Below are 56,506 nucleotides of genomic sequence, written 5' to 3'. Positions count from 1 at the left end.
TGTTGATGTTGTAGCGCGGCTCAAAATAGGCTGCGACGGAGGGCTGATGGTTCGACTGCGTGACGCCGCGGAAAACGTAGTCGTTCATGATGGCGCTGCCGAACGCGACATCCCAGGGGTCAAACGGCGCCGGTGGCGGGGCCTTGACAGCCTTCAGCGGCAAATCCGCTGCGAAGGCCGAACCCGATACCATTGCTAGCGCCGCAGCCAACAAAACTACTTTCCTCATGACGATCCCCATCACTTTCTAAAGATCAGACCGGCTTCGAGGCCCCCAACGGACAAGCGATAACCGGCCGCAACCTAAATTGCTTTTACCTGTTCCAATTTGGACGGCAGCAACCACTGCGGGAAGCAAAAACAGCAAGCATCTGCCGACTTTTTAGGCGTTCCAGCTTTTTCCTGTCATGTTGTTGGAGGGTGTTGCATTCTCACAACAATTTTGGGCGGTTCAAGTCCGGGATGACGGGCAGCGACAACACACGCGGCAGCTTTTATCCCCAGCCAGGCTGCTTTCCGGATCGGTTTTCGCGGGTGAGGCGAATCAGCCGTCCGGGCAGGCCCCGACCCGCCGCGACTTCCTCGGCACTTTCCCTTAAACTCGGGCACAAACCTCTCAAGGCGCGAAGGAAGGAAATTCCGGGATACGAAAAAGGCCGCAGCGGCAAACGCTGCGGCCACGCCCCAACTCACATCGGCTAGTTCACATCCTCTTCGCCGGAAGACAGGCTGCCCGAATGTCCCCATGACGGCGCCGGACTGGGCACCGCGGGCGTTGACTCGGCAGAGCTCGGCCCCGCCCAGCTATGCGACACCGGAGCAGGCTCCGGAGCCGCCACCGCGGGTTTGGGCGCCGCAGATTTTGCGGCGACCGGAGCCGATTTCTTTTTCGCCGGGCTCTTCTTGGCGACGGCCTTCTTCACCGATTTCTTAGCAGATTTTTTGGCAGATTTCTTCGGCGCGGCCGCCTTGGACTTCTTGGCGGATTTCTTCGCCGACTTTTTGGCGGCTTTTCCGGCCTTTTTTGCCGATTTCTTGGCAGACTTCTTTGCCGATTTCTTTTTCGCCGATTTCTTAGTTGTTTTCTTAGAAGTCTTCTTGGCGGAAGTTTTCTTCGCCATCAGAAGTTTTTTCTTATTTTTTTTGTCCTTCTTGCCCTTCTTGTTCTTTTTTCCTTTAGCCATAGTGACCCTCCTGTTGCCGCCGATCAATGTCTACGATCACTGTCCATCGGGCGCTTTAAATGATCCGCTTTTACGCGGGGCCAATCGATGAGTTCAATCCTGGCCGTGGACCGCCCGTCGCCCAATCGAGAAGCTCAACTGTATGCACGACAGGGACTGACGTGCCACCGGCAATCTGCACCATGCATCCGATATTGCCCGCCGCGATCACATCCGGCTTGACCATCGCGATGTTGGCGATCTTCCGATCGCGCAACCTGTTCGCAATATCAGGCTGGAGAATGTTGTAAGTCCCCGCCGAACCGCAACACAAATGACCCTCTGGTATATCTTTCACCACGAATCCGTTCTTGGAAAGCAATTCTTTCGGAGCCTGCGTGATTTTCTGTCCGTGCTGCAAAGAACAGGCCGAGTGATAGGCGACGATAAGATCGCCCTGTTGCTGCGGTTTGGGCCGCAGATCGAGACCATCGGCATATTCCGTGATGTCCCTGGCCAACGCTGAAATCTTCGCGGCCGGGCCGGCGAATTCGCGGTCCTCGCGCAGCATGAAACCATAGTCCTTGATGACGGTGCCGCAGCCCGACGCCGTCACCAGAATGGCGTCGAGGCCGCCTTGTTCGGCCTCGGCAAGCCAGGCGGTGATGTTGGCGCGGGCCCGGCCGAGGGCGTCGCCATCCTGTCCGAGATGGTGGGTCAGGGCGCCGCAGCATTGCTCGTCCTTCACCAGCACGACCTCGACCCCGTGACGCGTCAGCAGATTGACGGCGGCCAGGTTGATGCGCGGCGCCAGCACCTGCTGCGCACAGCCTTGCAGCAGCGCGACGCGTCCGCGCCTTTCGCCCAGGGCTGGAAAGACGCTTCCGCCCGCGGCCCCGCGCGCCGGCAAACTGCGGGGCGCCAGCGCCAGCATCGCCCGGATCCGCCGCCACATGGTCGGTGAGGCCGTGGCCACCTTGGGCGCGGGCAGCAAGGCCGCCAGCGGCCGGCCAAGCCGCGCCAGCATCATGCTCCAGCGAAACAGGCCGGGCCGCGGCAGGACCAGCGCCAGAATCGCGCGCAAGGCCCGTTCCGGCAGCGGTCTTCGATATTCCTTTTCGATTTTCACCCTCGCCTGGTCAACAAGGTGCATGTAGTTCACCCCCGACGGACAAGTGGTCATGCAGGCGAGGCAGGACAGGCAGCGGTCGATATGTTTGACCACCTCCTGGGTCGGCGGGCGGTCCTTTTCCAGCATCTCCTTGATCAGGTAGATCCGGCCGCGCGGGCTGTCGAGTTCGTCGCCGAGCAGCACATAGGTCGGGCAGGTCGCGGTGCAGAAGCCGCAATGCACGCAGGCGCGCAGGATCTTGTCGGCTTCCGCGATATCGGGATCGGCGAGCTGCGCCAGGCTGAATTCGGTTTTCATGCAGCGGATCCCCGGATCAGACGGCCGCGATTGAGGATGCGTTTCGGATCGAAGCTGTGGCGGACGCGCTCGCCGAGCGCGGCAAGGCCGCCCGGCTGCGGATGAAACACATCGACATTGCGGCGGACATCTTCGGAAGCGCGCAGCAAGGTCGCGTGGCCGCCGGCGGCGTTGACGCGCTCGCGTATCAAAGCGGCCTGGGCGTCGGGCGTCGGCGGCAACGCCGTCCAGATCAGCCCGCCGCCCCAGTCGTAGATCACGTCGCCGCCGGTCTCGCGCGCCAGCCCCGCACCCAGCGCCCCGCCCGACGCCGGCGGACACACGATGCGCCACACCGGCCAGGCGCCGAGCGCGCCGTCGGCCGCGAACGGACCGACATCGCGGACCGCAGCCCAGATCGCTTCCGAGGCCGCATCGTCAATCCGCTCCGCGGTCCCGAACGGCGCCAAGAGATGGCCGAGCGTCCCCGCGCGGTGCGCGACCGAGGCCGCGAAACCTTCCAGCCGCAGCAAGGTGGCCGCCTGCCCGGACAAACCCAGACCGCCCAATCCATTGCGATCGCCGCTGCGAAACGCCGAATTCGGCACATGTGCCGCCCCCGATACGTCGAACGGCGAGCCCAGCGCCGCCGTCATCGCGCGATTGGCGGTGACGTCATCGAGCCCGCGCAGCACCAGCGTGGATTCGCTCTCCGGCTTCGGCATCACCTTCAACGTCACTTCGGTCATGACCGCGAGCGTGCCCCATGAGCCCGCCAGGAGTTTGCAGAGGTCGTAACCGGTGACGTTCTTCACGACCTTGCCGCCGGCCTTGAAGCTGTCGCCGAAGCCCGACACCGCCTGCGCGCCGAGAAGATGATCGCGCGCACCACCGGCCTTGATGCGGCGCGGTCCGGCCAGTCCTGCGCCGATCATGCCGCCGACGGTGCCGGTATCGGGCAGACCGAGCAGCGGCGCGGTATTCATCGGCTCGAACGCGAATTGCTGGTTCTTGGCATCGATCAAGGACAGCACGTCGGCGAGCGGCGCGCCGGCCTGGAGCGTGATGATCAGCTCATTCGGCTCATAATCCGTCACCGCGTTCAGCGTCGACAGATCGAGCAGCGCGTTGGTCGCCATCGTTTGGCCGATGGTCCGCCTGGAACCGTGGCCGATGATTTCCAGCGGCTGCTCGTTGGCCAGAGCCGCCCGGACCACCTGCTCGACATCGGCAGCGTCACGTACTTTCAAGGTGTCCACGTGCGCCTGCTCAAAACCGCGGAATGTCGGGAAAGGCGAGCTGGCCGCCATGCACATGCACGCGGCCAAGCTCGGCGCAGCGATGCAGGACCGGGAACACCTTGCCGGGATTGAGCAGGCCCTGCGCGTCGAACGCGCATTTCAGCCGCTGTTGCTGGTTGAGGTCGATCTCGCTGAACATTTCCGGCATCAGGTCGCGCTTCTCGACGCCAACGCCGTGCTCACCGGTGAGCACGCCGCCGAGTTCGACGCAGCAGCGCAGGATATCGGCGCCGAACGCCTCGGCCTTGTCCATCTCGCCGGGCTTATTGGCGTCGTACAGGATCAGCGGGTGCAGATTTCCGTCGCCGGCGTGGAACACATTGGCGACGCCGAGGCCGTATTTTTCCGAAAGCTCGCGGATCCTTGCCAGCGCCCGCGGCAGCGCGCCGCGCGGGATGGTGCCGTCCATGCACAGATAATCCGGCGAGATCCGTCCCACCGCCGGAAACGCCGCCTTGCGGCCGGCCCAGAACAGATTGCGCTCGGCTTCCGAATTGGAAATCTGGCAGGTGGTCGAGCCGCAGCCGAGCGCGATCGCCTCGACCCGCTTGATCAGCTCATCGACTTCGACGGAAGGACCATCGAGCTCGATGATCAAGAGCGCCTCGACGTCGAGCGGATAACCGGCATGGACGAAAGCCTCGGCAGCGTGGATCGCGGGCTTGTCCATCATCTCCATCCCGCCCGGAATGATGCCGGCGCCGATGATCCTGGCGACGCACTCGCCAGCGGCCTCGACCTGCGCGAAGCCGACCATCAGCGCCCGCGCCGTCTCCGGCTTTTGCAGGATCCGCACCGTGACCTCGGTGACGACGCCGAGCAGGCCTTCCGATCCCGTGATGATTCCCATCAGATCGTAGCCACTGGTTTCCGGCGATTTGCCGCCGATCCTGACGACCTCGCCGGTGATCAGCACGATCTCGCAACCCAGCACATTGTTGGTGGTCATGCCGTATTTCAGACAATGCACGCCGCCGGAATTCTCCGCGATATTGCCGCCGATCGAGCAGGCGATCTGCGACGACGGATCGGGCGCGTAGTAGAAACCGGCATGCGCCACCGCCTGGCTGATGGCGAGATTGGTCACACCGGGCTCGGTCACGACCACGCGGTTGTCGAAATCGATCTCGCGGATGCGCTTGAATTTGCCAAGTCCCAGCAGCACGCCGTCGGCGAGCGGCAGCGAGCCACCGGACAGCGAGGTGCCGGAACCGCGCGGCACCACTTTGACGCCCTGCTCGAAGCAATATTTCAGGACTTTCGAGACCTGCTCGGTGGTGTCCGGCAGCACCACGACCATCGGCGGCTGGCGATAGGCCGTCAGCCCGTCGGACTCGTAAGGCAGCATTTCGGCCGGCTTGTCGATGACGCCCTCGCCCGGCACGATCGCGCGCAGCGCCGCCACGATCTCCGCGCGGCGTCCCAGCACCGCCTGATCCGGGGCAGGCATCATGATGGTCATGTCGTTTTCTCCTGACGCAAGCGAGGCGCAACGCCCATCCGCTGTCATTGATTTGTTATGGCAAATCAAGCACGTCTGGACCGCTTTGGGTAGGTCTCACGCCATGCGGAACGGCCGCGCCGCCGCAACGGCCCAATCACGCAGGAGTTTCTTCAGATGCGGGCGCCAGTTATCCGGCGACGGGAGCCGCGCCGGCTTTGCGGACCGGCAGCACCGCGCGAAATTCGACGCCGTGCAGGTTTATTGTCGGCGTGATCCCGAAATGGTTGCCGCCGAACACCTCGAGGCGACGCTCGAGTTCGCCCCTCTCGATGTCGAGAGGAATATCGCAGATATCCCGATAGAGGCGACGTGAATATTTCTTGCGCCCCCATTTGATCGGAAGCACCGGCGGCGGCGCGTCATCCGTCGCGAACGATCTCGCCATGCGCCAGAACAACTGCGCCAGATGCGCGTAAGCGAGTCCCTCCAGGCCGAGCACGGAGATCTTGGCCGGAACGGGAAACAGCGCGACGTCGACGATCGGACCGGCATCGACTTGCTCGACCATGACATGGACCGTCGCACCAAACTCGGTCTCCCGATTGTAGAGCGCGAAATGAGCAGGCGCCCATCCGGGATAGGCCGGCGGACCCGGATGAAAATTGAAGGCGCCGTAGCCGAGCCGGTTGAGGATGCTGACCGGAACGATCTCCGGCGTGACGAATGCAATCAACCGCGAGCGCCGAAGCAGTTCGGAATTCAGCGCGGTCAGGTCAAAGGACGTCCGGACCGGGATTACCCTGAGATATGGATTATGGCCGAGCAATGCGTGCGGCAACACGGATCGTTCGGCATCGCCCGCAAGCAGAATGATGGTGTCGAACATCGTGATGCAATTCTTGACTGACGCCGCGACGATGCACCGGTCCCGTTAATGAAATCTCTTTGTTGGCTTGCCGCCATGTTGCCCCGCGTTGCCCGATCGACGGCAGACACATATGGAAACAAATATCCTCAACACGACTGATCGTTCGCGACGTCGTGCGCTATAGCTTTAATTTCGCGCGCGACGCGATCGAGCGTGCTCGTCATACCGCGTCATGTGGCCGCCGCCGGACAACACGATCAATTTTATGTGTGGCACGGCGGCGGCGGCGGTAATCGGTCAATAACCAAAACCGATGCGCCCCACGCCCGGAAATTTGAGCGCCGGCCGGCGCAGATCGAAGCCGAATACCGCGCCGAGCAGATTAACCTCGACCCCTTCAACCCATCCGATGGTTAAACCGAAGTAACCGCCAAGCGTGACGCGAATGCCGGTTCGCGATGGCGTCAGGCCGAACACGTCGCCGTCATACGGAAAATCCTTGCCGATCGCGGTCGGCGGCAGTGCCGCCTGCAACTCCGGCACCGCCGCCAGCATCGCCGCGACAAAGGTGTTGGAATTCGGCCCCGGCCAGGCGCGATAATCGCCGTAAGTCCGCCACTGGTAGCCTTCGACCGCAGCGCGGATTTTCGGAATCATGCCTTCGGCCGCCTTCCCGTCCGCAGCCGCGATCATTTCCGGGATGTCGCCGAACCAGCGGCCGTCGGCGGCAAACCCGTTGACGCGGATGGGCTCGCCCCAGGCCGTATAATCATAGCGGGTGTAGCGCGGCGCATTCGCCTCTTTGACCACGACCCAGGTGTGGACCGCAAAAATCCCGCGCCATCGCACCGTCCGCGCGGCGAAAACCCTGACCAGCGCGGCGGGGTGGTCAGCGGGCGCCGGCAAAAGACCGGCGCTGGAGCGGTCCGCCGCCTGCCAATTGGCCGAGCGATCCCCCAGCAAATACTTCGTTGCCGATATCGAAATCGGGGCGACAAGCACCAACAGCAGAGTTATCACCGCTTTCCTCACCCTGTGGAAACCTGTGCGCTGGGCGGCTTCACACAGCCGTCACCGGCAACTTCATATAACGGCCATCGGCACATTTACCACGTGATGGAAAGGCGGCCTGGGACATCCTTGTTGCGGCTTGTCCACACAACACACGGGAACGCGGATCGGGTGCCGGCATTGGTATACGGCATCATTGGAGGGTTCGATGACTTCCATACCGAGTGAGACCGCCATCGACGAGATCGTGGCTAGCTGCAACGGCGATATCCGCGGTGCGTTGAAAGCCCTGCTTCTGGTCAATGAACAGCTCGAGGCGGAGCTGGCGCAGCTTTACGCAGTGGTGACGCATGGCCGCCCGTTCGATCGCGGCAGCGGCCTCCTGCATTAGCGAACCTTCAGTTCTGATGAGAATCGGCGCTGCATCCTTCTGTTTAGATGCGTTTTCCTGAGCGAGCCGGAGTCCACTTCGCTCGAAGCGTGATCGCCGGAGTCCCGGTCAGATGTCGCGGCCCTCGACCTTCTCACTCAAGCTCTTGACCAGATCCGGCACCTTGTCGAGGTAGGGATTGACTGCGAGCGCCTTGCGGAACGCATCGAGCGCGCGTTTGTCGTCGCCGAGATCCTGCATGATCATGCCGAGCCCGGCCAACGCCCCGAAATGACGCGGCTCACGGATCAACACCTGCTCAATGTCGGCAAGCGAGCGGTTGTAGTCGTTTTGCAGGTAATAGATCGTCGCCCGCCTGTTCCAGGCTTCGACATAGTCGGGCCGCAGCTTGATGACGGCATCGAGCAGCTTGAGCGCGACATCCATCTTCTGCGCGTCCATCGCGAGCTTGGCGCGCGTCATCAAAAGCGCCGCGGTATCGCTCGGGGTTTGCATCCATAGCGCCCAGATCCGGGCTTCGACATATTTGGCGCTCTCCTCGTCCGGCGCCGCCTTGAGCGCGCCGAACAGGAAATCGAGTCCGCGGGTACGGTCAGCGCCGACCTTCGGCAGCTTGCTCGGGGCTTCCGGCAATTTTTTCTGCTGCCTTGGCGGATTGCCCCCCGGATCCTGCGCGAACGCGGCAACCGGTGCCGACCCAAGGATCACGCCAAGGATCGCGGCGAGCAGAATTGCGGATCGGCGGTTGCGCCAGCCAGGAAACCGGCCAGGGAATCTGGGTGCCATCAATAAAGTTTAGACGCGCCCGACCCGGCTTGCAAAGCAGCAAGATGTGAAAACGAAGGATTTTGCGCCGGACGAGGGGTTGGATCAGCCTCGCCTCAGGCCTGACTTAGGGCTTGTCTGATTAAGACCCGGCTGATTGGGACTTGGCTCAGCCCTGCCGCGCCTTGAAACGGCGCTGGACCTTGTTGATCACGTAGACCCGGCCCTTGCGGCGGACCAGACGGTTGTTGCGATGGCGGCTACGCAGCGATTTCAGCGAGTTACGGACTTTCATGAGACAATCCTGATGCTTTGAAAGGCCGTTTGCGAGGCCGAAACTGACAAGGAACCCGGTAGTGGCGAAATGGGATTGTACCCGCCAGCGGCCAGACCGCCCGGGACGGCCGGTTTCTAAGCCATCGGCAGGCCAAATGTCAATCCAAACCGGGCGTTTTGCGCGGGGCCTGGCCGGGTCCATTGTCCGGCTTCCGGGATTTGCCCCCGCCTTGTCAAATTGATTATATGATATAATCAATTTCAATGCTGCCGGCTGAAGCAGCCCCGGGGAGACGGAAATGGCCAGATTGAAGCTGCCGGATATCGAAAAGGTCGTGGCGATCGACATCCACACCCACGCCGAAGAACCTTGCGGCATGCATGCCGACGACGGCTATGACGACTTCCAGGCGCAGATGGCCGAATATTTCAAATCGCCCAACAAGCATCCGCCGACGGTGCCGGAAACCGCCGCCTATTATCGCGCCAAGAACATCGCGGCGGTGATCTTCCCGGTCGATGCCGAGCGCGAGACCGGCTTCCGGCGCTACAACAATTACGAGATGCTGGAGATGGCCGCTGACAATTCCGATGTGCTGATCCCGTTCGCCAGCATCGATCCGCACAAAGGCAAGCTCGGGGTGCGCGAGGCGCGCAAATTGATCGAGGAATTCGGCGTCCGCGGCTTCAAGTTTCATCCGACCATGCAGGGCTTCTATCCCAACGACCGCATGGCCTATCCGCTCTACGAGGCGATCAACGACGGCGGCGCGATTGCGCTGTTCCACACCGGCCAGACCGGTGTCGGAAGCGGCATGCCCGGCGGCATGGGCATGCGGCTGAAATATTCCAATCCGATGTATATCGACGACGTCGCCGCGGATTTCCCCGATCTGAAGATCATCCTTGCGCATCCTTCCTTTCCCTGGCAGGAAGAGGCGCTGTCGGTCGCGACCCACAAGCCGAATGTCCATATCGATCTCTCCGGCTGGTCGCCGAAATATTTCCCGCCGATTCTGGTGCGCTACATCAACAGCATTTTGCAGGACAAGATGCTGTTCGGCTCGGACTGGCCGGTGATCACGCCCGATCGCTGGCTCGCCGATTTCGCTAAGCTCGACATCCGCGACGAAATCAGGCCAAAGGTGCTGAAAGCCAACGCCCGGAAGCTGCTGAATATCTGATAGCCATTTGGGTGATCTGATCGCGGTCGATCGAAAGCACGCCGCCCACAAGTCTTGAACTGAGTCCGCCTGAACATGAGTCTTGAGTCGGTCCGCGCGTTTTTCGCCGAAAAAGCCCCCGATATCGCCGTGATCGAATCCCCGCAGAGTTCGGCGACGGTCACGCTCGCCGCCGAAGCCTTTGGCGTCGAGCCGGGGCGGATCGCCAAGACGCTGAGCTTGAGGGTCGGCGAGCGCGTGGTGCTGATCGTCACCAGCGGCACCTCGCGAATGGACAACAAGAAAGTGAAGGCGCTGTTCGGGAGCAAACCAAAAATGCTCGGGCTCGACGAGGTCGCCGGGATCACCGGCCACGAAGTCGGTGGCGTCTGTCCGTTCGGGCTGAAGACGCCGTTGCCGATTTATTGCGACGTGTCGCTGAAGGCGTTCGACGAAGTGGTGCCGGCCGCCGGATCGACCCACAGCGCGGTGCGCATCACACCGTCGCGGATGGCCGAACTGGTCGGCGCCGAATGGGTCGATGTCTGCGAACAACGCCCCTGAGCAAACAAGCCCAGATGCATGATCGGTTCCGATTGAATCAGAACCGAAGCTCTAGATCCTTGTATCCTTGTTTTGACGCATTTTCTTCACGCGAACCGGTATCCACTTCGCTCGAAAACGCTCTAATCGTCGTCGTCATCATCCCCGGAACCGGGCTGCACGGCGTGGCTGCCGGGCACCACCTGCTGAGGCGCCGACTGCGAAGCACCGACATTTGATTCGAATACCGCGCGACACGGCCTGCTGAGCAGCGCCGTATTTTGCCGCAAACATCCGACGATCCGGTCCCTGTCAGGAATCTCCGCGCCGCACAGCCGGAAGACGTCCGGCGTACACGCCATCTGCTGTTCCTGCGTCCCCCGGTTCTCCTGCGCGAAAACGGGAGCTGCCATAGCCGCTGTCCAGCCGATCGCCGCGGCAAGGCTCAGGACAATCCGATGTGCTGCCATGTCCGGTCCTTCCTCTGAATTTCATGACACGCATGTTCACACGCGCTCGCCTAAGGTCGCCAATAAATGAGATTTGGGAAGGTTCACGACAGACAACAAAATGTGAAGATCGCGGCTCAGGCTGGGCCCGCCCTACAATCTACAATCTTTTTCGCGCAAGCGATTCACCGCTTCCTCCGCTTTGCGAAATGCCCGGCGAGAAATTCAGCCAGCACCTCGACCCGCGCCGGGCGCGGGCCGCCCGGCGGCATCACCAGATGCACCGCACCTTCGGCCTGCTTCCAGCCTTTGAGGATCACTTCGACGTCGCCCGATGCGATGACGTCGCCGACGATGAAATCCGGCAGATCGGCAATGCCGAGCCCGGCGATCAGCGCCGGCATCAGCGCTTCGCCGTTGTTGACGCGCAACTGTCCGGCCGGTCGCACGCTCGCCTGCTCGCCCGCCGCGTTGGTATAGTGCCAGACATTCGGCGTGGAGAGATAGGTGTAGGCGAAGCATCGGTGCTGCGCGAGATGCATCGGATGCGTCGGCCGGCCATAGCGCTTGAGATAGGCCGGCGCCGCCACGGTGTAGCGCGGCATCGTGCATAGCCGCCGCGCAATCAGCGAGGAATCCGGCAGGCTCGCAATCCGAAGGCCGGCGTCGAAGCCCTCGCCGATCAAATCCACCATGGCGTCGCTGAGATGAAGATCGATCGAGACATCGGGATAGGTCTTGAGAAATTCCGTCAGGACCGGCGCCACCACTTTCACCCCGAACGTCATCGGCACCGCAAGCCGCACCAGCCCGCGCGGCGCCACCGATTGCGACAACGCCTCGCTCTCCGCCGCCTCGCCGTCGGCCAGAAGGCGCGCGGCGCGCTCGGACAGTTTTTGTCCGGCATCGGTCAAGGCGAGCCGCCGGGAGGTGCGGTTGAACAGCCGCGCGCCGAGCCGCTCCTCGAGCCGGCTGACGGCTTTCGACACCGTCGCCTTGGACAGAGCGAGTTCGGCCGAGGCGGCCGCGAACGACCGCAGTTCAACGACTTTGGCAAAAATCGCGAGCGCTTCGAAATCGGGAAGTTTCGACACCGGATTCGCCCCTATGGTCGATTTCGGAAACAATGAGTTTCAATAGTTTCTATTTCTATACCAACGCCGGAGTCCTATCCACAGCCCATGAAACGATCCTGGCGAGGCGGGCATCCAGCCCGGAGCCTTCCAGGGAACCCAGCAGATGAGGAACAGCAAATGATCGAACTCAGACCTTTTGCAAAACTCGGCGGCGCCGATCACGGCTGGCTCAAGGCCAAGCACCACTTCTCGTTCGGTAGCCACTACGATCCCGACAACATGGGCCACGGCGCGCTTCGGGTGTGGAACGACGACGAGATCGCGCCGAACACCGGTTTTCCGCCGCATCCGCACGCCAACATGGAAATCATCACCTATGTTCGCGAGGGCGCGATCACCCATCAGGACAACCTCGGCAACAAGGGCCGCACCGAAGCAGGCGATGTGCAGGTGATGAGCGCCGGCTCCGGCATTCGCCACGCCGAATACAATCTGGAACCTGGCAAAACCCGGATCTTCCAGATCTGGATCGAGCCGACCGGCAAAGGCGGCCAGCCGACCTGGGGCGCCAAGCCGTTTCCGAAGGCGGACCGTTCCGGCAAGCTCGTCACCATCGCCAGCGGTTTCGAAGGCGACAAGAACGCGCTGCCGATCCGCGCCGACGCGCGGGTGCTCGCCACCACGCTGAAGGCCGGCGAGAGCGCGGAATACGAACCCGGCAAGAGCCGTCACCTTTATCTGGTGCCGGCCGCGGGCGCGGTCGAGGTCAACGGCGTGCGGGTCAATGCCCGCGACGGCGCCGCGATCCGCGACGAAACCCAGCTCAGGATCACCGCATTGGAGGATTCCGAACTGGTGCTGGTCGATGCGGCCTAATCTCAGGCCTTCGTCATGCCCGGGGTCGCCTCGGGCATCCACGACTTTCCCTTCAAACTAACACGTCATGGCCGGGACAAAACCCGGCCATGACTGCTGCTCTTACTCTCACCTCAAACCACGCCAACGGAGATCATCATGGCAAAAGTTCTCGTTCTCTATTATTCCGCTTACGGTCACATCGAAACGATGGCGAATGCCGTCGCCGAAGGCGCGCGCGGCGCCGGCGCTACCGTCGACATCAAACGCGTCCCCGAACTGGTGCCGCCGGACGTCGCAAAGGCCTCCTACTACAAGATCGACCAGGCAGCGCCGGTCGCGAAAATCGAGGACCTCGCCAATTACGACGCCATCATCGTCGGCACCGGCACCCGTTTCGGCCGGATGTCCTCGCAGATGGCAAATTTCCTCGACCAGGCCGGCGGCCTCTGGGCCAAGGGCGCACTGCACGGCAAGGTCGGCGGCGCCTTCACCGCGACGGCCACCCAGCATGGCGGCCAGGAAGTCACGTTGTTCTCCATTATCACCAATCTGCTGCATTTCGGCATGACCATTGTCGGCCTGAATTACGGCTTTGCCGGCCAGATGAAGCTCGACGAGGTAACGGGCGGCTCGCCCTATGGCGCAACCACGATCACGGCCGGCGACGGCAGCCGCCAGCCCAGCGAAAACGAACTCGCCGGCGCGCGCTATCAAGGGCAGATCATCGCGGAGACCGCCAAGAAACTGCATGGCTAACTGAACTGCATGGCTGATACGGTCGGGGCGGCGTTTTCCGCGGGGAACGTCGCCCTATCTCTCCGTCCTGAAGTACGAGGGTCTTTGCCGTGGTGGAAATTCTCCTGTTCGTTCAAATGGCTCGCAATCCCATGCAGGCGCTGGCGCGGCGCTGGTATTGCAAAAGCCTTTACCGCGCCTCACGGGGACGGCGTCATTGCCCGGAATGTGCCGGCGCGTGACGCAGCCGGTCTGACAAAGTCCCCGTCCGGTAAAATAATGAACGGGCAATGGAACCCGAGGACTGATACAAAGTTGAGTTAGGCGCATTTGCGCCTGGAGACCACTCATGACTAACAAGTCCGATCCCAAGCACACCAAAACGAAATCCGCCGAGCATCCCGGCATGATGGGCGACGGCACCGAAGAACAAAATCTCGACCAGAAGGGAAACCCGGCGGCCCGCATCAAGAAGGACGAGGTCGACGCCGCCTTCGCCAAGGATCCGGCGAAAGCGAAGTAGCGCAGGCCTCGTCGGTCGATTGCGCTGGTTCATACATGAAGGCCGGGCCACGGCGCGCCCGGCCTTGGTCATGGCAAGGGACAGCGCAAGGGACCGCCGATCATGATCCGTGACGGTGAAGCATGAACGATGTTGTTCGAGCCGCGTGGTCGGAATTGCCGCTTGCGGGATGGCGCGAGACCTATGACACGCTGCATCTATGGACCCAGGTGGTCGGCAAGATCCGCTTCGCGCGCTCGCCCTGGCTGAACCATTCCTGGCATGTCGCCCTCTACGTCACCTCGCGCGGCCTGACCACCTCGCCGATCCCCGACGGCACAGACGTCTTTCAAATCGACTTCGATTTCATCGACCATGCCTTGCGGATTTCGACCAGCGATGGCGGCCAGAGCCAGTTCGCACTGGCCGGCCAGTCGGTCGCGAGCTTTTACCAAGCCGTGATGGCCGCGCTCGCAGAATTCGGCATCGACGTCGAGATCGACGAGATGCCGAACGAATTGCCGGACCCGGTACGATTTTCGCAAGACCGCCGCCACGCCTCCTATGACGCCGATGCGGTGCGGCGTTTCTTCCAGATTCTCGTCAATGCCGATCGGGTGTTGAAGCAATTCCGGACCGGCTTCCTTGGCAAGGCAAGCCCGGTGCATTTCTTCTGGGGCAGTTTCGATCTCGCGGTGACGCGCTTTTCCGGGCGGCGCGCGCCACGTCATCCCGGCGGCGTGCCGAATCTCTCCGACGAGGTCGCCTGCGAAGCCTATTCGCACGAGGTCAGCAGCGCCGGCTTCTGGCCGGGAAGCGGAGCGATCGATTATCCCGCGTTCTATTCCTATGGCTATCCGGAGCCCCCCGGATACCGGACCGCCAAGGTTCGGCCCGATGCGGCCTTCTTCAGCGAGGCGCTCGGCGAATTCATCCTGCCCTACGATGCCGTGCGCACGGCTGACGATCCCGACAAGGCGCTGCTGGAATTTCTGCAAAGCACCTATGAGGCCGCGGCCATCGCCGGGAAGTGGGATCGCGACACGCTCGAATGCTCGCCGGGCCAGCCGCAGGTGGTGCGGCCGATCTAGAGCTTCGGTTCCGATAGAATCGGAACCGACAGTGCCTTAGTAGTCCTCGCGCGCCGACGGCTTTCCGAGCGCGCGCGCGACATGGGCCGAAAGCCGCGGATGACGATGCAGTTCGCGCGCGGCGCGATCGCGCAGCGCAAAGGGCAGCCCGCGCCAGCTCAACGCCTCGGTGATTTCGGCCAGCGGCAGCGGCGCCACGCCGAAACGCCGCTTATAGGCATAATTGCCGATCGAGAAATCGAAATGCCGCACGCCATCCTGGTGCAGCGCCGACATGGTGCGCTCGATGATGAGACGGCCCGGCGAGCAGTTCGACCATTTGTCGCCGGCATTGCTGATCCGCACCATCACGTAAGCCGAGCCGCGGCGAATTCCGAACAGCGCGGCGATCACCTCTTCGCCGACCGTCAGCGCGGACATCACGGCATAGCCGTTGCCGAGATTTTCGCGGACAAGACTGCGGTAAAACGCGGCGCAGGCCTCGTCATTGAGCATGAATTTCAGCCCGAGATTGCGCATTCGCGCATCCTGCTGCGCCTCCATCGCCGACAGCAGGCGCAATGCCTCATCTTGCCCTGTCACGATCCGGAACGAAGCATCGGCATGGCGCGTGAACACGCGCCAGCTTCGTTCCAGTTCCTTGCGGACGGTCCGCTCCAGCGAATAGCGCCAAGCGTCATAATCGTCGCCGGTCGTGACCAGATTGCCGTTGAGCCGCGACAGGCGCGCGCCGTCGAGCAGTGTCAGCGGATTGACGACACCGTTGAGCTCAAATGGCATTTTGCGGAAACGAACGAGATCGGTGCCGCCGGGCAGCCGTTTCAGCGCCGCGGTAAGGTCCCGCCACAGTGACCGCATCCCCGCCGCATCGCGCGGGGCTGCGGCGTGCAGCAGCGGAACATTGTAGTCCGTCAGATTGTGATCGGCGAATTCGACGATCCGGATGCCTCTGCGCACCCGGCGAACCAGCGGGAAAATCGCGGCCAGTTCTGCGGTCGCCGCATCCGAGACGATCGCAATCAATGGCTCGATCTCGTGAAAATCGGCAAACGCCTGATACCAGGCATCGAACCAGCGGCGGTCCTGGAACGGCGTCAGCGCCCGGGCGTCACCGCAGCGCGCCGAAACCTGGCGCCAGTCGCGGACAAACTCGACGTGGAATCCAGTCGCACGCAAGACCACCCTCGCGCCCGTATTTATCGCCCTCGCCGCCAAAACTGTCATTGTCGATAGCCGCCTTACGCTGCCTTCGGCAGATCGACGATCTGGCCGGGCCGAGTTGCATCGAGCCGGAATTCGGTCGGGCGACGCACGCTGCGTTCGCGCTTGACCCAGCCGCTGTCGCGGTAAAGCTTTTGCATCACGCCCTTGAGGAAATAGGACGGGCCGCGCAGGTTGCGACTCCTCGGCGTATAGCCGAAACGATGCCGCAGCAGACCGTTGGCGAGATTAACAACCTCGGAACGGCGGATATGATCATTGGTGAAGGAAATGGTCATCGACACGCTGAAGGTGCCGAGATTTTCCACCCGATGCGGCGCGTTCAACTCCCAGTTCAGCATCTGGCCCGGGCCGATGTCGAACACCTGGGCGTGCCTGTCATACCAGGGCTCGTAGGGCATATCGACTTCGACGTTATAGAGCGCAATGTCTTCGAGATTCCGCGGGGTGATGAAGGGCGGCGTGTTGGGATAGACGTAGACGCGCTTGCGGCCGGCGATCTGGATCAGGCCCTGTCCCGGCAGGTCGGCGTGATAATAAACCTGCGCGTCGGGCGCCGACACCAGGATGCTTTCCTGGTGGTTCCAGGCCTCGAATCCCGGAACGTTTGCCGCGACTTCCTCGAACATCCGGTCGACCAAGGCGCGATAGCGGCTGTCGACCGCGCCGACATCGCGCATGTTGAGCCAGAGGCCACCGCGCGCGATCGCATCCATCACCTGATGGCCGCCGAGATCGCCGATTACACCCTCGCGCCAGACACGTTCGGATCCCTTGGCGCCGGTCTGCACCAGGCTGTAATGCTCGCGCGGATAGCGCTCGATCAGCGCGGCGAGCGTGTCCATCGAGAACAACGGCGTCTTGTGCATCTCATGGGCCAACTGGATCGGCTGGTGCCCCCACAGCGCCGAATGCGTCTCGTCCCAATCGGTCAAAACCTTCGCCGTCATCGCCGTACTCCTGCCCATTCTCGTTCGCCTGAGGTTTGTTAACGACCAGCGCCATGCGCCAGACGTTGTCCCAAAGCCGCCAGGCCATCACCTTGCCGGTCATCCGCCATGTGCCGATATGAGACGAACGGCCGGTCTTCACCCGATATCTGGCAAGAAGGGTGCCCAGGACGTCCGCAGCCGCTTACCCGGCGATAATGTCTGCGATGTATGGCTAACGCGGACATTTTCAGAAACGCAGCGCCGGCCCCGAACCATGACTCCAGCACGCTTATATCAGGCGCTGTTTCTCGGCGCCGGGCAGCAGATGCAGTGCGGCGTCGGGCAATTTACCCGCCTGCTGCGCCAAAGGATCGAGAAATTCGATCCCGGCAGCAGCACCACATTAACCCTGACCCGCGACCAAGGATCGGTTGCCGAGATCTGGCGCGCGACGGGCGCGGCGCGGAACGTGGTCTGCAACTTCCCGATCGTGGCGTGGAAGCGCGTCATGTTTCGCCCGCTGCTGGCGCTGGCGGTGGCGCGGCTTAAAGGCCGGCGCGTTGTCCTGATTCAGCACGAATGGGACGGGCTGCATTGGCTGCGCCGCATCAGCTATATTCCGGCGCTGTTGCTTGCCGGCAGAATCGTGATGTTCTCCCCGCTGGTGCAGCGCCAGCTCGCCGGGGATCCGGCCGTCGGCTGGACGGCGCGGAAATGCGTGCTGGCGCCGCTGCCGCCCAACATCGAAGCGCCGTCCACAACCGCCAACTCCGAATTGCGGCAGCGGCTCGCGGCGGCGCGCCGGGACGGACGGCTGGTGATCGGCCATTTCGGATCGATCTATCCGGGCAAGCAGCCGAACGCGCTGCTCGAGATCTGCGCCGCCTTGAGGGATCGCGGGCTCAAGCCGCTATTGGTCTATGTCGGTTCGTTCATCCGGGGCACCGACAAGGTGGAGGAAGAATTCCATGCCCGCGCGGCCGAGCTTGGGATTACCGGCGATGTCATCGTCAGCGGCTATATCGCGTCGGATGCCGAGGTATTCGGCATTTTCAGCGAGATCGATGTCTTCTGCTATCCGCTTGAAGAAGGCATCACGGCGCGGCGCGGCAGCATCCTCGCCTGCGCGCAGTCCGGCCGTCCGGTCGTCGTCACCGGTCCGGCCGAGGCGGATGAATTCGACCACCACCCGCGTTTCCGGGCGTTGATCGAGCACGGTGTCATTGTGCCGGTCCCACGCGGCTCCGGCGATGCGGCCTATACCGACACGATCGTAGCATCGCTGAAATCGCCGCCGGCGCAGACGCCGTTCGATTTCGACGGCTGGTGGCGGGATGTCGCGCAAGCCGTGCTGGCGCAATTCGATATCAATCCCGCACCCGAAACCGCGCCAGATAGTGCAGCCCGAACACCGCGATCAGAAACGTGAACCACAACGGATCCGCGCGATCGAGGAAGAAGCTTTCCATCGAGGAGAGATAAAGACCGAACAGCCATATCCGCAGGAACAGCATCGCCAGCGGTCCGCCATTGCGGCCGTAATCGGCGGCGTGAAAATTACGCAACGGCGCAATCACCAGTACCGCAATCAGCAGCACGAGGCCCGGCAGTCCCATCGCCAGCGCGCTATCGAGATAGCCATTATGGCTGTGCGAGGCATATTCCGCCCATTCCATGCCTTCCGGAAGATTCTGGATCGAGCTCGATCCCCAGAACGCGGAAAAGCCATATCCGGTCGGCAGCCGCTCCTGCAGCGCCTGGATGGCGAAGGTCCAGACATCGATGCGGCCGGTGAAACTGGTATCGAGCGGCAGTAATTTGGCGATGTCGGCCAACGTCTCGCTCACGACAGTGCCGACGCTGAGTAGATTCAGCATCAGCAGCGGGGCGAGGAACATCACGGCGCGAAGCCAGAACGAGCGAATGCGCGACGTCAGCGAGGTGAGCGCCATCACGATAAAGAACAGCGCCGTCGAGCTTTTTCCCTCGGCATTGACCAGAAACAGCGAAGCGAGAGCGATGATCGCCGCTCCCGGCCACCGCCATCCCGACCGTATGATGTAGATGCCGATGAACAGCAGCATCGCCATCATCGCCGCCGCCACGTTCTTGTGGCCGAACGAGCCGCGCCAGTCGCCGGCGAGATGCGGCTCCTGGGCGTCGGTCGCCAGATGGATCGACAGGTCCGGCGCCAGCACGATCCCGAGATAGCAGATCCCGAGCAGTGCGAACGCCGCGACGCTGAACCAGCGCACCAACTCGCTCTGCGATTTCGGCAGCAACATCGTGACCGCGGCCACGGTGATGACGCAGGCGCTCAGCGCGAACCTGCGGATCGACGTGGCGGGATCGAGCGACAACACCACGCTGACGACGATCCAGGCGGCGAACAGCATGAAGCCCGGCGAAAGCAGCGTCGCTAGCGCCTGCGTGCTGTCCCGCATCGCCAGCGCGAGCATCAGCAACGCCATGCTGCCGAATGCCAGATAGGTCAGCGTCTCGTTACCGGTCGACAGGTCCTTCAGATCCTGGTTGCCGAGATCGATGAATGGCCGCAGCGAGACCCACGCCAGCAGCAACGCACCGACGAAGGCCGACGCCCGCACCAGGTCGATCACCTGCTGACGCCGCAATTCACCGAGGACGGCGCGGGCTTCCGATGTGGTGGCGAACTGGCTCAAGATGTGATCTTCGAGGCTTTATAGGGTTGCGGTTCGATTCCGAGCGACGCCAGCGCGCTGCCAAGCGCGACCGCCATCGGATGCAACGCGATAATGGGCTTTCGTTCGGTGACGACGAGTCCGACCGCGCGCAGCAGCGACAGAGGCAGCTTTGCCAGCATGATCGCAAGCAGCTTCAGCCGCTTCCACGCGGTTCGCGCCGCCTTGAGTTCGACATGATAATTGATGGCGCCGATCCGCAAGCCCCGCAATGCGAGCCATCCGAGACTGGTCCGGCTTTGCGGAACTGTCTCGGTAATGACCGCGTCGGCGTTCCAGTGGAATTTCATTCCGGCCCGGCGGCAACGCACGAAAAAATCGGTATCGCCGCCGCCGAGAAAATTAAAGCGAAGATCGAACAAGGAGTCTTCGAGCCCGGCGAATACCGTCCGCCGGATCAGGCAATTGCCGCAGCCATAGATGACCGGTACGGGGCCGCTCGCTTCATAGGCCGGGCAAAACGCCGGGTGGCGGCGCAAGCCGCGCTTGGCATCGTCGTCGAAATTCGGGAATACCGGCCCGCCGAGGATATCCGCGCCGGTCGCCTCGGCGGCCTTCACCATTTGCTCCAGCCAATCCGGCGAGGCGACCTCGTCGTCGTCGATCATCAAAAGATAGGTCGCCGCGGGAAACATGCCGAGCGCGGTTTCGAAAGCGGCATTGATCGCGTGGCAGTTACCCTGCCGCGGCTCGACCACACACAGCCCCTGCAACTTGCCGGTCCGCAGAAATTCGGCCGCAACCGGGACGCTCTCGCCTCCCGTGGCGTCATTCTCGACAATGACGACGGCGAAGCGGCGATGGGTGCGCTGATCGGCGAGCGATTGCAGCGTCCGCCGCAAATGCTGTGGACGACGGAAACTCGGAACGCACACCACCGCCCCGACCAGGGGATCGAGCGGCCGCGACATCGCCGCGACACTGCGGGCGTGAGACGACATCTCAGAGATTGCCATCTGCTGCCACCTCGATCCACGGCAAATGCGCGATCTGCGCCCAATGTGTCCGCGCCACATCGACGAACGGATGGGCATTGAGCGCCGACACCGGAATCTCCGGCATCTCCGCCACAAGCACGTCGTCGCGCAGGAAGATGGCGTTGAAGCCGAGCGCGTTCATGCCGACAAGGCGGTAGCCCTTGCGCCGGCCGACGGCGACATAGGCCGCAAGACTGGCCGAACGAAACAGCGCCTGGTCGGGCGGCAGCGCCGCATAGTTGAAATCGGGCCGGTAGGGAATGGTGAGCGCGAGTTCGCCCGGCACCGCATTGTTGAATTCGCAGATCAGAATCCGCGGGCGCAGCGTCATCGCGTTCCACAGATGCAAATCATTGCCGTCGATATCGAGCGACAGCACGTCGACCTCATCGGGAACGCCCGCGGAAGCCAGCACCCGATTGACGTTGTCGCGCGTGAACCACTCCGCCCTCATCACCGGCGGCATCGCGCGGGTGGCTGGATGCGATGCGAAGAAGCGCTGCCCTTCCGCGACGAACACCGGATCGCCGTCGAACAAAAAGCCGCGCCAGCGATGATGCACCAGAAGATTGGTCGCCATGCAGGTACGGCCGTCCTGCGAGCTGATTTCAACCACCGTGCGCGACGCCGATCCTGCAAGCGTCAGCAGGTACAGCAGGAGGCCGTCTTCCTCGAATTCGGAAAAGCGGCTGAAGCCGACTTGTTCGAGCGGCAGGATCACACCGGCCGCCTGGAGCTGCTTCCATGTCGCGATCAGGTTCCGCTGCGCAATCTCGGAATTGCGATAGATCGCCTCCTCATGCCCATGCTCGAACTGCACAAGCTTGCGCTTGATCCGCCGCAGCCAGGCCACCTGGCGCAGGCGCGCGGTCGCGGCGCGCAGCAATTGCCGGCCCCAGGCGGGGCTCGCCGGCGCGGCGCGGCGTCTGCGGGTTTCAATTTCGGTCGAAATCTGACTCATGATGCAATCGGATCCGTAACGGCCAGAGGCCTTTAAAAACTTTGATCAGGCAGGCTTTAATCAAGCAGGCTTGCGCCTGAATTCGTCGATGACGTCGTAGAGCGGTTTGCGCCTGAGATCGGCATCGAGCGGCAATGGCCGGTTCGGCATGCCGTCGCGGCGCGTGAAATAGATCGGCACCCAGGTGTAGCGGTCGCTCAAGCCCCAGGTCAGGATCGCCTTCGGCCGAACCACATCGCAGACCGCCTGAAGAAACTGCCCGGCCACGCCGGCAACCATGGCGTCGCGTTCGCTCACCCTGCCCGGCAGCGTATAATCGATCACATCGAGTTCGGTGACCAGCACATCGAGCCCGAGCGCCTTGATCTCGGCAAGCAGCGCCTGCAATCCGTCGCGATCGATGGCGCGGTCCGCAAACAGATGCGCCTGCAGCCCGACGGCATGCAGCGGCACGCCGCGGTCGCGCAAGGAGCGCAGCAGCGCAATCAGCGCCTTGCGCCGCGCCGCGAAGCGCGGGCCTTTGAACTCCACGTCGTATTCGTTAAGCACCAGCCGCGCGTCCGGATCCGCGAGCGCGGCCTCTCTCAGCGCGATCGACAGATAATCCGCACCCAGCCGCCTGGCCCAGATCGAAGGCCGGAACGCGAATTCGTCGTCCGGCCATTCCGCCAGCGGTTCGTTCACCACGTCCCAGGATGGGATCTGGCCGCGATATCGGGACACAACCGTTTCAATATGATCGACCAGTTCCCGCTCGGCCTCGGCGCGATCCGCGATCTCATCGGTCCAGCCCGGCATCGCGCCGTACCAGGCCAGCGTATGGCCACGGACCGCGATCCCGTTCTGGCGGCCGAAATCCACGATCGCGTCGGATTTCTCGAATCTGAATTCGCCACGCGTGGGGCGCAACGCGTCCCATTTCAATTCGCTCTCCGGCACGATCATGCGGCAATTCGCGATAATCGCGTCACGATAGGGCAGGTCGGAGACCAGCGCGTCGGATCGCGCCGCGGCGCCGTAAGGAATTAGTTCGTCGGAGGCCGAGGTCTGGCCCGCCCCCGTCAGCGGTGTCGCAAATGAGGACACTCCGGACAATGCGGCTGTCCCGGAAATACCCAACGCGGCGGCCTTCGCCGCGTGAACAAGGAAGTCACGCCGCGAATGGATCAATTTCGACATGGATGCACGATGCATTCAGTTAAGTCCGCGTTGGAAGCCAGCGATACGCAGGAAGCATTGCAATAACCGGTCCAGCAGCGGAACCCGCGGCGCGTATCTGTCGCGATGGTTACCGGAATCGAATTAACCAGAATCGAAGCGCGATCCGGTTGTCGAGGCCGCCCGGCACCGATCTTGCTGTCTTGAACGGCAATGAAGTCCGAACCTTTAAACACGCTCGAACTGGATATTCCCGTCATCTCGTGGGTGTCTCGCCTGCGCGAGACGCTGACGGACGCCGTTCGCGGGCAATTGGCCAACTATCTCCAGGTCTTCGCCGGCGCCGGGGCGCGGCTCGGGCTGCAAGCCGTGTATTTCCTGATCCTGGCCAATACGCTGTCGCTGCACGACATGGGCGTATTCGCCTCGACGTCATCGACCGGCATCATGATCGGCTGTTTCTCGGGGCTCGGCTTCTCGTCGTTTGCGTTCCGGGCCGCTGCCGGCAAACGCCGCACGCTCGGCGGCTATCTCGCCGTGTTCTATGCGAGCTGGCTGATCTCGCTGCCGCTCTGCCTCGCGGCTGCGCTGCCGGTGTTTTATCTGCTGTTCACCCCGTCGCTGTCGCTGACCGCCTTCATCGCCATTATCCTTGTCGAGTCCGGAACCTGGCGGATCGTGGAAATGATCCATCAGGTCAATAACGGGCTCGGCCGCTACGGCTCCGCATCGTTCGTCATCAGCCTCGGCACCGCGTTGCGCAGCGCAGGCGCGGTCGCGTTCCTGGCCTCCGGCAGCCACGACATCGAAACCTGGTCCGCCTTCTATGTGATCTTCAATATCGCCGCGATGGCATTGGCCGTCGCGTTCTACCAGCCGCGCGTCCGGCTGCGCTGGCGCGCAGAGCTGTTCTGGGGGCGGATTCGCGACGCGCTCTTGTTCTCGGTCGCCTATTGCGCCTTCATCTCGCAGAACGAGATCGACAAGGTGGTGATGCTCTCGCTGGCGGATCAGCGAACCGTCGGCATTTACGCGATCGCCTCGCGGATCATCGACTTCACGTCGGTGCCGATCCGCACCTTCTTCGTGCTGTATTCGCGCAAGCTGATCCTGGAACGCCGTGCGCGCAACCAGATCCGCCGCAGCCTGGGCGTCGAGGCGGCGATCGCACTGACCTCGACCCTCGCCTTCGCGGGTTTGCTGACGATGCTATGGCTGTGGCCGAATCTTCTCGGCCACAATATCGCGTCGGCCGCGCCACTGCTCGGCGTTCTGCTCGCGGTTCCGGCCTTCAAGAACCTGCTCGAATATCACTCCGAACTGTTCTTCGCCTATCAGCAGATGACGGTCCGCGCCGTGCTCGCCACCTCGCAGGTCGCGTTGAAGGCGGTCGCCCTGGCGCTGCTGCTGATCTGGTTCGGCGGCATCACCGAATGGGGTGTCTGGCTCAACGGCATCTATATCGGCCTCTACGCGCTCTCCGCAGCCATCGTCTACAGCCTCGTATTCAGGAGTGAAAATCAATGAGCAAAACCTTTGCCCCCGATTTCAGCTACGCGCCCTTCGATACGACGGCCGGCTCGCAGGCATCCGCCCATGCGCGGCCATTCGCGCATCCACAGTCGCTGCTCGAACTGCCGCCCGGCGAAGCGCGCAAAAGCCTGCTCACCGTTCACGAGATCCTCTCCGCCAGGCTGCAGTCGAAAAGCGAGATCGCGATCTATGAGGCAGGCGGAGGATCCACCAGCTTCCTGCCACTCGGCCTGCTGCACCGCGCTCACGTCACCGTGGTCGATATCGACGAGGACCAGATTCGCAACAATGATTACGCGCAGGAAAAGATCCTCGGCGACGTCCAGACCCATCGTTTCGAGCCCGGCAGTTTCGATCTCGTCATCTGCTACAACGTGATCGAGCATCTTCCCGATACCGAATCCGCCCTGCTCGGTTTCTGCGAGGCGCTGAAGCAGGACGGGCTGATCCTGATCGGCGCGCCCAACCCGAGATCGCTATCCGGCGTCGTCACCAAATATACGCCGCACTGGTTCCACGTCTGGTATTACCGCTATGTGCGCGGCATCGAGAACGCCGGCCTCCCCGGCGAAGCGCCGTTTCCGACCTTCTTCCATCCGCTGGTCACACTTTCGAAGCTGGAGGCCTTTGCCGGCACGCATGGTCTCGAAGTGATCTACCGGAAGGAATATGAAAGCCCGCGTTTTCCGGAAATACGGGCCCGCAAGCCGATGCTCGCCAGGCTGATCGACGCGTCCGCCGCCGTCATGAATTTCTTCCTGCCGGAAAAGACCGACGTCCGCCACGGCGACTATCACCTGATCTTGCGAAAGCGCTGAACCATGTCCGCGAGGCGGTCCAAAGCTGCAATGCCTGCCAGCCGTCAGCCCGGCGACGCAGCGTTGACGTTTGGCCGCGGCCAGGACATCGGCAGACCGGGCCTCTGCATCTGTCTGGCGGCCCAGAGAACAAGATCGCAGGCGCGCTTAAACGCTTTTTTTGCCATTTCGGTGAATAGTCCAGCCATGTGTATGGTTAATTGTTCCTGTTGCGTTTGTTCCGCGCCGAATTGTTGCGCGTCCGGCGCAGCCGGAAAAATAGCCCCTCGGCCAGTGCGTGCGGCAGTTCGAATGGAAGCTGGGGCCCATGCTTGTCTATGATCAGCCGATAGGCCAGCCCGGGCCCGGCGCCCCGAAGGCGCTGGCGCGGACGCTTGCGGGCTTCAGCGTGCAGGAGCTCGGCCATCTGCTGTGGCGGCGCAGGGCCGCCATTGCCGTGGCCGGATTGATCTGCGCCTGCGCCGCGGTTGCGGTCGGCAAAAGCCTGACGCCGAAATATTCGGCGACCGCGCAGCTTTACGTCGACCCTCGCGAATTGAATCTGGTCGACCGCGAGCTCACGCCACGCTCCCAGGATATTTCCGGCCTCGCCATGGTGGTCGACAGCCAGGCGCGCGTGATCACCTCGAACAGCGTCCTGTTGAAGGTGATCCAGGACACCCATCTCGACCAGGATCCGGAGTTCGGCGGCGAATCGAAGAGCACGATCGGAAAGCTGCTTGGATTATTCGGCATCGAGACCCATTCCGCCGGCGACGACAAGCTCGGCCAGATGGCCGCGCTGGAAGCGTTGAGCCGCCACATCAGCGTGAAGAAGCCCGACCGTACCTTTATCGTCGACATCGACGTCTGGTCGCGGGATCCCGCCAAGGCGGCGATGCTCGCCAATGCGATCTCCAACGCCTACCTTGCGGAATCCAGAAGCTCGCAAGCCACCGCCGCGCGGCGGGCGACGACGGATCTGTCCGGCCGGCTCAAGGAATTGCAGCAGCGGCTTCGCGACGCCGAAAACGCACTGGCCGTCTACAAGGCGCAGAATAATTTCGTCGGCAGCCAGGATACGCAGATCAGCGACCAGCAGCTTTCCTCCGGCAGTCAGCGGCTCGCCGCGGCGCATGCGCTGACGCTCGACGCCCAGGCCAAATACGACCAGATCGAGGCCAGCCGCCGCGCCTCGACCGATGTCGGCGCCATTCCGGAGGCATTGCAGTCGCCGACCGTCGCAAACTTGCGCTCGCAATATGCCGAGGCCCGCAAGCATTATGCGGAGATGGCGGGAGAATTGGGACCGCTGCATCCGGCGCTGCACCAGATGGAAAAGCAGGTGGACGACCTGCACCGCACCATCAACGAGGAAATCGACCGCTTCGCGCAGTCGGCCAGAAACGACCTGACCCGCGCCCGCGATTTTGAAGCTTCGCTGGGCAGGGCGCTGGAAACGCAAAAGCGCCAGAGCGTCCAGCTCAGCCAGGCTTCGGTCCGACTCCGCGAACTCGAACGCGAGGCCGACGCCAGCCGCGACCTCTATCAGTCCTTCCTCAAGCGCTCGCGCGAGACCGAAGAGCAGGAAAGCCTCAACACGTCGAGCGCGCGCATCATCGGCGAGGCCACGGTGCCGCAACGCCGCACCTTCCCGCCAGCCATGAGCCTGTTGGCGATGGTCGGCTTCGCGCTCGGCGCACTGGCGGCGGCCGGCTGGATGGTCGCAGCCGACCAGTCATCGCCCGGCAGCACCGAACCGGAGCCGGCAAGATCACCGACGAAACCGTCCGCAGCGCAACCGTCCAGCGCTTCGCCGCAGCCGCAAGCGGCGGCGATCGCCCTGGTCAAAAAGCCGCTGATCGCGCGCCTGCAGCAATCCGACGTGATGCGGACGCTCGGTGCAATCCTGGCCAGCGGTGGAATTGCGGACCTGACCCAGATCGGCTGGCCGACGCTGCGGATGGGCTTGCCGCCAACCGCCTTCTCCAACGCCATGCGCGACATGCGCGCGCCGCTGGCCAGGCGTTCGGCTGCGGATACGACGCCGGTCATCGCCGTGATCGGCGCCGGCGCCACGGAGGATCGCAGCATCGCCGCGCTGAATATCGCGCTGGCGGCCGCGCGCGATGGCGCCAAAGTGCTGATGGTCGATGCCGATCATCTCACCCATGCGCTTTCGGACAAGGTGAACCGCAACCGCGTCGGCGAGAGCGAGACCGGCCGGTCTGGCTGGCTCCACATCGGCGCCAGGCTTTCGGGTGCGTCCAAGCCTTCCGACATGATCGAGACCGCGAACGGAATTTCGGTGCTGCCGATCGTCAAGGGAGCGGGCGATACCAGGGCGAGCGATACCCTTCACAAGGCGATCGCCGAAGCCCGTTCGTCCGGCGGCTACGACCTCGTGATCCTTGACGGGCCGGCGATGCCCTGGAGCCCGGCCGACCACAATCTGTTTGACGAGGCCAGCGGCCTCATCGCGATCCTGCCCGCCAGTCTCGACATCAATGGCTGCATGGAAGACATCATCGCGGCGCTCGGCGGCATGGAACACAGACTGATCGGCGTCGTCCTGAATGAACTGGCCCCCGTGGCCATCCACCGCCAGCGGAACAGACAATATGCTTGAGCGCCGCGCCAATCCCGTCGGCAGAGCCGCCACCGCCAACGTGCCCCGAATCTCGTTGGGCGGCCTTCGGCTCGCCGTGCTCGACATCGAGCAGACCGCGAATTTCATGATCGACATGGTCTTCCCGGTGCGCCGGACCGACCGGCCGCTGTACCTGACGTCGGCCAATGGCGAGGTGCTGTCGCGCTGCGCGACCGAACCGATGACCCAGCGGCTGTTCCGCACGGCCGATCTCATCAATGCGGACGGCCAGCCGCTCGTCACCGTATCCCGGTTCAAATCCGCAACGCCATTGCCCGAGCGCGTCGCGACCACGGACCTGTTCTACGTCGTCGCCCGCAAGGCCGCGGCCGCAGGGCTGACATTCTACATGTTCGGCACCGACGAACGGGAAAACGACGCCGCCGTCGCCAATGTGCGGAAGGCCGTGCCGAATTTGAAGATCGTCGGACATTGCCACGGCTATCTGCGCGGCGATGCGCTTCGCGCCAAGGTCGACGAGATCAACGCGCTGGCGCCGGATTATCTGTGGGTGGCGCTCGGCGTGCCCTATGAACAATCCTTTGTCGAGGAATTCGCGCCGCGCCTGTCGAATGTCGGTGTCATCAAGACGGCGGGCGGCCTGTTCAATTTCCTTTCGGGCAGCCGGGCCCGCGCCCCGAAATGGATGCAGGCCGTTGGACTCGAATGGGCCTGGCGGATCTACCAGGAGCCGCGACGGCTGTTCTGGCGTTATTTGACGACCAATCCCCGGGCGCTCTATCTACTCTTCAACAACAGCCGGCCGTCCAATACCGAGATGCTGCGGCGCTAGTTTGCCGAACCGGAGTTCCCGCCGTCATGAATCCAGAACGTCGCTGCGAGACATCGGCATGAGCGATCGTCCGGCTATTCTGGTGACCGGTGGCGCCGGCTATATCGGCGCGCATTGCTGCCGGGCCCTGGCCGCCGCAGGGTATCACCCGGTCGTCTATGATAATTTTTCGACCGGCCACCGCAGCTTCGTCACCGGTTCGCTGGTGCCGGGCGAGTTGCTGGACGGACCGGCGTTGGTTCGCGCCTTCGCCCAGCATCGTATCGCCGCGGTCATGCATTTTGCGGCGTCGAGCCTGGTCGGCGAGTCCGTTTCCAACCCGCGGAAATATTACCACAACAATGTCGGCGGCACGCTGTCGCTGCTGGATGCCATGCGCGAGGCCGGGTGCAGCCGCCTGGTGTTTTCCTCCACCGGCGCGGTATATGGCAATGCCGACAGCAAGGCGCTGCCGGAGACCTATGCCTGCGCGCCGATCAACCCCTACGGCACCTCGAAATGGATGATCGAACGGATCCTCATCGACTATCGCAGCGCCTACGGGCTTGGATCGTTCTGCCTGCGCTATTTCAACGCCAGCGGCGCCGATGCCTCCGCCGAGATCGGCGAATTGCGCGATAATGAGACGCACCTCATTCCCCGCGCCATGATGGCGCTGCAGGGTCATGTCGGCGATTTCGCGGTGTTCGGCGACGACTACGACACGCCCGACGGCACGGCGATCCGCGATTACATTCATGTCACCGACCTCGCGGCGGCGCATCTGCGGGCGCTGGAGCTTTTGATGCAGGGGCATCAGGGCGGCGCGTTCAATCTCGGCACCGGCACGGGATTTTCGGTGCGGCAGGTACTGACGGCCATCGCAACCGAGACCGGCCGCCCGGTTCCCCATGTCATCAAGCCGCGCCGGCCGGGCGACCCGACCTATCTGGTCGCGGACCCCAGCGCTGCCCGCGAGACATTGAAATTCAGTCCGGTGCATTCGGATCTGCCGACCATCATCCGGACCGCATGGGCCTGGCACAAAAAGGCCCATCCGCTGAAGACGCATGAGCCCGCGCGCGGCGAATAGGCTCCTTGGCCGCCGGCGTTACAACGGCCTGATCTGCCCTTGCGGAATTTGACGACGCCCGCGCCGTATTACAGCGCGATCGCGCCGCTTGCATGGATCGCGTTACGCTGAAGCTTTGCGGCCACGCGCGCGCGATCTATTCCGCAAACAGAACCGGGGCGCTGCCCGCCGGCTGCAGCGGCGGGGAAGCCAGCAGCGGCGACGACCGAAGCAGATCGGCCAATTGCTCCGGCGGCAGCGGCCGGCTGAACAGGAAGCCCTGCATTTCGTCGCAACCATGCGTCCGGAGGAACGCCTCCTGCTCGCTGGTTTCGACCCCTTCGGCGACGACGGTCATTTCCAGCGCCTTGCCCATGCTGATGATGGCCTGCGCAATCGCCTTGTCTTCGGAATCGTCGGGAAGATCGCGGACGAACGACCTGTCGATCTTGAGCGTATCGATCGGAAACTGCTTCATCAGCGACATCGACGAATAGCCAGTGCCGAAATCGTCGATCGCCAGGCGAATGCCGCGGCTCCGGATCTCGTCCAGCGTCCTGATCGCACGCGTGACGTTGCGCATCATCATGCTCTCCGTCACCTCGAGTTGCAGCAATACCGGCGACATACCGCTTGCGGCCAGCGCTTCGTCGATATCGTGCAGCAGATTTTCATCCGTGAACTGCCGCGGCGACAGGTTCACCGCGACCGACACCGGACGCAGCCCACGGCGTTGCCAGGCCATGTTCTGCGCGCAGGCCGCCCTCAGGGCCCAGCGTCCGATCGGAACGATCAAGCCGGTTTCTTCAGCCAGCGGAATGAACTGTCCGGGCGGCAGAAGGCCATATTCGGAATGGGACCAGCGCAACAGCGCCTCGACGCCGGTGATCTGGCGGCTCGCCAGATCGATCTTCGGCTGATAATGCAATGAGAATTCGTTGCGCTCCAGCGCATGACGCAGGCAATTTTCCAGCGTCAGCCGCTCGATCGACGGCATCTTCACCTCCTTGGTGAAGAAACGGAAATTGTTCTTGCCGTCTTCCTTGGCGAGATACATCGCCATGTCGGCATTCTTGGTCAGCGTATGGACGTCGGAGCCGTGTTCCGGGAACATCGCGATGCCGATGCTGGCGGTGGCGTGACATTCATGACCGCTCAACCGAACGGGCTGGCTGACCGCCCATAGCAGCCTGCCGGAAATTTCCTCGATCTCGCGGAGCGCGGCAGAATGTTCGAGAATCACGACGAACTCGTCGCCGCCGAGACGCGCGACGATGTCGCCCGGGCGCAGCGTCTGGCGCAGCCGCCTGGCGGTTTCCACCAGCAATCTGTCGCCGGCTTCATGGCCGAGCGAATCGTTGATGACCTTGAATCGATCGAGATCGATGAACAGCATGGCGAACCGCAGTTCACGATGCTGCGCCGCCTGCATCGCCGTTTGGAGCAGCGCGTTGAATTTCTCGCGGTTGGGCAGCCCGGTCAGGCTGTCATGCGACGCCAGATATTCGATCCGCTCGTCCGCCCGGGCTTTCTCGTCCGCGCGGTCGAAATTATCGAGGGCGAATGAAATGTTGTCGGCGATCCGCTGCAGCAGGTCGACCGCCGTCGGCGTAAACGCGTCCTTTTCGGCCGCGCAAAACAACAGGATGCCGACTGCCTGACCACGGTTGAACAGCGGAAATGCCGCGACCGCGCTCGTCCCGTTCTGCCGGTTCGATTCGTGAAAAAAAGCGCCGCGCGGATCCGCCAGAAAATCGTTACTGATGCACGGCTGTCGGGTACGAAACGCGATGCCGCTGATGCCGCTGCCCTCGGGGCAATCCTCCTTGACGGACAGCCTGCCGTTCCTGGCCCTTTCCGCCGTAGGGCCCGCCGTGGCGACGATATTGAGAAAATCATTGCCGTCCTGGACCAGGCCGATGCTGGTCGAGGTGAATTTGCCGCCATTCGCAGCGGCCTCGCAGACCAGTTCGAACAGTTCGGACCGCGACTTCGCCCGCATGATCGCTTCGTTCGTGGTGCTCAGCGCAGCGAACATCCGGGTCAGACGCTCTTTTTGCTCCTCGATCCTGGTTTTTTCATCCATGCGATCGAAGCTGCCCAGCGCAAACGACACATTTTCCGCCAGACGCTGCAACAATTCGATTAGTTCCGGCGTGAAGGTGTCGCGCTCGGTCGAATTGAAAATCAGCACGCCCTGCGATCGACCGCCGCTGAGCAACGGCATGACCGCCGAGGAGGCCACGCCGCTGCGGCGCGCTTCCCGGTGCCAGGGCCGGGTGCGTTCGTCGGCCAGGACATCGTTGCTGAAACAGGGTTGCTGCGTCCGGAATGCCGTTCCCGCCAAACCGCGCCCTTCGGGTATCGTGGCCGTCGTCGCGAATTTACGATTCCTCATTTCGCTGGAATCGTCGCCGCCCGAGGCGGCGATATAGAATAGATCGGTGCCTGGACGCACAAGAGCCACGGATGCGGAGTTGAACTTCGCGCCCTGTACCGCGGCGGCGCAGACAAGATCGAACAGCTCCTCTCGCGACCTGGCCCTGACGATTGCCTCGTTGGTGGCGCTCAGCGCGGCAAACATCCGCGACAGCCGCTCCCGCGCCGCCTCGTGCTCGAAATTGTCGAGCGCGTAGGAGATGTTCGCCGATATACGCGCCAGCAGCGAAACGGTCTGCTGGTTCAGCGAACCCGGCTCGCGCTTGGTGACGAGCAGCACGCCGACGCCGCGACCGTTACAGGTCAACGGCAACGCCGCCGCCGCTCCGACCTGCGCATCGCATGCGCCCTGCCGCCACGCCAGCGAACGCGTATCGTTCAGAAAATCATTGCTGATGCAGAGCCTTTGGTCGCGAAAGGCCTGGCCGCAAACCCCCGACCCTTCCGGCGTATCGGCCACGATCGAAATATCGATCCGGCGCAGCCGCTTGATGTCCTCGCCGAAACCCGAGGCAAAACGGAGCATGTCGGTGCCAGCCTCCAGCAAGAAGACGGCCGTCGCCAGAAAGTCGCCGCTGGAGAAGGCCGCGTCGCAGACCTGCTGGTAGAGTTCTTCGGGCGATTTCGCATAGAGAATCGCTTCGTTGGTCGCGCTCAACGCCGCAAATGTACGCGTGATATCCGTATCCAACGCCTCGCTCCTGAGGCCATTCTTTGCCTATCCAAAGCGGATTTTATGGGTATCGGCGACCTAAATGCCCGTTAAAAACAGCCCAAGTTACGAGTCAGAGTAAACACAGTACAAATAACGGCAGCTAAAAAACGCTACAGGGGCGATCTGCCGTCAAAATTGCCGGTTTCTGATCAACGTCTTGGCAACTACGGTTATTCCGTGATCAGGATGTGGACTGCGTTGAAAGCCCATGACGGACGGACACCGGCATCCAGGTCCGGGCAAACCTTCGCCCGAACCTAGTCTCTGCGTTATCATCTCGCGGTAAAACGAGCCGAGGCGGCCTCGCGGTCTCAGGTTGGAGCCGTTACGCGCTGCCGGCTCGGCAATAGCCAAGCGAGGATAACCGTGGCAACCACGGCAACGGCAATATTGAGGATCAGCGCGCCAAGCCCGACATAGAACGTATAGCCAACGCCGCTGAGATTGATGGTCGCCAGCGGCTTCAACCCGTTGCTCCACGCCGTCCAGGATCCCCAGCCGATTCCAACCGCCCAGCCGAGCAGCAGGCCCTCGGGGCGGAACCAGCGCGTGAACAACCCAAACACCAGCGCCGGGAAGGTCTGTAGAATCCACAGGCCCCCGAGCAATTGCAGGTCGAGCGCGTATTGCGTCGGCAAAAACAGGATGAAGGCCAGCGCGCCGACCTTGACCACCAGCGACGCGATCTTGGCGACCGAAGCTTCGCCGGCGTGGCTGATATTGGGGTTGACGTAGGACTTCCAGACATTGCGCGTGAACAGATTGGCCGCGCCGATGCTCATCACCGCGGCCGGCACCAACGCACCGATCGCGATCGCCGAGAACGCAAATCCCGCGAACCATGATGGGAACAGCACCTTGAACAGCATCGGCACCACGTCGTTCGGCGACGCCACCTTGATGTGGGCCGCATAGGCCATGTAGCCGAGCAGCGCGATCAGGCCGAGCAGCAGCGTATAGGCCGGCAGGAAGATCGCGTTCTTGCGGATGGTATCGGCGGATTTGGAAGCGAAGATGCCGGTCAGCGTATGCGGATACATGAACGCCGCCAGCGCCGACCCCAGCGCCAGCGTGGCATAGGGCAGCATCTGCGCGGGCTGTAGGGTCAGGCCGGTCGCGCCGCCCTTGACCGCGAAAGCATCGCCCGCGGCCTTGAACACCGCGCCGTATCCACCGAGCTGCCACGGCACCACCACCACGGCCACCAGCACCACGATATAAATCATGATGTCCTTGACGAAGGCGATCAGCGCCGGCGCCCGCAGGCCCGAACTATAGGTGTAAAGCGCCAGGATGATGAAGGAGGCGACGATCGGCAATTCGCCGGTCAGGCCCATCGCCTTGATCACCACCCCCATGCCGATCAATTGCAGCGCGATATAGGGCATGGTTGCGACCATGCCGGTGATGGCGACCGCCAGTTCAAGGCCACGCGAATTATAGGTGCCGTGGACCACGTCGGCCGCGGTGACATGGCCATTGGCATGCGCCACCTTCCACAGCACCGGCATCACCGCGAACACGAAGGGATAGACGATGATGGTATAGGGCAAGGCGAAGAAGCCGTAGGCGCCGACCGCATAGACCAGGGCCGGCACGGCGATCACGGTGTAGGCGGTATAGAAATCGCCGCCGACCAGAAACCAGGTGATCCAGGTGCCGAACTGCCGACCGCCCAGCCCCCATTCGTCAATATGGGCGGTGACCGGGCCGGACCTCCAGCGCGCCGCGAAAAATCCCATCACCGTGACGAGCAAAAAGAAGAAAACGAAAACCGAAAGCGCAACCCACTCGATCTGATCAGCCATGACTATACTCTTTGCGGGTTACGGCGTTTCGTCGGGAGTCTGGCTGCGATGGACCAGCCAGATCAGCAACGAAGCAATCGGCACCCACGCGAGCTGGTACCAGTAGAAGAACGGAAAACCGAACAGCGCCGGCTCCTGGAAGTTAAAGAACGGCACCCATAACAGGCCGATAAAGGGCAGCAGCAACAAGACCCACACAGGCAAGCTCCAGACATGCGCCATCTGCCGAGACGTGGCGGACGGCTTTCTCGTTGGCGATTTAGAAGTAGACCGCCGTTCCGTCCAGCATATTCGCAGTAATGATCGTCATAGCTGGATTGCGGAGGGGATTTTCGCCATCAATCCCGGCGCATCTGCGTTCCCTTCGCTGCAACGCCAGAGAAATGCTGCAGGTGCGAACAGAAAAGCTGCGTTGACGTTGAGCAAAAGCGCCATGCTGCACGCCGCCATGCAGGACGGCATTTGAATGTCCTGCCAAAGCCCGGCCGTTCGCCTGCACGCAGGCCATGCGCCGGACGAGGAACGGTCATGACACGCGACGCGCCTGCAAAGGAGGACGGGACGTGCCATAGACTGGCGTGCGCTTCTAACAACAAACACAACGAACGCTTCCGGGAGAGAATAGCATGAAGCATTGGCTGCTCGGTGTTCTGTTGCTGGCTGGATCGCCTGCCTTTGCGCAACAGAACGTACCCACGATCCCCTTCGAGTCCGTCCCCAATCCCGTCAAGCTGCCGACCAACATGTATTTCGGCGAGGTGTCGGGCGTCGCCGTCAATTCCAAAGGGCATGTCTTCGTGCTGTCGCGCGGCAACACCACCGGCCCGGCCTATGCGGCCGCCGCGGCGCAGCTCTTGGAATTCGACGCCAAGGGCAGCTTCGTCCGCGAAATCGGCAAGAACCTTTACGCTTGGTCATTCGCTCATGCCGTCAAGATCGATCCGCAAGACAATATCTGGGTGACCGACAAGGGCTCAGACATGGTGATCAAGTTCGATCCCGAGGGCCGCGTCGTCATGGTGTTCGGCCGCAAGCAGGAAGCCTCCGACGACGACACCGGGCCGCTCAAGCATCCGAAACCGCCCTTGCCCGCCGAGGATGGCCGGTTTCGCCAGGTCACCGATATCGCCTGGGACAAGGCCGGCGACACCTTCATCAGCGACGGCTACATCAACTCCCGCGTCGCCAAGGTGGACAAGGACGGCAACTGGCTGAAATCGTGGGGCGAGCGCGGCACCGGGCCCGGCCAGTTCAATACCCCGCACTCGATCGCGACCGACGCCGACGACAATGTCTATGTCGCCGACCGCGGCAACCACCGCATCCAGGTGTTCGACAAGGACGGAAAATTCCTGCGCCAGATCGTCATCGACATCCCGGTGCCGCCGGATGCCAAGCCTGCGATCGGCAAGATTCCGGATCAGGCGATGCTCGCCGGCGGCACCTTCACGCCGGGCTCGCCCTGGGCGATCTGCATCACGCCGCCGCCGCATCAGGTGCTGTATAGTTCGGATGCGTGGCCAGGACGCATCTACAAGCTCAGCCTCGACGGCAAGGTGCTCGGCATGCTCGGCCAGTCCGGCAAGCAGCTGAAGCAGTTCGGCTGGATCCACGCGATGGCGTGCCCGTCGGAAAACGTGATCTATGCGGCCGAATTGCTCAACTGGCGGGTTCAGAAGCTGATTCTGAAGCCCTGACGCAGAGGCGCAGCAAGACATCTATCGTCATTCCGGGATGGTGCGGAAGCACCAGACCCGGAATGAATCTTGAGATTCCGGGTTCGATGCTTCGCATCGCCCCGGAATGACGACCACAGGCCACCCAGAAGCAAACTTCAAATCATCCGCGCCACGAACGGGATCTTGCGCAAGAGCACGACGCTTGCCCAGCTCAGCGACAGCGTGCCGGCGAAGACGATGATGAATTTGACGAAAGCCGGCAGCGCGTAGTCGTACATCGCATATTGCAGCCAGATGATGAAAATGTAGTGGACGAGGAAGATGCCGTAGGCCGATGGCCGCAGCGCATCCATCCAGTTCCAGCTCGCCTTCGCAAAGCGCAGGAACAGCGACGGCTCCGTGAACGTCATCGCGGCGCTGAATAGCGCAAAGGCAACGCCGTAGCCGACCCGCCAGGACAGTGGCGGCGAATTGAAATCGGCCACCCAATTGTGGTGGATGTAAACAAGCGCGAGGATCGCGCCATAGAACAGCAGCGCAAAGCCCGCCCAGACCGGCCAGCGTTTCGCCACCTCGCCATTTTCCGCAAGCACGCCGGTCCTCAAATTGACCGCGCCGACGCCGACGCCGGCAAGGAAATAACCGGCATATAGCAGGATACGGCTGGTCTGGATCGGAACCGGATAGCCGTCCGGCTCCAGCCAGCTTGCGTCGCCGAAGGCCAGCCGCATCGGCAGATAGATCGCGATCGAAAAGATCGAGAAAGCGATAAAGGCCGGCACCGCCCGGTCGCGCGCCGAGAAGATCAGTTCGCCGAGCGCCTGGATGCTGCCGGGCGCGACCGCCCACAGCAGCGCCGCGATCGCATCGAGCGCCAGCAGCACCCACAAGAACCATGACGGCCCCGAAGGCCACGGCCCGACCGTGAGCGTGTGCCACCAGAAATGGAAAAAATTGAAATCCGTCGTCCCCGGCAGATGATAGCGCAGGAAGGTCGGATAATAGGCAATCGGCATCAGCACGAAGATCGACAACAGGAACGGCACCCCGAGGCGCCAGGCGCGGTGGCGAATGAAGCTCGCCGGCCCGTTTCGCATCAGGCTGTCGCGGACGAACAGGCCGGAAATGAAAAACATGCAGGCCATGAAGAAACTGTCGTTGAACAGCACGACCAGATCGAACCCGAGCCAGCGGGCATGGTCGCCGTCGCCGAAATAAGTGTAGTTGACGACCGAATGGTGCAGCAGCACCAGAAGCGTGATGCAGGTTCGCGCCCGGTCGAGCGCTGCGATACGCGCCGGCGCTATCGTGATCTGATCGCTTCCGTCCGGTTTCCGCAGCATCGGTTGCATTCCCAGCGTGGCCATCCGATGGCCGGTTGGCTCATTTCTCGAACGCGTCGTAAATGATCTTCTTCACCGTGGCGTTGACACGCTGACGCCCCGACGGGGAATCCTGCATCACGACGAAGAACATGTCCTCGGCGCGATCGACCACGAGGTAGACGCCGGTGGCACCATCCCATTTGATCTCGCCAAGCGACCCCGGCGGCGGGGTAACCGCAAGCCCGGGATCGGTGCGAACCCCGAAGCCATAGCCAAAGCCAAAGCCGTCGCCGGGATAATAATAATAGTTGCGCGCCACGCCCGTTCCCGGACCGACGTGATCCGTCGTCATCGCGGCAAAGGCCTTTCGGCTCAGGATGGTTTTGCCATCCAGCGTGCCGCCGTTCAGCAGCATCTGACCATAGCGGGCGAAATCGGAGATCGTTGAGACCATGCCGCCGCCGCCGGATTTCCATCGCGTGACATCGAGCGAGTTGCGCTCGACATGCCGGTCCTTGGGCAATGGCTGCGCGTAGCGCGCCCGCTCGGCCGGATCGGTCAGGAAGAATTTTGTCGTGGTCATGCCAAGCGGATCGAGCAGGTTCTGCTTTTCGAACTGATAGAGCGATTGACCGGAAGCGACCTCGATCACACGGCCGAGGATGTCGGTCGAATGCCCGTAATCCCACAACGTGCGCGGCTGTTCGGCCAGCGGCACCTTGGCGATCCGTTCGGCGAATTCGGCGTTGTCGAAATCGCCGAGATAGATTCCGTCATAGGCCGCTTTGACCAGACCGTAATCGCCATAGAAGCCGTAGGTGATGCCGGAAGTCTGCAACAGCAGATCCTCGATATTGACCGGCCGGCGCAGCGGCACCAGATCCAGCACCTGCCGGCCGGATTCGTCCTTCCGCTCGACGCCGACCTTCATGTTGGCGAAGGACGGAATGTATTTGCTGACGGGATCGTCGAGCGCGATCTTGCCCCGGTCCACCAGGATCATCGCCGCCACGCTGGTGATGGTCTTGGTCACCGAATGGATCGGAAAAATCGCATCCGGCGTCATCGGCGTTCCCGCATCGACGTCGCGCCTGCCGAAATATTTGAAATAGACCGGCTGGCCGTGACGCTGGACCAGGACGATGGCGCCGGGAATTCGCCCCGCGGCCACCTCGCCATTGATGAAATCATCGATCGGCGCGAGCTTCCCGATCGACAGTTGCGCGCCGGGCTGCGGCCCGAACGGGACACCGGCCGCGAACGATGGGCCCGCAGCCATGACAGCGGCGGCTACCGCACCGACCAATAGGACAGAGCGTCGAAGCAATTTGCGCAAAAACATCGGCCCGCCTGATCGATCGTTCGGATCAACCGACGTTATTGCATTGCTCGCCACCAATCCAGATGGCGGATGCCGGCCACGAAAGCCCGTTACGAATAGGGGTCGATCAGTTTCTGCTGCTCCGCGCTATGCTGCGCGAGAAGATCGATGAAAGTGCGAATCTTCACGGATAAATGATGACGATGTGGATAAACCGCATTCATCGAGAATTGCACCGGCCGGTATTCGGGCAATAGCCGAACCAGCCGCCCCGATTCGAGATCGTCATAGGCCAGAAATCCTGCGGCAAGATAGATGCCGACACCCTGCAGCGCCGCCATTCGCAACGTGTCGCCGCTGTCGGAGATCAGATTGCCGGATACCCGCACCGCGACCGGCGCACCCTTGCTGTCGGTGAAATGCCACTCATCCTTGTAGGGATAGAGCGCGTGGCGAACGCAATTATGTCCGGCGAGTTCGGACAACTCTCGAGGCTGGCCATGTTTTTCGAGATAGCCGCGCGAACAGCACAGCACATGCCGCCAGGTCGCCAGGCTGCGGACGATCAGGCTGGAGTCGGGCGGTTGCGTGAGCCGGACCGCAAGATCGAACCCTTCATCGATCAAGTCGATATTCCGCTCGCCCATGATCAGATCGACCTTGACGTCAGGGTAGGAACTGAGGAAGCCGGCGACCATCGGTGAAATGAAGGGAACGATGTGGGTCGCGACATAGATGCGCAACGTTCCCCGCAGGGTCGATTGCAGCGCGCCCGCGATATCGTCCGCCTGCTCGAGGTCGGCGAGGATTTGCGTGCAGCGATCGTAATAGGCCTTGCCGACCTCGGTCAGGCTGACTTTCCGGGTCGTGCGATGGAGCAGCCGGGCGCCGAGATGGTCCTCGAGCGCCTGCACGTGATTACTGACCATCGTCGTCGATATGTTGAGGCGGCGGGCGGCGGCCGAAAACCCGCCATTCTCCACGACCCGGACAAAAGCCGTCAGACTGGTCAGCCTATCCATAGAAGCCTCCGATTATCCACCCTCATTGGATAATCTCTCCGATTTCTCTCGGATTATCATATTCGCCGTCACATTGCATCTTGCCGCCGCGCAGGGCCCGCCGGCGGAACCGCATTTTCTGGAACATGGAGGTGGCGTATCGAGGTGGCGTGATGCGATGGGCCGCGCAGTTTCACACCGCGGTGGCGCGGGCGAAATCCAGGTAGATCTCGCGCAAGCGAGTGGCCATCGGACCGGGTTTGCCATCGGCTATCGGCTTGCCGTCAACGCTCACCACCGCCTGCACGAACAGGCTTGCGCTGGTGATGAAGGCCTCCTTCGCCGCCAGCGCCTCCTGAACCGAGAACGGCCGCTCCTCGACGCGAAGCTGGCGCTCTTCGGCCAGCGCCACCACCGCCTTGCGGGTGCAGCCCGGCAAGATCGCGCTCGAATTCTGCCGCGTCACCAGCACGTCGTCCTGCGTGAGAATAAACGCCGACGACGATCCGCCTTCGGTCACCAGGCCGTCCTCGATCATCCAGGCCTCGCTGGCGCCGGCTTCCGCCGCGGCCTGCTTGGCCAGCACCTGCGCCAGCAGCGCCACGCTCTTGACGTCGCGGCGCGCCCAGCGGATATCGGGCACGGTGATCACGCGGATGCCGGTCTTGGCCGACGGCGCGTTGACGATATCCTTGGCCGAAGTGAACATGATCAGGGTCGGCTTGACGCGCTTCGGAAACGCGAAATCCCGCCCCACATCGGCGCCGCGCGTCACTTGCAGATAGACCATGCCGCTGACGAGGTTGTTGCGCGCGATCAGTTCCTTCTGAATCTCCTGGATTCGATCGATCGTTTCCGGCAGTTCCAGCGCGATCTCACCGACCGAACGCTGCAACCGCGCGAGATGTGATGCATTGTCGATCAGCTTGCCGTCCAGCACGGCCGCGACTTCATAGATGCCATCGGCGAACAGGAAGCCACGGTCCATGACGGACACCCTGGCTTCCGCGAGAGGCACGAACGAGCCGTTGACGTAAGCGATCTGATCCAAGCCAATTCTCCCGGCGGGCTGCGGTTGCGCGCATCCTATACCGAATCGCTTGCGCGCAATCCATGACCGGAAATGATCGCCTGCCCGACGGTCCGAGCGGATCGCGCTCAGTTCACCGAATGATTGACCATGACCTCGATCAGTTTGGTCCCCGGCCGCCTGAACGCCGACGACAGCGCGGACTTCAACTCCTTGGGATCGGTGATCGTCATCGCCTCCAGCCCAAGCGAGCGGGCGACGCCGGCAAAATCCACCGGCGGATCGATGAAATCCATGCCGACATAATGATCGTCGCCATGAAACGCGAGCAGCCGCTGCTTGATGATGCGGTAGCCGCCATTGTTGATGATCACGAAGGTCAGCGGCAGCTTGTGATTGGCGGCGGTCCACAGCGCCTGGATCGAATACATCGAACTGCCGTCGCCGGAGAAGCACACCACCGGCCGGTCCGGGTTCGCAAGGCTGACGCCGACCGAGGCCGGCACGCCCCAGCCGATGCCGCCCGAGGCCAGCGCATGATAGTCGTAACGGTCGCGATAGGGGCGCAGCGCGGTCATGTAGCGTGAGGAGGTCAGGGCCTCGTCGACCAGGATGGCGTTGTCGGGCATCGCTTCGACCACCTGCAACGCCAGCCAGTCCGGATCGATCGGCGAGCGGTCCCCGGCCCTGGAAATTTCCTCGACCAGTTTCGCGCGCCGCGCGGTCCAGTTCTTCGCCGCCAGCGCAGCCATGCCCTGTCTGGCGCGGGTCTCGAGCGCCGAACCGCCCGCGGCCTTCAGCGCCGGGATCAGCGCGCGCAGCGTTTCCTTCACATCTGCCTTCAACGCGATCTCGGCGCCGTAATTCTTGGCGAGGTCCCAGTCGACCAGGCCGACCTGAACGATCGACAGCCCGTCAGGCAGCGGATCGACCTCAGAGAACACCGACATGCGCAGCGGATCGGCGCCGAGCACGATCATGAGATCGTAAGGCGACAGCAGGTCACGGACCTGCTTTTGCAGCCGCGACAGCGAACCCATGTAGCACGGGCTCTCCGACAGGAAATGCGATCCATAGGGCGTCGAGCACTGATAGGCGGGCGCGCCGAGCGTGGCGGCGAAGGCCGCGGCCTCCTGCAACGCATCGCTCTTCACGATCTCGTCGCCGGCGATGATGACCGGATTTTGCGCTTTCAGGATGCGCTGCGCCAGCGCCTGCAAGGCGTCGTCGGAGGGACGCACGCGGGCATCGACACGGGTCGAGCGGCCAAGTTCGATGCCGGCCTCGGCATTGAGGATGTCGCCGGGCAGCGAGATGAACACCGGCCCGGTCGGCGGCGTGGTCGCGATCTTGGCGGCGCGGCGCACGATTCGCGGCAGGTCCTCCAGCCGCGTCACTTCGACCGCCCATTTCACCAGCGGCTCGGCCATCTGCACCAGCGGGCCGTACAGCACCGGCTCCATCAGGCCGTGGCCCTGCTCCTGCTGGCCGGCGGTCAGGATCATCGGCGTGCCGGTGAACTTCGCGTTGAACAGCGACCCCATCGCGTTGCCAAGGCCGGGCGCGACATGGACGTTGCAGGCGACCAGGCGGCCGGAAGCGCGGCTGTAGCCATCGGCGATCGCGACCACCAGGCTTTCCTGCATCGCCATCACATAGGTGAGGTCGGGATGGTCCTTCAGGGCGTGCATGATCGGCAGCTCGGTGGTGCCGGGATTGCCGAACAGATGGGTGATTCCCTCGTCCTTGAGCAACGCGAGAAAGGCCGAGCGCCCGGTAATGCGATACTTCATATGTTTCCTCCAGCCCGCGGCCGTTGCCGCCGGGATCGGCGACAACATGGCCGATCTTTGCTGGGGAGATCAATGGAGGCCGGTCATGGCTGCCCTGCACGGACGGGATCAGGCGCTCGCACCAAAATATCGCTTCGCGGCCGGAGCGCGTTTTCTTTTTCGAGCGCGGCTCAATTCACCTGCTTCACGCCCTCGTCACTTCGGGATGCGCCATCGGCGCAGGCCCGTCCCGGAATGACGAGATCATTGGCAATGACGTTGCCAACTCAGGCCCGCGCCAACTCATCATAGGCGGGATAATCGGTATAGCCGGCCGCTTCGCCGCCGTAGAAGGTCGCGCGGTTGTAGGGCGCCAGCTCGTAGCCGCGTTGCAGGCGGCGCGGCAGGTCCGGGTTGGAAATGAAGAGGCGGCCGAATGCGATTGCATCGGCGTGACCCGCGGCGATCGCCGCATCGGCCGTTTCGCCGGTAAAGCCGCCCGCGGTGATCAGTTTTCCGTTCCAGATCGGCCGGAACAGCACCATCGCCGAAGGCACGTTCTGGTGGTTGACCTCGGCGCGCCCCGCCCCGCTCGAGCGTGGCTCGATGAAATGCAGATAGGCAAGGCCGAGCGGATTGAGGGCCTTGACGACGTGGCTATAGAGCGGCATCGGATCGGGTTCGCCGCTGTCATTGGCGACGCCGTAGGGCGACAGCCGCACGCCGACGCGATCGGCGCCCCAGACTTCGATCGCGGCTCGCGTGACGTCCATCAGGAAACGCGCACGGTTCTCGATCGATCCGCCATATTGATCGGTGCGCAGGTTGGTGCGCGATTGCAGGAATTGCTCGATCAGATAGCCGTTGGCGCCGTGGATTTCGACGCCGTCGAATCCGGCGGCCAGCGCGTTGCGCGCCCCTTGCTTGTAAGCACCGATGATTCCGGGAATCTCGCTTGTCTTCAGCGCGCGCGGCGTCTCGTAGGCGACGGACTTCCCGTCGGCCGTCATGGCCTTCAGTTCAGCCGAGATCGGCACCGCCGACGGCGCCACCGGCAGCGCGCCGCCCGGCTGCAACGAGGAATGCGAGACGCGCCCGACATGCCAGAGCTGGAGAAAGATAAAGCCGCCCTTGGCGTGGACGGCATCGACGACCTTGCGCCAGCCTTCGATCTGCTGTTCCGAATAGATGCCGGGCACGCCCGGATTGCCGAATCCGGTCGCCATCACGGGCGATGCTTCCGCGATGATCAGGCCGCCCGGCGTGGCGCGCTGGCCGTAATATTCCGCATTCAGCGGCCGCGGCGCCAGGCTCGGTTTTTCGGCCCGCATCCGCGTCAGCGGCGCCATCACGACGCGGTGCTTAAGCTGGCAGCGGCCGATTTCGAGCGGTGAAAACAGCGATGGATAATTCATGCCTGCGCTCTGAAAATTATTCCGTGAACCGGATATGGTGCCAGCTTATCTTGTTCGCAAAAGGCTTCAGTGGCAATGTCGGCCGGGTGAAGCGAGAGGCAAGTCTTCCATGCAGAAATCCGGCGCCCGACCGCTTCCTTCCCTCAGCGTCCGCATCGACCTCGACGCGGAAGGCCGGATCGGGCCGGGAAAAATCCTGCTGTTGGAGAATATTCATACCTGCGGCTCGATTTCGGCGGCGGGGCGCGCGATGGATATGTCCTACAAGCGGGCCTGGGATCTGGTCGACGAAATCAACCGCATCTGCCGGCAGGCCGCGGTCGAGCGCCAGACCGGCGGCAAGAACGGCGGCGGAGCCATGCTGACGCCGTTCGGCCTCTCGCTGGTTGCGCGTTACCGCAAGATCGAGCGCGACGCGGCCCACGCCGTCAAGAAAGAACTCGAGGCGCTGCAATCCGACATCGGACGGCCGAAGAAAAGCGCCAGCCGGTAGAGCGTTTTCGAGCGAAGTGGAAACCGGTTCGCGTGAAGAAAACGCGTCAAAACAAGAATCTGGAGCTTCGGTCTGATTCAATCAGAACCGACCATCTCCGGAACAGCCGGTCATCAGGCCCGACATGAGAGTGGCGGCCGTAGCCGCCACTTCCGATCTTACAATGGCAAGCCACATCAGGCCGTCTTGATCCAGACCGCCTTGACGTTGAGGTATTCCTCCAGGTGCTGCTTGCCTGACTCGCGGCCATAGCCGCTCATCTTGTAGCCGCCGAACGGCACCGCCGGATCCATCGCCTGATAGCAATTGACCCAGACCGAGCCGGCGCGCAACGCTTTGGCGACCTGATGCGCCTTGCCGACATTGGTGGTCCAGACGCCGCTGCCGAGGCCGAAGGTGGTGGCGTTGGCGCGCCGGATCAGCTCATCGGTGTCCTTGAACGAAATCGCCGAAATCACCGGACCGAAGATCTCCTCCTGTGCGATCCGCATGTTGTCCTGGACATTGGCGAACACCGTCGGCGGCACGAAATAGCCTTTCGCCAAGGCGCCCTCGGTCAGCCGCGCGCCGCCGGCGAGCGCGCGAGCGCCCTCCTTCTGGCCGATGGCGAGATAATCGGACACCCGCTCCAACTGCTGCTTCGACACCAGCGGACCAATTTGCGTGTTGGGATCGAGGCCGTTGCCGACCTGCAGCTTCTTGCCGTATTCGGCGACACGGCCGACGAACTCGTCGTAGATCTTGTGCTCGACGAACAGCCGCGTGCCGGCGCTGCAGATCTGGCCGGAATTGGCGAACACCGCCATCGCGGCGCCGGGGACCGCCTGGTCGAGATCAGCGTCGGCAAACACGATATCGGGCGATTTGCCGCCGAGTTCAAGCGATACGCGCTTGAGGTTGCCCGCCGACGCCCGGATGATCGACTGTCCCGTGACATGCGAGCCGGTAAAGGCAACCTTGTCGACGCCGGAATGCGAGGCGAGCGCCGCGCCCGCGGTCTCGCCATATCCCGTCACCACGTTGACGACGCCGGGCGGAATGCCGGCTTCCATCGCCAGTTCCGCAAGCCGCAGCGAGGTCAGCGGCGCTTCTTCCGCCGGTTTCAGGACCACGGTGCAACCGGTCGCAATCGCCGGGCCGATCTTCCAGACGCTGGCGCCGAGCGGACCGTTCCAGGGAATGATGGCGCCGACGACGCCGACCGGCTCCTTCAGCGTGTAGGAGAAGACTTCTCCGGGCAGCGAGTTCTCGATGGTTTCGCCCAGCAATGCGGTCGCCTGCCCAGCGTAATAGCGCAGCATGCCGATCACGCGCAGTTTGTTGCCGCGGGTGCGGCTGATCGGCGCGCCCATGTCGAGGGTGTCGAGCTGCGACAATTCCTCGAAATTCTTCTCGACGAGATCGGCAAGCTTGAGCAGCAGGCTCTGCCGTTCGAACGGCTTGACCTTGCTCCACGGACCTTCGAAGGCGCGGCGGGCGGCGGCAACCGCGCGATCGATGTCCTCCGCGTCGCCCTCGGCGACAGTCGCCAGCAATTCGCCGGTGGCGGGATTATGGGTTTCGAATTTCTTGCCCGAGGCGGCGTCGACCCATTTGCCGTCGATCAGCATTTTCTTGTAGGAGCCATCCGCATAGGGATGGCGGGTGATCGGTATCGCCTGCGTCACGGCCATGTCTGTTGTCCCTTCATGTCTGCTCTCCCTTGATATCGACCGGCATGATATCGATCCGCATTGGATCGTTATATTCAAGTTACTACATCGATGGGACGAAACCGTAAAGCGCGGCCGCCGTTTGGAGCGAGCGCCGCACGATGACCTTCCATGCCGTTTCGCGCATGGCGGCCGGATCGTGCTGGAGTTTCGGCTGTGATTGAATCAGGATTGAAGCTCTAGATTCAGATTCTCGTTTTGACACGTTTTCTTCACGCGAACCGCGTTTCCACTTTGCTCGAAAACGCTCTAACCTGATCAACGCCGTTACATTTCGCCCGGAGAACGCCGATGCCCCATGCCGCCATGTCGCCAAACAATGTTGCCGTGATTACCGGAGGCGCGTCCGGCATCGGGCTTGCGGCCGCCCTGAAATTCGCCAGCCGCGGCATGAAGGTTTGTATTGCCGATGTCGGCGGCGATCGTCTTGCTGCGGCCGAAACAAAACTGTCGTCCGTGGCGCCGGGCGGGGCAGCCAGCATCATGGCTGCGGCGGTTGACGTCAGCCGCCGCGAAGATCTCGCCGGACTGGAGACCGCGGTGCAGCGGCGCTTCGGCGGCACCGATATCCTGATGAACAATGCCGGCATCCAGCCGGGCAGCCAGATGTTCGGTCCCGCCGAGAGCTGGCAGCGCGTTCTTGCCGTCAATCTGTGGGGCGTCGTCAACGGCTCCCAGGTGTTCGCGCCGCATATGATCGAGCGCGGACGGCCGGGCCTGATCATCAATACCGGTTCCAAGCAGGGCATCACCACGCCGCCCGGCGATCCCGCCTACAACGTCTCGAAAGCCGGTGTGAAAGCCTTCACGGAAGCCTTGCAGCACGAATTGCGCAGCACAGCCGGCAGCCAGATCAGCGCCCATCTGCTGATCCCCGGCTTCGTCTTCACCGGCCTGACCGCCAGGGGCCGCACCGAAAAGCCGGCCGGCGCCTGGACGCCGGAGCAGACCGTCGACTTCATGGTCGAGCGGATCGACGCCGGAGACTTCTATATTCTTTGTCCGGACAACGATGTGTCGCGGCAACTCGACGAACGGCGCATCCTGTGGGCGGTGGGCGATATCGTCGAGAATCGGCCCGCATTGTCGCGATGGCATCCCGATTACGCCGAGGCTTTCGCCAAATTTGTGAAGGGCGCGTAAGCGCTACGGCGCCGCCGGCAACGCGACCGGAATAAAACCGGACGACTTCAGCGTGACCTGGGCTTGCGGCGACAGCAGATACATCGCGAAATCGGCCGCGCCGGGTTGCGCCTTGCGCGAGACCGTCAGGCCGTATTCGGGACCGACCGAAAGCTCCGGCGGCAACTCGACCGACTTGTACTTCGATGACTCCCGAACGATCTGCTGCGCGCCCGAACAATAAAAGATGAACAGATCGATCTGGCCGTCATCGAGCGCAACCAGCGGCCGCAGACGCCCGTTCGCCGGTGCGGCCGTCGCAGGACCGCCGAATAATTGCTGCGCTTTCCCGGACAGCGTTTCGAAGGCGCCGGGCCGCATCGCGCCGATCTTGCGAAACATCTCCCAGGTATAGTCGCCGGACGGATCGGCAACCGGCGTCGATGTGCCGATGCGGATTTCAGGTTTGAGCAGCGTGTCGATCAAATTGCCACTATCGATCGCATTCCCGGCCGTGGTCACGACGCACAGCGCATTGCGCGCGAACATCACGCTCGGACCGGACACGCCCGCGTCGGTCAGGGCCTGCGCATGCGGCAACGCGGCCGAGGCGAAGACATCGAATGCTTCGCCCTTTTGCAGGCGTTCGCGGAGCACGCCGGATGGTCCCCATACCGGCGTGAAGCCGCTGCCGTAGTGCCTGGTGAAGTCGGCGAATATCGCCGTGAATGCATCCTTCAGGCTTCCGGCCGCCATCACCCGGATTTCAGCCGCTGAAACCGATGACGAAGCCAACCCGATCATGATTGCCGCCAGTAGTACACGCATGGCGTTATTTCACATTGCCGTTGTTGCGGGGGTACCCTAGCAGACCGGCGCTTCGGCCAACCCGGAATGACGGTGGAATTGACGTAATGCACATTAAATGCAGCGGTGACCCAAAAGGGCAAGCCGCTAATGCGCCCGCAACACCATGTTCGCCGCCGGCGCAGCCACCAGCGCTTCGCCGAGTTCGCTTTGCTGATCGCGCGGGATGGAAAAGCAGACGCTGAAGCCGTCGACGGTGCGCAGCGTCACCATGCCTTGCGCGGGGTCGGACGATTGCTCGACGGCCCAGGACGCCAGCGGATAGGCGTAACGCAGGCTTTGATCACCAAAGCGTGTCTGAAGGGCCTTGTCGATCAGCCCCGGCAAGGTCATGGCGAGCGCGCCAACCTGATTCAGGGATAGCCGGATCGTGGCGGGCCTGCCGCTGGAATCGACGAAACCGAGCGAAATGGCACCGCCATCGGCCGCAACCTCGCAACTGGTGAGCGCCTGGGTTTCGATCTCCATCATCAAGCTCCGGACCGCTGTTCGTTATATTTTATAGAACATATCGCTATTCCTCTCGCCGCGTCCAGCCGGTATTAAGGCCAACCGGGCGTCCGCGACCCGGTGGTCTGCCAGGCGCAATCGTGATATATAAGATGATACAACGTTTCCGACCGGCATCGCCGGTTTCCGGAATTGCAGGATGCGCCATGTTCGACTCCCAATCTGACCTCGCAGCACTCGTTTACGAGCGGGACCAGGATCCGGACCGGATCCTGCGCGATTTTGCCGCCGACCTGAAACGCCGCGGCTATCGGGCGGTCGGGCTGGTGCAGACCGGCCATCATTGCCTCGATGCGCCGAAACTATCGGCGATGCTGGTCCACACCGGCGAGGAATTGCAGCTGTTTCAGGATCTCGGGAGTTGCGCGACGGGCTGCCGGCTCGACGTCGGCCAGTTGCTGGACGCCGGCAGTCAGGTCGCCAGCGCCATCGACCAGGGCGCCGACCTCGTGATCGTCAACCGTTTCGGCCGCCAGGAGCGCGAGGGCAAAGGCCTTTCCTACCTGATCGAGCGCGCGCTGAGCGCCGATATTCCGGTCGTGATTGCCGTACCCGACAACCGTTTTGCCGATTGGATCAAATTCGCCGACGGCATGAGCGTGAAGCTGCGCTGCAGCCGCGAGGCGCTGAATGCGTGGTGGGATGCCGTTTCGGCGCGAAACGGCAGCTTCGTCGGCCGGGACAGCAAGACCTTCTGCGAAGTCCTCAAATAATCCCAAGGCCGACGATTTTCTGCCGGCACTTTTCTAAAGCGTCTCCTGCTTGTGCCCGCATTGCTTGCAGGCGAATTTGACGCGGACCTGGCCCTTCTCCGCCTGGATCCGGTTCGGAGCGCCGCATTTGCCGCAGACAGCCTCAATGCGGGTATTGCCCTGCTTGATGACGATGTTCTTCTTTTCCATCGTCTCGCGGATCAGGCGCTCCGCCTCCTCGCGCATCGCTTGCTTCGACATCAGCCCCTACCGTCATGAATGTGCAGGCGCCGTCTATAGCACAGGCCCGTGACGTTTTAAGCGCAAACCTTGCCTGCATCTCGACGACGGCGCCGCTGTCCCCGACTCGAGCCGGGAAGGTTTTCGGCCAGGTAAGGCCTCCTGACACATAAGGGCGCCGGACGCTGCAAGATGCCGCGCGTGAAGGGCCGGCCTGATATCGGGGATATAGCCGGTTCCCAATTTTCCGTGACGATTTTGCCGGACCGGAATAATCCGTTTGCCCATTGCACAGTCCTTGCATGTGCCTGGAACCAAGAATGGGCTGCACATTGCAGCGCAGGCCGGCTTACGAACGGGGTTGCAGATGGACAGCAAAATGGGGCGTCGGGATTTCCTGGGTACGGTTGCGGCCGCAGGCGCCGTTGCCGCGGCAATGCGCTCGCCGTTCATCGGCCCCGCCGAAGCCGCCGCAGGGGACGGCAGCGAGATCATTTCGAAATCAGCCAGCGAATTGGCGGTGGCGATCCGATCCAAAAGCCTCAGTTCGAGAGCCATCGTCGAGGCCCATCTCGATCAGATTGCCAGGGTCAATCCGAAACTGAACGCCGTGGTCCAGCTCACGGCCGAATCGGCGCGCAAGGAGGCGGACGAAGCCGACGCGGCGCTGGCCCGCGGCGACATCAAGGGGCCTCTGCACGGCGTTCCCATCACCATCAAGGATACGCTGGAAACGAACGGCGTGATCTGCACCGGCGGCACCAAGGGCCGCGCGAATTACGTTCCCAAGGCCGACGCCACGGCGGTGGCCCGGCTGCGCGCCGCGGGCGGCATCATCCTTGGCAAGACCAATGTACCGGAATTGGCGGGCGCGATCGAAACCGACAATCTGGTCTATGGACGGACCAACAATCCCTATGACCTCGCTTGCACGCCGGGCGGCAGTAGCGGCGGCGAGGCCGCGATTATCTCGGCCTGCGGTTCGCCGCTCGGTCTCGGCACCGACGCCGGCGGCAGCATCCGAATTCCGGCACATTTCTGCGGGCTGGCGGCGATCAAGCCGACCTCCGGCCGGGTTCCGCGCACCGGCCAGTTTCCGTTGCCGCTCGGCGCCCGCAATGCGGTGTTTCACGTCAGCCTGATCGCGCGCCACGTCGAAGACCTCGCTTTGGCCTTGCCGATCATCGCCGGCCCCGACTTCCGCGATCATTCGATCGTCGGAATGCCGCTCATGGATCCGAAAGCGGTGACGTTGAGCGGATTGAAATTGGCCTATTTCGAGGACGACGGCATGGCCACGCCGACCAAGGAAATCAGCGCCGCGGTGCGTGATTCCGCCAAGGCCTTCATGGACGCCGGCGTCAAGGTCGATGAAAGCCGGCCGCCGGACGCCGGCAAGGCCGGCACAGTCTATTTCGACATGAGCCGCGGCGACGGCGGCGCCGGCACGCGCGCGTTCCTCAAGAGCATCGGCAGCGATCCGATCTCGCCGCTGTTCGAGCAGGCCCTGACCCATTCGGTGGCGCCGGCGATGGCCAACACCACCGACGCGCTGGCGGCGTTCGTGCGATGGGACCTTTTCAGCAACTCCATGCTGCGCTTCATGGAAAACTACGATGCGATCCTGTCGGCGGTGGCGCCGTTTCCGGCCTTGCCGCACGGCACCAGCTTCGATGAAGAGAACCGCAAGGGCTTCGGCTATGCCCAAGCCTATAATCTGACGGGATGGCCGACGGCCACCGTGCGGGTCGGCACCTCGCCCGAGGGGCTTCCGCTCGGGGTCCAGGTCGCCGCCAGGCCGTGGCGCGAAGACGTCGCGCTGGCGCTGGTCCAGCATCTCGAAAAAACCTTCGGCGGATGGAAAAGGCCCGTCACGATATAACCGGCCTATTGATAATCGGCATCTTCCTGGCCTGAAGTGATCGGTTCGGCGATCAGGGGCGGTAGGCTGGATTATTATGAAGTTTACCTTTGTAGTTTTCCTTCGTATCTGCTAGACTTGCGCGCATGAACCGACGCAAGACGGAACTCCCGCCCCCTGATGCCGCCGCGCTGGCGGCCGAACTTCATGCGCTGAGCGGCAAGCTGAAGCGAAAGCTGCGCGAGCAGGCCTCCGCGGGAGACCTGACGCCTTCGCAAGTCGCGGTCCTTCGACATCTCCACCAGGACGGACCTGCGACCGTCACCGCGCTGGCGCGGACGGAGGGCGTTCGTCCGCAATCCATGGGTGCGACCATCGCCGGGCTCGAAGCTCTGGGACTGGTCAAGGGCTCGCCCGACCCCAGCGACGGGCGGCAAACCATCCTGTCTTTGACGCCTGCCTGCCGTGAATTGATCCGGAGCGGCCGCGCCGCGCGGCAGGATTGGCTGCTGCGCGCGATCCAAACCAAATTGTCCGCGGAAGAACAGGCGCAACTGGCCTTTGCCATGCGCCTACTCAACCGCCTCGTCGACACCGCGTAACGGAGAGCAAGAAAATGACGGTAACAACCCTCGACACCAAAACCGCCTTGCTGGTGGTCGATTTGCAAAAGGGCATCATCGCCCTGCCGACAGCCCACCCGATCGCGGGCGTGATCGAGAACGCCGTCGCGCTGGCGGAAGCCTTTCGCGCCCGCAAGCTGCCGGTCGTCTTCATCAGTGTCGACGGCCGCGCGCCGGGCCGCACCGAGCACACGATCTCCCTTAAGGACATTCCCGCCGACTGGACCGAGATCATCCCCCAACTCAACCGCCGGCCGGACGAGCATCTAGTCACGAAGCGGACATGGGGCGCCTTCACCAACACCGATCTTGAAAAATACCTGAAAGAAAAGGGCGCGACACAGGTCGTCGTGATCGGCGTTGCGACCACCGCCGGTGTCGAGTCCACCGCTCGTCATGCCCACGAACTCGGCTTCAACGTCACGCTCGCGGTCGATGCCGTGACCGACATGAATGCCGACGCGCACCACAACAGCGTCACGCGGATCTTTCCGAAGATGAGCGAGACCGGCACGACGCGGCAGATCCTCGATCTGCTCGACGCAGCATCGCGTAGCGAAAGCAGGAGTGCCTGAACGTGGAATCGCTTCATTATCTGGCTTATTTCGGCGGCGGCGCGATCCTCACCAACGCCGTTCCACATTTCGTCAGCGGCGTGATGGGACGCCCGTTTCAAAGTCCATTCGCCAAACCGCACGGCGAGGGACTTTCCTCGTCGACCGTGAATGTCCTGTGGGGCTTCTTCAACCTGGCGATCGGATATCTGCTGGTCTGCCACGTCGGCAATTTCGATCTGCACGCCCTCGATGACGCCGCCGCGCTGGGATTGGGCATTCTGCTGTTCGGTGTAATGACAGCCCGCATGTTCGGCCGGTTTCATGGCGGCAACTCTCCGCTGCAAGGCCGCGTATCGCCTTGAGAGGGCCTTTCCGCGCGCTGGAGAGCGCCAACTACCGGATCTGGGCGGCGGGCGCGCTGGTCTCCAATGTCGGCACCTGGATGCAGCGCACCGCGCAGGACTGGCTCGTGCTCACCGAGCTGACGCACCGCAATGCGACCGCCGTCGGCATCGTGATGGGCCTGCAATTCGGCCCGCAGATCCTGCTGCTGCCGTTCACCGGATTCGCCGCCGATCATCTCGACCGGCGCAAGCTCGTGTTCTGCACGCAGGCCACGATGGGCCTGCTGGCGCTCGGCCTCGGTCTGCTGGTCGTGACCGGCCTGGTTCAGCTATGGCACGTTTACGTCTTCGCATTTCTGTTCGGTTCCGCGGCCGCTTTCGATTCGCCGGCGCGGCAGACCTTCATCTCGGAACTCGTCGACGAGAAACACCTTCCGAACGCGTTGGGACTCAACTCGACCTCCTTCAATGCCGCGCGCATGATCGGGCCGGCGATCGCCGGCGGCCTGATCGCCGGAATCGGCACCGGATGGGTGTTCCTGATCAACGGCCTCTCCTTTCTCGCCGTGCTCTGTTCGCTCAACCTGCTGCGGCGCGGCCAGCTCAAGCCCAGCCACCGCGCCATCCGCAGCCGCGGCAGTTTTGCCGATGGCTTTCGCTACGTCTGGGGCCGCCCGGACCTCAAGGTCATCCTGCTGATGCTGTTTCTGGTCGGAACCTTTGGATTCAACTTTCCGATCTTCATCTCGACCATGTCGGTGACGGTGTTTCACAAGGGCGCCGGCGCTTATGGATTGCTGAGCTCGATGATGGCGGCGGGATCGGTGACCGGGGCGCTGATGGCCGCGGCGCGGGCGAAACCGGGCATTCCGGTGCTGCTCGCCGGCGCCGCGATCTTCGGCGCCGGCTGCACGCTCGCGGCGGTGATGCCGGACTACGCGCTGTTCGGCCTCGCGCTCTTTGTCGTCGGCATCGCCGCGCAGACGCTGACGACATCGATCAACAGTCTGGTGCAGATTTCGACCGAACCTGCGATGCGCGGCCGCGTGATCGCGATCCTGCTCGCGATCGCGCTGGGCGGCACACCGATCGGCGCGCCGATCGTGGGCTGGATCGCCGACGCCTTCGGTCCGCGCTGGGCGCTCGGCGCCGGCGCCGCATCCGGCCTGCTGGCTGCAATGGTTGCGGTGGTTTATCTCGCAAGCGGCAGGCAGCCGGGCGACGACGAGGCCGCCGCCGTCCGCGACCAGGCCGATGCGAACTTCAGTGGCGGCGGTTGAACGCGGCCGCGAAGTCTTCGGACACGACAAACTCCAGCGCCTGGCGCAGCGCCGCCGACTTCGCCACGCCGAACGCGGCTTCGAATCCCTCCTGGGCGCACTTCCAGAGCAGGGTCGACTCCTCGAGCTTTTTCCGGCCGGCCGACGTCAGGGCGACCAGGCGGTTGCGGCGATCCTGCGGATCGACGCGGATCTCGACCAGCCCGTCGCGCTCCAGCGGCTTCAGATTATGCGTGAGCGCGCCCCGGTCCATCACCAGCGCCTCGGCCAGTTCGCCCAGCGGCGGCGTGCCACTGCGGGCGATGTGGTTGAGGATCGCCCGCTGAGTGGTCCGCAATCCGCAAGGCTCCAATGCAGAATCATAAAGCTGTGACACCCGCCGCGACGCCTTGCGTAAGGCGGTGCAATTGCAGGCGCTTTTCCGCTGCTTGCCGCTGGTCGCCATATCTCGCCGCTCCGGGATCAACCTTGACTATTTGTTTGCATATGCAAGATATACCGTTCGACGCTTGCATATGCAAGTAAATGGGTTTTCCGATCGAATGGAGAGACCGATGCCGCTGGTACGTATCGACCTTGAAAAGGGAAAAGACGCGAATTACCGGCAAAAAGCCGGGCAGATCGTTTACGAGGCGATGGTCGCCACCACAGGCGTTCCCAAAAACGACCATTTCCAGATCATCGGCGAACATGCCGCGGACAACTTCATCTTCGATCCCGATTATCTCGGGATCCACCGAACGCGCGATCTCATCATCATCCAGATCTTCTTCAACGAGGGCCGATCGGTCGCACAGAAACAGGCGCTGTACAAGGCCATCGCCGAAGGCCTGTCCGCCTCGCTCAAGGTGCGGCCGGAAGACGTCTTCATCTCGCTGGTCGAGGTGAAGAAGGAAAACTGGTCGTTCGGCAACGGCGTGGCGCAATACGCGGCCTGACCATCAAGAGCGCAACATGCAGACCGCCATTGATCCCCCGAAATCCCTGATCGAGCGATATCGCGCGGCCCTGGTGCTGATCTGCGTGTCGGCGCCCTCCTTCATGCTGCAGCTCGACGCCAATATCGTCGCGGTCTCGCTGCCATCGATCAGCGACTCGCTGAAAGCGAATTTCGCTGGGATCGAATGGGTGGTCACCGCCTACACGCTTGCCTTTGCCTCGCTGCTGCTGCCGGCCGGCGCATTTGCCGACCGGTTCGGGCGCAAGCGCGTGTTGATGACGGGACTTGTCCTGTTCACGGCCGCCTCGTTCTTCTGCGGCGCGGCGCCCAACCTTGCGACCCTGGTCACGGCGCGCGCGTTTCAGGGCGCGGGCGCCGCGCTTCAGCTCAGCGCGGCGCTGGCGACCTTGTCGAGCTTCTTCAAGGGCGACGAACGGGCGCGCGCCTTCGCGTTCTGGGGCTCCGTGGTCGGGATCGGGATTTCGCTGGGGCCGATCGTCGGCGGCCTGATCACGCAGGGGTTCGGCTGGGAATGGGCCTTCTACATCAACCTTCCCGTGGGCGCGCTGACGATCGCGCTCGTGGCGGTCGTCATCACCGATTCCAGGGATCCGGGGGCCGTTCGTTTCGACCTCGCCGGCGTATCGACTTTCAGCGCGTTCCTCTTCCTGACGACGCTGGCGTTGATCTCGGGCAATCACGATGGCTGGACCAGCCCGCACATCCTCGCCGAAGGGATCGGCGCGATCCTCTTTCTGGCCCTCTTCGCCGTCGTCGAGTTGCGCGAGGCCCGCCCGATGGTGGATTTCTCGTTCTTCCGCCGGCCGACCTATCTCGGCGCCAATATCGCCCAGTTCTCTTTTGCGGCCGGCCTGCTCAGCATGCTGACATTCATGCCGATCTATTTTCAGCACGCGCTTGGC

At 62.8% G+C, this 56,506-nt stretch carries 56 protein-coding genes (2 of these 56 cut by a window edge); 25 read left to right on the top strand and 31 right to left on the bottom strand.

Annotation, left to right across the window (positions count from 1 at the left end; genetic code table 11):
• The 7 genes from HB630_RS15845 to HB630_RS15815 all read right to left on the bottom strand — a co-directional run.
• Positions 1-229, bottom strand: partial view of a TorF family putative porin gene (locus HB630_RS15845; RefSeq protein WP_213773186.1) — the 5' portion only. The gene continues 770 nt to the left of window position 1, outside the view; the window shows 229 of its 999 coding nt (coding positions 1-229); its start codon is at positions 227-229; the stop codon falls past the left edge of the window.
• Between the two features lie 469 nt (positions 230-698).
• Complete coding sequence (locus HB630_RS15840; RefSeq protein ID WP_213773185.1) at positions 699-1,184, bottom strand: hypothetical protein; 486 nt, start codon at positions 1,182-1,184, stop codon at positions 699-701.
• A 70-nt stretch (positions 1,185-1,254) separates the two neighbouring features.
• Positions 1,255-2,592: a glycolate oxidase subunit GlcF gene (gene glcF, locus HB630_RS15835; protein WP_213773184.1), complete on the bottom strand. Its 1,338-nt coding sequence runs from the start codon at positions 2,590-2,592 to the stop codon at positions 1,255-1,257.
• Complete coding sequence (locus HB630_RS15830; RefSeq protein ID WP_213773183.1) at positions 2,589-3,830, bottom strand: FAD-binding protein; 1,242 nt, start codon at positions 3,828-3,830, stop codon at positions 2,589-2,591. The genes glcF and HB630_RS15830 overlap by 4 nt, the downstream gene beginning before the upstream one ends.
• 10 nt (positions 3,831-3,840) lie before the next feature.
• Complete coding sequence (locus HB630_RS15825) at positions 3,841-5,334, bottom strand: FAD-linked oxidase C-terminal domain-containing protein (protein ID WP_213773182.1); 1,494 nt, start codon at positions 5,332-5,334, stop codon at positions 3,841-3,843.
• A 169-nt stretch (positions 5,335-5,503) separates the two neighbouring features.
• A complete protein-coding gene (locus HB630_RS15820; RefSeq protein WP_213773181.1) occupies positions 5,504-6,202 on the bottom strand; it encodes a formyltransferase family protein in 699 nt (232 codons plus the stop codon).
• A gap of 279 nt (positions 6,203-6,481) precedes the next feature.
• A complete protein-coding gene (locus HB630_RS15815) occupies positions 6,482-7,204 on the bottom strand; it encodes a DUF3750 domain-containing protein (RefSeq protein ID WP_213773180.1) in 723 nt (240 codons plus the stop codon).
• 199 nt (positions 7,205-7,403) lie between these two features.
• Here HB630_RS15815 and HB630_RS15810 point away from each other — a divergent pair, with 199 nt between their 5' ends.
• Positions 7,404-7,586 (top strand): hypothetical protein, encoded by a 183-nt coding sequence (locus tag HB630_RS15810; protein ID WP_213773179.1) that lies wholly within the window; start codon positions 7,404-7,406, stop codon positions 7,584-7,586.
• 108 nt (positions 7,587-7,694) lie between these two features.
• Here HB630_RS15810 and HB630_RS15805 read toward each other — a convergent pair whose 3' ends face one another.
• The gene (locus HB630_RS15805; protein ID WP_213773178.1) at positions 7,695-8,372 is read right to left on the bottom strand and encodes a tetratricopeptide repeat protein; all 678 of its coding nucleotides are present in this window, start codon (positions 8,370-8,372) and stop codon (positions 7,695-7,697) included.
• Between the two features lie 148 nt (positions 8,373-8,520).
• A complete protein-coding gene (ykgO, locus tag HB630_RS15800; protein ID WP_011665501.1) occupies positions 8,521-8,646 on the bottom strand; it encodes a type B 50S ribosomal protein L36 in 126 nt (41 codons plus the stop codon).
• Positions 8,647-8,926: 280 nt separating this feature from the next.
• On the opposite strand from ykgO, the gene HB630_RS15795 reads away from it, so the two are divergent.
• The gene (locus HB630_RS15795; protein WP_213773177.1) at positions 8,927-9,811 is read left to right on the top strand and encodes an amidohydrolase family protein; all 885 of its coding nucleotides are present in this window, start codon (positions 8,927-8,929) and stop codon (positions 9,809-9,811) included.
• Between the two features lie 75 nt (positions 9,812-9,886).
• Positions 9,887-10,354, top strand: a complete 468-nt coding sequence (locus HB630_RS15790; protein WP_213773176.1) for a YbaK/EbsC family protein — start codon at positions 9,887-9,889, stop codon at positions 10,352-10,354.
• A gap of 122 nt (positions 10,355-10,476) precedes the next feature.
• Here HB630_RS15790 and HB630_RS15785 read toward each other — a convergent pair whose 3' ends face one another.
• Both HB630_RS15785 and HB630_RS15780 read right to left on the bottom strand, forming a co-directional pair.
• On the bottom strand, positions 10,477-10,803 hold the full coding sequence (locus HB630_RS15785; RefSeq protein ID WP_213773175.1) for a hypothetical protein: 327 nt from the start codon (positions 10,801-10,803) through the stop codon (positions 10,477-10,479).
• A 164-nt stretch (positions 10,804-10,967) separates the two neighbouring features.
• The gene (locus tag HB630_RS15780) at positions 10,968-11,876 is read right to left on the bottom strand and encodes a LysR substrate-binding domain-containing protein (protein ID WP_213773174.1); all 909 of its coding nucleotides are present in this window, start codon (positions 11,874-11,876) and stop codon (positions 10,968-10,970) included.
• 159 nt (positions 11,877-12,035) lie between these two features.
• Between HB630_RS15780 and HB630_RS15775 the strand changes: the two genes are divergently transcribed.
• The 4 genes from HB630_RS15775 (at position 12,036) to HB630_RS15760 (ending at position 15,044) form a co-directional block, all read left to right on the top strand.
• The gene (locus tag HB630_RS15775) at positions 12,036-12,734 is read left to right on the top strand and encodes a pirin family protein (protein ID WP_213773173.1); all 699 of its coding nucleotides are present in this window, start codon (positions 12,036-12,038) and stop codon (positions 12,732-12,734) included.
• A gap of 138 nt (positions 12,735-12,872) precedes the next feature.
• A complete protein-coding gene (gene wrbA, locus HB630_RS15770) occupies positions 12,873-13,472 on the top strand; it encodes an NAD(P)H:quinone oxidoreductase (RefSeq protein WP_213773172.1) in 600 nt (199 codons plus the stop codon).
• Between the two features lie 328 nt (positions 13,473-13,800).
• Positions 13,801-13,974: a hypothetical protein gene (locus tag HB630_RS15765; protein WP_213773171.1), complete on the top strand. Its 174-nt coding sequence runs from the start codon at positions 13,801-13,803 to the stop codon at positions 13,972-13,974.
• Between the two features lie 122 nt (positions 13,975-14,096).
• On the top strand, positions 14,097-15,044 hold the full coding sequence (locus HB630_RS15760) for a DUF5996 family protein (RefSeq protein ID WP_213773170.1): 948 nt from the start codon (positions 14,097-14,099) through the stop codon (positions 15,042-15,044).
• Positions 15,045-15,080: 36 nt separating this feature from the next.
• Here the strand turns inward: HB630_RS15760 and HB630_RS15755 are convergent, their stop codons facing one another.
• Positions 15,081-16,226: a GNAT family N-acetyltransferase gene (locus HB630_RS15755; protein WP_346656099.1), complete on the bottom strand. Its 1,146-nt coding sequence runs from the start codon at positions 16,224-16,226 to the stop codon at positions 15,081-15,083.
• 56 nt (positions 16,227-16,282) lie between these two features.
• Positions 16,283-17,215 carry a hypothetical protein gene (locus tag HB630_RS15750; RefSeq protein ID WP_213773168.1) on the bottom strand — a complete coding sequence of 311 codons (933 nt, stop codon included), beginning with the start codon at positions 17,213-17,215 and terminating at the stop codon, positions 16,283-16,285.
• Between the two features lie 256 nt (positions 17,216-17,471).
• Between HB630_RS15750 and HB630_RS15745 the strand changes: the two genes are divergently transcribed.
• Complete coding sequence (locus HB630_RS15745; RefSeq protein ID WP_213773167.1) at positions 17,472-18,626, top strand: glycosyltransferase; 1,155 nt, start codon at positions 17,472-17,474, stop codon at positions 18,624-18,626.
• Here HB630_RS15745 and HB630_RS15740 read toward each other — a convergent pair.
• The 4 genes from HB630_RS15740 to HB630_RS15725 are packed head-to-tail and all read right to left on the bottom strand — an operon-like array spanning position 18,565 to position 23,049.
• Positions 18,565-19,878, bottom strand: coding sequence for an O-antigen ligase (locus HB630_RS15740; RefSeq protein WP_213773166.1), 1,314 nt, complete (start codon positions 19,876-19,878; stop codon positions 18,565-18,567). The two genes, HB630_RS15745 and HB630_RS15740, sit on opposite strands and share 62 nt — an antisense overlap.
• Complete coding sequence (locus tag HB630_RS15735) at positions 19,875-20,873, bottom strand: glycosyltransferase (protein ID WP_213773165.1); 999 nt, start codon at positions 20,871-20,873, stop codon at positions 19,875-19,877. The genes HB630_RS15740 and HB630_RS15735 overlap by 4 nt, the downstream gene beginning before the upstream one ends.
• Entirely contained in the window at positions 20,860-21,855 is a 996-nt protein-coding gene (locus tag HB630_RS15730) for a hypothetical protein (RefSeq protein ID WP_213773164.1), read from the bottom strand. The genes HB630_RS15735 and HB630_RS15730 overlap by 14 nt, the downstream gene beginning before the upstream one ends.
• A 60-nt stretch (positions 21,856-21,915) precedes the next feature.
• Positions 21,916-23,049: an endo-1,4-beta-xylanase gene (locus HB630_RS15725; protein WP_249780876.1), complete on the bottom strand. Its 1,134-nt coding sequence runs from the start codon at positions 23,047-23,049 to the stop codon at positions 21,916-21,918.
• 177 nt (positions 23,050-23,226) lie between these two features.
• Here HB630_RS15725 and HB630_RS15720 point away from each other — a divergent pair, with 177 nt between their 5' ends.
• The 5 genes from HB630_RS15720 (at position 23,227) to galE (ending at position 29,858) form a co-directional block, all read left to right on the top strand.
• Complete coding sequence (locus tag HB630_RS15720; protein WP_213773163.1) at positions 23,227-24,540, top strand: hypothetical protein; 1,314 nt, start codon at positions 23,227-23,229, stop codon at positions 24,538-24,540.
• The gene (locus HB630_RS15715; protein ID WP_213773162.1) at positions 24,537-25,364 is read left to right on the top strand and encodes a class I SAM-dependent methyltransferase; all 828 of its coding nucleotides are present in this window, start codon (positions 24,537-24,539) and stop codon (positions 25,362-25,364) included. The genes HB630_RS15720 and HB630_RS15715 overlap by 4 nt, the downstream gene beginning before the upstream one ends.
• A gap of 307 nt (positions 25,365-25,671) precedes the next feature.
• On the top strand, positions 25,672-27,972 hold the full coding sequence (locus HB630_RS15710; protein WP_213773161.1) for an exopolysaccharide transport family protein: 2,301 nt from the start codon (positions 25,672-25,674) through the stop codon (positions 27,970-27,972).
• Complete coding sequence (locus tag HB630_RS15705) at positions 27,965-28,786, top strand: WecB/TagA/CpsF family glycosyltransferase (RefSeq protein ID WP_213773160.1); 822 nt, start codon at positions 27,965-27,967, stop codon at positions 28,784-28,786. Before HB630_RS15710 ends, HB630_RS15705 begins: the two co-directional genes overlap by 8 nt.
• A 58-nt stretch (positions 28,787-28,844) precedes the next feature.
• Complete coding sequence (gene galE / locus HB630_RS15700; RefSeq protein ID WP_213773159.1) at positions 28,845-29,858, top strand: UDP-glucose 4-epimerase GalE; 1,014 nt, start codon at positions 28,845-28,847, stop codon at positions 29,856-29,858.
• Positions 29,859-29,994: 136 nt separating this feature from the next.
• Here the strand turns inward: galE and HB630_RS15695 are convergent, their stop codons facing one another.
• The 3 genes from HB630_RS15695 to HB630_RS15685 form a co-directional block, all read right to left on the bottom strand.
• Complete coding sequence (locus HB630_RS15695; RefSeq protein ID WP_213773158.1) at positions 29,995-32,967, bottom strand: EAL domain-containing protein; 2,973 nt, start codon at positions 32,965-32,967, stop codon at positions 29,995-29,997.
• 335 nt (positions 32,968-33,302) lie between these two features.
• On the bottom strand, positions 33,303-34,799 hold the full coding sequence (locus tag HB630_RS15690) for a sodium:solute symporter family protein (protein WP_213773157.1): 1,497 nt from the start codon (positions 34,797-34,799) through the stop codon (positions 33,303-33,305).
• Positions 34,800-34,817: 18 nt separating this feature from the next.
• Positions 34,818-35,021 (bottom strand): DUF3311 domain-containing protein, encoded by a 204-nt coding sequence (locus HB630_RS15685; protein ID WP_213773156.1) that lies wholly within the window; start codon positions 35,019-35,021, stop codon positions 34,818-34,820.
• Positions 35,022-35,031: 10 nt separating this feature from the next.
• On the opposite strand from HB630_RS15685, the gene HB630_RS15680 reads away from it, so the two are divergent.
• Together HB630_RS15680 and HB630_RS15675 are read left to right on the top strand one after the other, a co-directional pair.
• Positions 35,032-35,265, top strand: coding sequence for a hypothetical protein (locus tag HB630_RS15680; protein ID WP_213773155.1), 234 nt, complete (start codon positions 35,032-35,034; stop codon positions 35,263-35,265).
• A gap of 160 nt (positions 35,266-35,425) precedes the next feature.
• Positions 35,426-36,496: a peptidyl-alpha-hydroxyglycine alpha-amidating lyase family protein gene (locus HB630_RS15675; RefSeq protein WP_213773154.1), complete on the top strand. Its 1,071-nt coding sequence runs from the start codon at positions 35,426-35,428 to the stop codon at positions 36,494-36,496.
• A gap of 137 nt (positions 36,497-36,633) precedes the next feature.
• On the opposite strand, the gene HB630_RS15670 is transcribed toward HB630_RS15675, so the two are convergent.
• The 6 genes from HB630_RS15670 to HB630_RS15645 form a co-directional block, all read right to left on the bottom strand.
• Positions 36,634-37,821: an acyltransferase gene (locus tag HB630_RS15670; RefSeq protein ID WP_213773153.1), complete on the bottom strand. Its 1,188-nt coding sequence runs from the start codon at positions 37,819-37,821 to the stop codon at positions 36,634-36,636.
• 40 nt (positions 37,822-37,861) lie between these two features.
• Entirely contained in the window at positions 37,862-39,082 is a 1,221-nt protein-coding gene (locus HB630_RS15665) for a serine hydrolase domain-containing protein (RefSeq protein ID WP_249780875.1), read from the bottom strand.
• Between the two features lie 152 nt (positions 39,083-39,234).
• The gene (locus HB630_RS15660) at positions 39,235-40,146 is read right to left on the bottom strand and encodes a LysR family transcriptional regulator (RefSeq protein WP_213773151.1); all 912 of its coding nucleotides are present in this window, start codon (positions 40,144-40,146) and stop codon (positions 39,235-39,237) included.
• Positions 40,147-40,318: 172 nt separating this feature from the next.
• Positions 40,319-41,176: a D-amino-acid transaminase gene (locus HB630_RS15655; protein ID WP_213773150.1), complete on the bottom strand. Its 858-nt coding sequence runs from the start codon at positions 41,174-41,176 to the stop codon at positions 40,319-40,321.
• A 107-nt stretch (positions 41,177-41,283) separates the two neighbouring features.
• The gene (locus HB630_RS15650) at positions 41,284-42,948 is read right to left on the bottom strand and encodes a thiamine pyrophosphate-binding protein (protein ID WP_213773149.1); all 1,665 of its coding nucleotides are present in this window, start codon (positions 42,946-42,948) and stop codon (positions 41,284-41,286) included.
• Positions 42,949-43,214: 266 nt separating this feature from the next.
• Positions 43,215-44,342: an alkene reductase gene (locus HB630_RS15645; RefSeq protein WP_213773148.1), complete on the bottom strand. Its 1,128-nt coding sequence runs from the start codon at positions 44,340-44,342 to the stop codon at positions 43,215-43,217.
• A gap of 109 nt (positions 44,343-44,451) precedes the next feature.
• On the opposite strand from HB630_RS15645, the gene HB630_RS15640 reads away from it, so the two are divergent.
• Complete coding sequence (locus HB630_RS15640) at positions 44,452-44,835, top strand: winged helix-turn-helix domain-containing protein (RefSeq protein WP_213773147.1); 384 nt, start codon at positions 44,452-44,454, stop codon at positions 44,833-44,835.
• 176 nt (positions 44,836-45,011) lie between these two features.
• On the opposite strand, the gene HB630_RS15635 is transcribed toward HB630_RS15640, so the two are convergent.
• Positions 45,012-46,508: an aldehyde dehydrogenase family protein gene (locus HB630_RS15635; RefSeq protein WP_213773146.1), complete on the bottom strand. Its 1,497-nt coding sequence runs from the start codon at positions 46,506-46,508 to the stop codon at positions 45,012-45,014.
• A 330-nt stretch (positions 46,509-46,838) separates the two neighbouring features.
• Here HB630_RS15635 and HB630_RS15630 point away from each other — a divergent pair, with 330 nt between their 5' ends.
• Complete coding sequence (locus HB630_RS15630; RefSeq protein ID WP_213773145.1) at positions 46,839-47,690, top strand: SDR family NAD(P)-dependent oxidoreductase; 852 nt, start codon at positions 46,839-46,841, stop codon at positions 47,688-47,690.
• 3 nt (positions 47,691-47,693) lie between these two features.
• Here HB630_RS15630 and HB630_RS15625 read toward each other — a convergent pair whose 3' ends face one another.
• Both HB630_RS15625 and HB630_RS15620 read right to left on the bottom strand, forming a co-directional pair.
• Positions 47,694-48,497 carry a substrate-binding domain-containing protein gene (locus HB630_RS15625; protein WP_213773144.1) on the bottom strand — a complete coding sequence of 268 codons (804 nt, stop codon included), beginning with the start codon at positions 48,495-48,497 and terminating at the stop codon, positions 47,694-47,696.
• A gap of 126 nt (positions 48,498-48,623) precedes the next feature.
• On the bottom strand, positions 48,624-49,004 hold the full coding sequence (locus tag HB630_RS15620; RefSeq protein ID WP_213773296.1) for a hypothetical protein: 381 nt from the start codon (positions 49,002-49,004) through the stop codon (positions 48,624-48,626).
• Positions 49,005-49,192: 188 nt separating this feature from the next.
• Between HB630_RS15620 and HB630_RS15615 the strand changes: the two genes are divergently transcribed.
• On the top strand, positions 49,193-49,759 hold the full coding sequence (locus HB630_RS15615; protein WP_213773143.1) for a DUF2478 domain-containing protein: 567 nt from the start codon (positions 49,193-49,195) through the stop codon (positions 49,757-49,759).
• Positions 49,760-49,792: 33 nt separating this feature from the next.
• On the opposite strand, the gene HB630_RS15610 is transcribed toward HB630_RS15615, so the two are convergent.
• Complete coding sequence (locus tag HB630_RS15610) at positions 49,793-49,999, bottom strand: hypothetical protein (RefSeq protein ID WP_213773142.1); 207 nt, start codon at positions 49,997-49,999, stop codon at positions 49,793-49,795.
• Positions 50,000-50,357: 358 nt separating this feature from the next.
• On the opposite strand from HB630_RS15610, the gene HB630_RS15605 reads away from it, so the two are divergent.
• The 5 genes from HB630_RS15605 to HB630_RS15585 all read left to right on the top strand — a co-directional run bounded on the left by HB630_RS15605 (position 50,358) and on the right by HB630_RS15585 (position 54,643).
• Positions 50,358-51,860, top strand: a complete 1,503-nt coding sequence (locus tag HB630_RS15605) for an amidase (protein ID WP_213773141.1) — start codon at positions 50,358-50,360, stop codon at positions 51,858-51,860.
• Between the two features lie 125 nt (positions 51,861-51,985).
• Complete coding sequence (locus HB630_RS15600) at positions 51,986-52,441, top strand: MarR family transcriptional regulator (RefSeq protein WP_213773140.1); 456 nt, start codon at positions 51,986-51,988, stop codon at positions 52,439-52,441.
• Between the two features lie 14 nt (positions 52,442-52,455).
• On the top strand, positions 52,456-53,037 hold the full coding sequence (locus HB630_RS15595; protein ID WP_213773139.1) for an isochorismatase family cysteine hydrolase: 582 nt from the start codon (positions 52,456-52,458) through the stop codon (positions 53,035-53,037).
• A gap of 2 nt (positions 53,038-53,039) precedes the next feature.
• Positions 53,040-53,381, top strand: a complete 342-nt coding sequence (locus HB630_RS15590; RefSeq protein ID WP_213773138.1) for a hypothetical protein — start codon at positions 53,040-53,042, stop codon at positions 53,379-53,381.
• Positions 53,378-54,643 carry an MFS transporter gene (locus HB630_RS15585; protein ID WP_213773137.1) on the top strand — a complete coding sequence of 422 codons (1,266 nt, stop codon included), beginning with the start codon at positions 53,378-53,380 and terminating at the stop codon, positions 54,641-54,643. Before HB630_RS15590 ends, HB630_RS15585 begins: the two co-directional genes overlap by 4 nt.
• Here the strand turns inward: HB630_RS15585 and HB630_RS15580 are convergent.
• Positions 54,627-55,088, bottom strand: coding sequence for a MarR family winged helix-turn-helix transcriptional regulator (locus HB630_RS15580; protein ID WP_213773136.1), 462 nt, complete (start codon positions 55,086-55,088; stop codon positions 54,627-54,629). The genes HB630_RS15585 and HB630_RS15580 overlap by 17 nt on opposite strands.
• A 109-nt stretch (positions 55,089-55,197) precedes the next feature.
• On the opposite strand from HB630_RS15580, the gene HB630_RS15575 reads away from it, so the two are divergent.
• Together HB630_RS15575 and HB630_RS15570 are read left to right on the top strand one after the other, a co-directional pair.
• Positions 55,198-55,581, top strand: coding sequence for a tautomerase family protein (locus HB630_RS15575; RefSeq protein WP_213773135.1), 384 nt, complete (start codon positions 55,198-55,200; stop codon positions 55,579-55,581).
• A gap of 16 nt (positions 55,582-55,597) precedes the next feature.
• Positions 55,598-56,506: the 5' portion of an MFS transporter gene (locus HB630_RS15570; protein WP_213773134.1), read on the top strand. Its footprint extends 735 nt past the window's final position; 909 of the gene's 1,644 nt are visible here — the first part of the coding sequence; its start codon is at positions 55,598-55,600; its stop codon lies off the right edge, out of view.

Origin of the sequence: Bradyrhizobium sp. dw_78, assembly GCF_018449525.1 — a bacterium.
Lineage (GTDB): Bacteria > Pseudomonadota > Alphaproteobacteria > Rhizobiales > Xanthobacteraceae > Bradyrhizobium.
This window is presented reverse-complemented; position numbering and strand designations above follow the sequence as displayed.

Bases quoted from the DNA above. Each gene is read 5' to 3' on its own strand.
- HB630_RS15840 (WP_213773185.1), bottom strand. From the start codon at position 1,184: ATGGCTAAAGGAAAAAAGAACAAGAAGGGCAAGAAGGACAAAAAAAAT.
- glcF (WP_213773184.1), bottom strand. From the start codon at position 2,592: ATGAAAACCGAATTCAGCCTGGCGCAGCTCGCCGATCCCGATATCGCG.
- HB630_RS15825 (WP_213773182.1), bottom strand. From the start codon at position 5,334: ATGACCATCATGATGCCTGCCCCGGATCAGGCGGTGCTGGGACGCCGC.
- HB630_RS15820 (WP_213773181.1), bottom strand. From the start codon at position 6,202: ATGTTCGACACCATCATTCTGCTTGCGGGCGATGCCGAACGATCCGTG.
- HB630_RS15810 (WP_213773179.1), top strand. From the start codon at position 7,404: ATGACTTCCATACCGAGTGAGACCGCCATCGACGAGATCGTGGCTAGC.
- HB630_RS15805 (WP_213773178.1), bottom strand. From the start codon at position 8,372: ATGGCACCCAGATTCCCTGGCCGGTTTCCTGGCTGGCGCAACCGCCGA.
- ykgO (WP_011665501.1), bottom strand. From the start codon at position 8,646: ATGAAAGTCCGTAACTCGCTGAAATCGCTGCGTAGCCGCCATCGCAAC.
- HB630_RS15795 (WP_213773177.1), top strand. From the start codon at position 8,927: ATGGCCAGATTGAAGCTGCCGGATATCGAAAAGGTCGTGGCGATCGAC.
- HB630_RS15790 (WP_213773176.1), top strand. From the start codon at position 9,887: ATGAGTCTTGAGTCGGTCCGCGCGTTTTTCGCCGAAAAAGCCCCCGAT.
- HB630_RS15785 (WP_213773175.1), bottom strand. From the start codon at position 10,803: ATGGCAGCACATCGGATTGTCCTGAGCCTTGCCGCGGCGATCGGCTGG.
- HB630_RS15775 (WP_213773173.1), top strand. From the start codon at position 12,036: ATGATCGAACTCAGACCTTTTGCAAAACTCGGCGGCGCCGATCACGGC.
- wrbA (WP_213773172.1), top strand. From the start codon at position 12,873: ATGGCAAAAGTTCTCGTTCTCTATTATTCCGCTTACGGTCACATCGAA.
- HB630_RS15765 (WP_213773171.1), top strand. From the start codon at position 13,801: ATGACTAACAAGTCCGATCCCAAGCACACCAAAACGAAATCCGCCGAG.
- HB630_RS15760 (WP_213773170.1), top strand. From the start codon at position 14,097: ATGAACGATGTTGTTCGAGCCGCGTGGTCGGAATTGCCGCTTGCGGGA.
- HB630_RS15750 (WP_213773168.1), bottom strand. From the start codon at position 17,215: ATGACGGCGAAGGTTTTGACCGATTGGGACGAGACGCATTCGGCGCTG.
- HB630_RS15745 (WP_213773167.1), top strand. From the start codon at position 17,472: ATGACTCCAGCACGCTTATATCAGGCGCTGTTTCTCGGCGCCGGGCAG.
- HB630_RS15735 (WP_213773165.1), bottom strand. From the start codon at position 20,873: ATGGCAATCTCTGAGATGTCGTCTCACGCCCGCAGTGTCGCGGCGATG.
- HB630_RS15730 (WP_213773164.1), bottom strand. From the start codon at position 21,855: ATGAGTCAGATTTCGACCGAAATTGAAACCCGCAGACGCCGCGCCGCG.
- HB630_RS15725 (WP_249780876.1), bottom strand. From the start codon at position 23,049: ATGCATCGTGCATCCATGTCGAAATTGATCCATTCGCGGCGTGACTTC.
- HB630_RS15720 (WP_213773163.1), top strand. From the start codon at position 23,227: ATGAAGTCCGAACCTTTAAACACGCTCGAACTGGATATTCCCGTCATC.
- HB630_RS15715 (WP_213773162.1), top strand. From the start codon at position 24,537: ATGAGCAAAACCTTTGCCCCCGATTTCAGCTACGCGCCCTTCGATACG.
- HB630_RS15710 (WP_213773161.1), top strand. From the start codon at position 25,672: ATGCTTGTCTATGATCAGCCGATAGGCCAGCCCGGGCCCGGCGCCCCG.
- HB630_RS15705 (WP_213773160.1), top strand. From the start codon at position 27,965: ATGCTTGAGCGCCGCGCCAATCCCGTCGGCAGAGCCGCCACCGCCAAC.
- galE (WP_213773159.1), top strand. From the start codon at position 28,845: ATGAGCGATCGTCCGGCTATTCTGGTGACCGGTGGCGCCGGCTATATC.
- HB630_RS15690 (WP_213773157.1), bottom strand. From the start codon at position 34,799: ATGGCTGATCAGATCGAGTGGGTTGCGCTTTCGGTTTTCGTTTTCTTC.
- HB630_RS15685 (WP_213773156.1), bottom strand. From the start codon at position 35,021: ATGGCGCATGTCTGGAGCTTGCCTGTGTGGGTCTTGTTGCTGCTGCCC.
- HB630_RS15675 (WP_213773154.1), top strand. From the start codon at position 35,426: ATGAAGCATTGGCTGCTCGGTGTTCTGTTGCTGGCTGGATCGCCTGCC.
- HB630_RS15670 (WP_213773153.1), bottom strand. From the start codon at position 37,821: ATGCTGCGGAAACCGGACGGAAGCGATCAGATCACGATAGCGCCGGCG.
- HB630_RS15665 (WP_249780875.1), bottom strand. From the start codon at position 39,082: ATGGCTGCGGGCCCATCGTTCGCGGCCGGTGTCCCGTTCGGGCCGCAG.
- HB630_RS15660 (WP_213773151.1), bottom strand. From the start codon at position 40,146: ATGGATAGGCTGACCAGTCTGACGGCTTTTGTCCGGGTCGTGGAGAAT.
- HB630_RS15650 (WP_213773149.1), bottom strand. From the start codon at position 42,948: ATGAAGTATCGCATTACCGGGCGCTCGGCCTTTCTCGCGTTGCTCAAG.
- HB630_RS15645 (WP_213773148.1), bottom strand. From the start codon at position 44,342: ATGAATTATCCATCGCTGTTTTCACCGCTCGAAATCGGCCGCTGCCAG.
- HB630_RS15640 (WP_213773147.1), top strand. From the start codon at position 44,452: ATGCAGAAATCCGGCGCCCGACCGCTTCCTTCCCTCAGCGTCCGCATC.
- HB630_RS15635 (WP_213773146.1), bottom strand. From the start codon at position 46,508: ATGGCCGTGACGCAGGCGATACCGATCACCCGCCATCCCTATGCGGAT.
- HB630_RS15630 (WP_213773145.1), top strand. From the start codon at position 46,839: ATGCCCCATGCCGCCATGTCGCCAAACAATGTTGCCGTGATTACCGGA.
- HB630_RS15625 (WP_213773144.1), bottom strand. From the start codon at position 48,497: ATGCGTGTACTACTGGCGGCAATCATGATCGGGTTGGCTTCGTCATCG.
- HB630_RS15620 (WP_213773296.1), bottom strand. From the start codon at position 49,004: ATGGAGATCGAAACCCAGGCGCTCACCAGTTGCGAGGTTGCGGCCGAT.
- HB630_RS15615 (WP_213773143.1), top strand. From the start codon at position 49,193: ATGTTCGACTCCCAATCTGACCTCGCAGCACTCGTTTACGAGCGGGAC.
- HB630_RS15610 (WP_213773142.1), bottom strand. From the start codon at position 49,999: ATGTCGAAGCAAGCGATGCGCGAGGAGGCGGAGCGCCTGATCCGCGAG.
- HB630_RS15605 (WP_213773141.1), top strand. From the start codon at position 50,358: ATGGGGCGTCGGGATTTCCTGGGTACGGTTGCGGCCGCAGGCGCCGTT.
- HB630_RS15600 (WP_213773140.1), top strand. From the start codon at position 51,986: ATGAACCGACGCAAGACGGAACTCCCGCCCCCTGATGCCGCCGCGCTG.
- HB630_RS15595 (WP_213773139.1), top strand. From the start codon at position 52,456: ATGACGGTAACAACCCTCGACACCAAAACCGCCTTGCTGGTGGTCGAT.
- HB630_RS15580 (WP_213773136.1), bottom strand. From the start codon at position 55,088: ATGGCGACCAGCGGCAAGCAGCGGAAAAGCGCCTGCAATTGCACCGCC.
- HB630_RS15575 (WP_213773135.1), top strand. From the start codon at position 55,198: ATGCCGCTGGTACGTATCGACCTTGAAAAGGGAAAAGACGCGAATTAC.